The sequence below is a fragment of the Cupriavidus basilensis genome, from assembly GCF_008801925.2.
GTDB lineage: Bacteria > Pseudomonadota > Gammaproteobacteria > Burkholderiales > Burkholderiaceae > Cupriavidus > Cupriavidus basilensis.
Genome location: NZ_CP062804.1, coordinates 1,197,474 through 1,254,328, shown reverse-complemented (window position 1 = coordinate 1,254,328; position 56,855 = coordinate 1,197,474). Strand labels below are relative to the sequence as shown.

The following is a 56,855-nucleotide window of genomic DNA, read 5'->3' as shown; positions in this document are numbered from 1 at the left end:
ACCATCCCGCACAACCATGACACGTGGGCCGTCATCGTGGCCGTGCAAGGCGATGAGCTCAACCGCGTCTACCGCCGCACCGACGACGGCAGCAACCCCGAGCGCGCCAGCATCGAACTGGAGCGCGAGCTGGTGGTGCGCCCGGGCACGCCGATCAGCTTCCTGCCGCAGGACATCCACAGCATCCACGTGGTGGGCGACGCCCCCACACTGCACTTCCACCTCTACGGCCGTCCACTCGAAACGCTGACGGGACGCATCGGCGTGGAGCTGGAGACCGGGCGCATCGTCAACTACAACGCCACGCAGATGAACCGCAGCGAGAAAGCAGCGGCCTGACATTGCGGCCAAGACGACAGCCCCATCCCTTGTTCACGCGGAGCACGCCATGACCCAATCCATCGACGCCGTCACCTTGCGCGGCTGGCTTAACGACGGCCAGCCCCTGGCGCTGTTCGACGTGCGCGAGCACGGCCAATATGGCGAGGGCCATCCCTTCTTCGCCGTGCCCCTGCCCTACAGCCGGCTGGAGCTGGATGTTGCCCTGCTGGCGCCGCGCCTGGCCGAGCGCATCGTGCTGCTCGACGCCGGCGACGGCGTGGCCGAGCTGGCGGCACAGCGGCTGGCTAGCCTGGGCTACAGCAATCTCACGCTGCTGGCGGGCGGTGCCGCAGCGTGGGCCGCGGCCGGCTACACCTTGTTCAAGGGCGTCAACGTACCATCGAAGACGTTTGGCGAACTGGTCGAGCACCAGCAGCACACGCCGCGCCTGAGCGCTGCTGAGCTGGTGGCGCGCCGCGACAGCGGCGAGCCGCTGGTGCTGGTGGATGGCCGCACCTTTGCCGAGCACCAGAAGATGACCATCCCCGGCGCGCACAGCCTGCCCAACGGCGAGCTGGCCCTGCGCCTGGCGGCGCTGCTGCCGGATGCGCAGACCACCGTGGTGGTGCACTGCGCCGGGCGCACGCGCAGCATCATCGGCGCGCAGACGCTGCGCAACCTTGGCCTGCCCAATCCGGTGCTGGCGCTGGAGAATGGCACGCAGGGCTGGTACCTGGCCGACCACGCGCTCGAGCATGGCAGCCAGCGCCGCTACCCGGCGGCCCCGCCGGCCAGCGAGCTGGCCGAGGCGCGCGCTCGCTCGGCCCGGCTGCTGCAGCGCGCCGGCTTGCCCGCGCTGTCGGCCACGCAGGCGCAGCAGTGGCTGGACGATGAGAGCCGCACCACCTACCTGCTGGATATCCGCACTGCCGAGGAATTCGCGCAAGGCTCGATCGACGGCGCGCGGCACGCACCCGGCGGCCAGCTGGTGCAGGCCACCGACCAGTACATCGGCGTACGCGGCAGCCGCGTGATCGTGTTCGACGACGATGGCGTGCGCGCACCGGTGGTGGCCAGCTGGCTTTACCAGCTGGGCTATGAGAGCGCCGTGCTCGCGCACGGCGTCAATGCCGCCATCAAGGCGAGCGCGCCGCCGCGCACCCTGCCCGCCCACGCCCTGCCGGTGCTCGACGCCAACCTGCTGCGCGCGCTGTACGCACAGGCGCCCGACGCGCTGCGCATCGACCTGCGCGAAAGCGCCGAATACGCCCGCGGCCACGCCGAAGGCGCGGCCTGGTCGATCCGCCCGCGCCTGCCCGCCACGCTGGACCGCCTTGGCGCCACCCCCGACCAGCCAGTCATCCTGATCGCGAGCGAGCCGCACATCGCCAACCTGGCCGGGCAGGATCTGCTGGCCGCCGGCTACCGCCACGTGTACCGGCTGGCGGAGGGCTACCGCACCTGGCAGGCCGCGGGGCTGCCCGAGGCGGCCGAGCCGGTGGGGCTGCCCCCGGAAGCGCGTATCGACTACCTGTTTTTCGTGCACGACCGGCACGAAGGCAACAAGGACGCCGCGCGCGCCTACCTGGCCTGGGAAACCGGGTTGATTGCGCAGTGCGCGCCGGATGAGCTGGGCCACTTCCGCGTTCTGGCGTCCGCAGGGCAAGCGGCAGACCAGAGCAAGGCGGCCTGATCGCACAGGCTATTATGCTATGACATGTTTATTTGAGATATATTATGCAATGACATAATAAACGCTGTCGTGTGCTATGCTATTTCATATCTTTTGATGTGAAAATATGCCATGGCATCATTCTTTGATCAGCTCCAGGCACGCCGAGCCACACGCAAATCCTCGCTGGGGGAAGTGGCCCGGCTGATCGGCATGGCGCCGTCCAACCTGACCACAGCGCTGAGCGGCCGCAGCGATGTGCGCGCCTCCACACTCGAAGCCGTGGGTGCCGCGCTCGATGCGGAATGGGTCCTGGTGCCACGCGAGCACCTGCTCGCCGTGAAGCGCCTGGTCGAGGGCAAGGACAGCGGGCCGGACCGCGAGGCCAAGACCTCGGTGGAAATGTTCCTGGAGCAGGAATCATGAGCACCGGGCTACGCCCCCGCTATCTGGAAGTGCATCTGCACGGCGTGCTGTGCGGCCATTTGTGCGAGGTGGGGCGCACCTGCCGCTTCGTGCCGGCGGAAGCCTTCCGCGGCGACCCGCTGCGGCCCACGCTCAGCCTTTCGCTGACCTTCCCCGGCAACGACACACTGACCGCCTCGGTGCTGTCCAACCCTTTCCATCCCGCGCTGTACAACACCAACGCGGCGCTGCCGCCCTACTTTGCCGGGCTGTTGCCCGAGAGCGAGCTGCGCAAGCGCCTGGAGGCCACGCGCCACCATCCCGAAGACCGCGACGATTTCGGCATTCTGGCCGCCGCCGGCGACGACCTGCCGGGCGCGGTGGTGGTGCGCCCCGCGCCCATCGACGCCCTGCCCGAGCACGTGCGCACCGTCGGCGTGACGGGCGGCGCGGACAACCTCGAAATTGCCGTGATCGAAGGCGCCACCGAAGGCGCGGCCTCGGTCTCGGGCGTGCAGAACAAGCTGGCGCTGTCCACCGCGCATGCCGGCAAGCGCTACACCATGCCCACCCACGGGCACCTCTCCGACCTGATCGCCAAGCTGCCCGCGCGCAATGACGACAGCCAGGTCTTCAACGAATACGTGTCGATGCAGCTGGCGCAGGCCGCTGGCGTGGCGGTGGCGCCGTGCCGGCCCGCGCCGCTTGCCGCCATCGAGGTCGAGGGGCTGGCCGAGGCCCTTGGCCCCGGCCTGCACTTCCTCGCCGTGGACCGCTTCGACCGCGAGCCCGGCGGGCGCGTGCATGCCGAAGACGGCTGCCAGTTGCTGACCCGCATGCCCAACCGCAAGTATGGCGGCCATGACGCCTACGCCGCCCTGGTGCAACTGCTGGAGCGCCTGAGCGTGCGTGGCATCGAAGACGTGCGGCAGTTCTTTATCCGCCAGGCCGTCAATACCCTGCTGGGCAACAGTGACGCTCACCTTAAGAACTTCTCCTTCCTGTACCGCAACGGCGTCGCCCCCGAGCTCTCGCCCGCTTACGACATCGTCAGCGTGGCCGCCCTGCCGGGCTTTGCCGGCTTCGGCCAGAATGTGGCCATCGACCGCCAGCAGCGCGAGCAAACCCTGCAGACCTACCGCGAGTTCGCGCGCAAGGCCCGGATCGCCGAGCGCATCGCCACCGCCGCCGTGAAGGACGCGGTGGCGATGGCGCACGAGCGCTGGCCGGCATTGCTGGAGCAGCTGCCGGCGCCGGCGGGCATGCGTGCCGTGGTGCTGGAACGGCTGGCGACATTGCCGCTGGCACGGCGCAAGGCGTAGAGACCTCTTGGCTCAACGCCGCTCAGCTCAGCCCATCCAGCACCACATGCTGCCCATGGATCGCCTGCGCCGCGTCCGAGGCCAGGAAGGCAATGGCGCGTGCCGCCGACGCGGTGGAGACCCAGTCGGTGGGATCGGCGGCGGGCATGGCCTGGCGGTTGGCATGGGTATCGAGCGTGCCCGGCGCCACGCTGTTGACGTTGACGCCGGCCCGGCGCACCTCGTGCGACAAGCTCTCCACCAGACGCTGCAACGCACTCTTTGAGGCGCAGTAGGCGCCCATCGCGGCGGCCCCGCTGGCGGCGCCGCGCGCGGTCACAGCCACGACCTTGCCGGTGCCCTGCGCAAGCATGGCGGGCAGCAGATGCTGCATGACGGCCACCAGCGACCAGGCGTTCAGGTCCATCATCCGCATCCACGACTCGCGGCTGAGCGCTTGCACGGGCTCGCCCATCTCGAAGCCGCCGGCCACGTGCACCAGCACATCCACGCCGCCGAAGGCGTCGAGGATGCTGCGCGCTGCCACGGCCATGCTGTCCGTCGAGGTCACGTCCGCCGCCAGCAACAGGTGCCAGTCCGCGGCCTCGGGCACCGGCGCGTGCGCGCGCAGCACTTCCACGTCGCGGTCGATCAGGGCCAGCCGCGCCCCCTCGTCCGCGAACGCCTGGGTAACGGCGCGGCCAAGCGCGCCACCGGCGCCGGTAATCACGATGCGGCGGGGGGATGCCGACGATGCCATGGTGTTCTCCTGTTCGGGCTTCTGCCTCCTAGTCACCATAGTCTGCCGCGCTTGAGGTGGAAAGCGCGTTGCAAGGCGAGGCGCAAAACCGGCGCATGCATTCGGCACCGCCGTCCCGGGCTAAGCACAGCCCGGTTTCATTACAAAATCTAACAAACGATAATAATTATCATTTACAATCCGGCGCTTTCAGCACTCTCGCAGCACCATGCTCACTCGCCACCTGATTGCCCCGGCCGCCCTGGGCTGCCTGTTCTCCCCTGCCATGGCCCAGGCCGCACCGGACGCCGAGACCACTTTGCCGTCCGTCACGGTCAGCGCCGCCGAAGACCCCCGTGCCGACACCGGCTTTGCCACGCGCCGGGCAGCTGGGGTGACCAAGTCCGGCACGTCCGCGGCGGACAGCGCGCAGTCCATCACCGTGATCACGCGCGACCTGATGGACAGCCAGCAAGCGCAAACCCTGGGGGACGCACTGGCCAATTCCGCCGGCGTGGTTACCAATGTCTACGGCCGGCGCGGCTGGGACGACTTCATCATCCGCGGCCAGCGCGCATCGGAATCGGTCTTTGTCGATGGCCTGCTGGTCGAGTCCAACAACCGCGTGGCGCAGGAGCTGTTCGGCGCGCAGCGCGTGGAAGTGCTCAAAGGCCCGGCCTCGGTATTGTTCGGCAAGGTGCAGCCGGGCGGCATGGTCAATATCGTCAGCAAGCGCCCCACGCCCGAACTGTTTGGCGAACTGGGGCTGACGGTAGGCAACTACGGCTTTCGGCAGGCCACAGCGGACGTGGGCACGCCGTTGTCGGCAAACGGCAAGGCCGCGCTGCGCGTCAACGCCCTGGCGATGAACAGCGACGACGCGACCGACTACGTCTATTACCGCAACCGCTATATCGCGCCGTCGCTGTCGCTGGACCTGGGCACGCGCACCGACCTGACCCTGCTGGCGAGCCACAACGAGCGGCAATACGTACGCCAGCAAGGCCTGCCCGTGAATGGCACGCTCACCGCCAACCGCAACGGCACCCTGCCCAATAGCCGCTTTACCGGCGAGCCGGGCCTGGCGCCATATGACGGCGAGCAGAACCGGCTGGGCTATGCGCTGACCCACCGCTTCGATTCCGGCTGGACGCTGAACCAGAATTTCCGCTGGCAAACGCTGTCGCTGGCCGGCACGCTGATCGCTGGCGGCACCATGGCCGTCAACAGCCAGTTGCTCAACCGCAGCGGCACGCAGCAGGATTTCTCCGGCACCACCATTGGCGTGGATACCAACCTGCAGCGGCGCTTCGAGCTTGCCGGGCAGCAGCATGAGATCACGCTCGGCGTGGACTACAACCGCAGCAACGAGAGCCGCCTGCAGCGCACCTGCCGCGTCGCGGCGCTGAACGTCTACAACCCGGTCTATGGCGCAGCCGTGAACTGCCCCAGCGCCTACAGCCTGAACCAGGAAGACAACGTCAGCACGCTGGGCTTCTACGCGCGCGACCAGGTGCGCTTTGCCGAGCGCTGGCTGCTCACCGCCGGCCTGCGCCACGACACCGCCCGCACCAGCACCACGGACCGCCTGGCCGCCACGCGCCTGGACGACACCGCGCGGGCCGTCACCGGCAGCGCCGGGCTGATGTTCGACCTGACCAGCTGGGCACGTCCCTATGTCAGCTACGCGACCTCGTTCCTGCCCAATAGCGGCACCGACGTCAACGGCGGCACCTTCAAGCCCGAGACGGGGCGCCAGGCCGAGGTGGGCATCAAGTTCGACTTGCCCAACAAGAGCGGCCTGGTGACGCTGTCGGCCTTCGACCTGACCCGGCGCAACGTGCTGAGCTCGGACCCGGTCAATACCGGCTTCAGCATTGCCACGGGCGAGCAGCGCACGCGCGGGCTGGAGGCAGAGCTGACAGCGGACCTTGGCGGCGGCTGGAGCCTGGCCGGCGCCTATGCCTACATCGCCAGCGAGGTCACGGAAGATACCGTTGCCGCCAATGTGGGCAAGCCGCTCAACAACGTGCCCCGGCACAGCGTCTCGCTTTGGGGCACCAAGCATTTCCGCGGGCCGCTGGCAGGCTGGTACGCCGGCGCCGGCATGCGCGCGGAAAGCGCCAAGCGCGGCTACACCTTCAACTACACCGTGCCCGGCTACGCGGTGGCGGACCTTGGCGTGGGCTATGTGGCATCGCACTGGAAGGCCGCGCTCAACGTCAAGAACGTGTTCGACAAGGCGTACTACGCCGGCGGCCTGAGCAACAACATCGTGCCGGTGGGCAATCCCCGTACGGTCATGCTCAACGTGGCGCTTAACTACTAAGCTACGCCGCCAGCAGGCCTTCGATCAGGCCCGCCACATGCCGCACGGCCACGTCATCGTCGCGGCGCGCATGCCAGGCCAGGTGGAGGGAAAAACCCTCCACCGCCACCGGCGGCGCGAACGTCGCCAGCGCCTGTGCCGGGTCCTCGGGCACGCAGCGGCTGGGCAGCATGGCGATCAGGTCGGAGTCGGCCAGCAGCGGCGGCACCATCATGAAGCTCGGCACCACCATGCCGACGCGCCGCGCCAGGCCCAGCCCGGCCAGTGCATCGTCCAGCGGCCCGTGGATATCGCCACGGCCGGATACCAGCACATGCGGGTACGCCAGCCAGCACTCCAGGCCAAAGCCGGTGGCCGCGGGATGGCCCCGCCGCATGGCAACCACGTAGTGCTCGCGCAATAACGGCCGGCGGCGAAAATCCGCGCCCACGGCGGGAAACACGGATACAGCGAGATCGCTGTCACCTCGCGCCAGGGACCCGAGCGCGGCATCGGCGCCCTGCCACGGCTGCAGCACGAGATTGACGCCCGGCGCGCTGCGCGCCAGTTGCCGATGCAGTTGCCGCGCCACCAGCACGGCGGGATGGTCCGCCATCCGCACGCGCACCGTTTGCGACAAGCTCGCCAGGTCCACCTCAGGCTCACCGATCACCGCCGCCACCGAGGCCAGCGCCTGCTTCAGCGGCGCGCGCAGAGCCTGCGCCTTCGGCGTGAGCTGCATGCCGCCAGGTGCACGCTCCAGCAGGCGATCCTTGAACAGATGGCGGCAGCGCTCCAGCGCGCTGGAGGCGGCTGGCTGGGACAGCCCGACACGCTGCGCGGCGCGCGACACATGGGCTTCGTCGAGCAAGGCGTCCAGCACGGTCAGCAGATTGAGGTCGATCGCACGTAAATTCATGAAACGGATAATAGAGCATACAAACTATCCATTGGAATGATTTGATGTGAAGCGGCATCCTTGAGACATCACCACGGCACGCACCACGTGCACTACCAACCGGAGCCCCCCATGTCCAAGACCCTGATCCTGCTGTTCCATCCCCAGTTCGGCCAATCCAGGGCCAATCGCGCCCTGTGCAATGCGGCCAGCACACTGCCCGGCGTGGAGATCGCCGACCTCTACGCCCTCTACCCGGACGGCGCCATCGATGTGGACGCCGAAGTCCGCCGGCTGCTTGGCGCGGAGCGCATCGTGTTTCAGTTCCCGCTGCAGTGGTATGCCACGCCCGCGCTGCTCAAAACCTGGCAGGACGCCGTGCTGACCCGCATGTTCTACATCGCCTATGAGACCGAGGGCCGCGCGCTGGAAGGCAAACCCATGCTGGTAGCGGCCACCGCTGGCAACGTGCAGCAAGCCTACGGGCCAGGGGGCGTCAATCTATTTGCGCTGGCCGAGTTGCTGCGCCCCTTGCAGGCCACCGCCAACCGCTGCGGACTGCCATGGTCCGCGCCCTTCCTGCTCTATGAGGCGGGCAAGCTGGATGACCAAGCGCTGGCTGCCGCGGGCAAACGCTACGTTGTGCGCTTGCAGCACATCGCAGCCTAGCCAGCCTGGCCAGGATCGTTCAAGATTCGGGCTCGCAGAATCGCCTGAGAGTCGCAATTGCCGCTGAATCGCCTGAAACAAAGTGCCACCTTGATCGCCGTGCTGGCATTGATCGGATCGATGGCTTCGCTCTGCATCGGTACGTCGTTTGCCAAGAGCCTGTTTGCCGAAGTTGGCGCCCAGGGCACCACGGCACTGCGGGTGAGCTTCTCTGCGTTGATCCTGCTGTGCGTGTGGCGGCCCTGGCGGATGCCGCTCAGCCTGGCCAATGCCCGCGTGATTGCGCTTTACGGCGCGGCGCTGGGGGCCACCAACCTGTTGTTCTATATGTCGCTGCGCACCGTCCCGCTCGGGCTGGCGATTGCCATCGAGTTCACCGGGCCGCTGGCGGTGGCCGTGTCGTCGTCGCGGCGGGCCATCGACTTTCTCTGGATTGCCTTTGCGGTGGCAGGCTTGCTGTTGCTGTTGCCGCTTGGGGAGAACGTTGCCACGCTCGATCCCGTGGGCATCGGCTACGCGCTGGCCGCCGGCGTGGGCTGGGCGCTGTACATCATCTTCGGGCAGATGGCGGGCAACGCGCACGGCGGGCAAGCCACCTCGCTCGGGCTGACCATGGCATCGCTGGTCGTGCTGCCCTTCGGGCTGGCGCATGCCGGCGCGGCCATGTTCAGCCGGTCGCTGCTGGTGGCAGGGCTGGCGGTTGGCCTGCTCTCCAGCGCCATTCCCTATTCGCTGGAAATGGTGGCGCTCAAGCGGCTGCCGCGCCGCACCTTCGGCATCCTGCTCAGCATGGAACCCGCCATGGGCGCGCTGGCAGGCCTCGCCTTCCTGCACGAGACGCTGAACACGCAGCAATGGCTGGCGATTGCCAGCATCATCACGGCATCGGTGGGATGCACCGTGACGGCCGGATCGCGCAAGCGCGCAACTGCCGAGGCCTAGGCCGCCGATAGCCGCGCCACGGCCTGCTGCGCGCCGTTGCCGGCCAACTCGCCCAGCACCAGTTTCACCTCATACAGCAGGCTGTCTTCCGGGTTGCGCCGGGTGGAGAAACCGAACTCCCGCATCAGCGCCAGCATGCGGCGGTTCTCGCTCAGCACATCCCCGCGCAGCAGGTGCAGGCCGGCGCCCAGCGCCGCGTCGCGCAGGCGCTGGATCAGCCGGCGGCCGATACCCTTGCCCTGCCAGTCGTCGGCCACCGCCACGGCGAACTCGCCAACGTCGCCGTCCTCGCCACGCGTCACCACGTAGTTAGCGTTGGCGACGATCGTCGGCAGCCCCTCCACTTCCGCCGTGACCACCAGCGCCAGGCCGGCGTTGCTCTCGATGAACAGGTCGATCACCTCATCGGACACGCGTCCGCCGGTCAGGAAGCGGTAATAACGGCTCTCACGCGACAGTGCCTGCACGAAGGCCCGCTCTCTCTCGGCATCGGTGGCACGAACAGCGCGCACGACCACGCGCTCGCCACCGCTCAACTTCCAGGTCTCGGCGCATTCCGGGCACCCAGCATGCCAGCCGCCGCCGGTCAGGCGGGATTGGCCGGCAAGGCTGGGAGGATTCGAGGGCTGCATGTCCGGCTCCTGACTTCATATTTCATAGCCAGGAGTATAGGCAATACCCTGACTTTTGCAAATGAAGTTAGCCTGCTATGCTCAATGCATGGATCTCACCGCCCAAGAACTCCGCAACTGCTCGATAGCCGCGACCCTCTCGCTGATCGGAGAGAAGTGGACAATTCTTATCTTGCGCGACGTTTTCCACGGCATCAGGCGCTTCGACGATTTCCTGGAGCGCCTGCAGTGCTCCCCCGCCGTGCTATCAGCCAGGCTCAAGACACTGACCGAGGCAGGCATCCTGCGCAAGGTGAGCTATCGGGAGCCAGGCGAGCGGGAACGGTTCGAGTACCGGCCGACGCGCGCCGCGGTGGAGTTGCTGCCGGTGATCATCGGGCTGATGCAATGGGGGGATCGCCACATGGCCACCAGCGGCCAAGGCCCGGTGACGTTGCTTACCGCACAGGATGGGCGCCGCGTGCGCGCGGCGCTGGTGGATGATGCGGATCAGTTGGTGCGGCCCAACGATATCGAGATTTACCACGCAAGCCAGCGGCCAGCGCCGGCGGCTGAAGGCGAATCCCCGCAAGCGCCTGCCACGCAAGCGTGAGCCTGGGCGCGATCAGCCGTCAATCCTTCAGCCACCAGTCCAGCAGTGTTTCATCATCGGGATCGTCCAGATTCCGGTAGATGTTCGCGTAGTACCACTGAATCCCGGTCTGGTCGCGAAACCTGTCAAAGACCTCGCGGATTCGGTCCATCCCATTCTGGGATGGGATGGTCAAGGACAGATTCCCGCCGTTGATCCCGTCCAGCGTTCCGCCCAACTCAGCTGCCACCATCTTCTCCAGGCGTGACAGGATTGCCTGCGGGATATCTTCATCCTCATAGATCTGAACGCAGAAATTCCCGCCCCTCGACAGGACCTCGGCATGCGCGTTCTTGCTCTTGATGGAGACGATGTCACCTCTTGCCAGGTTCAGGGCGAGGCCGGGTGATGAGAGTAGCTCGTAGGTATCTTCATCCATTTTGCGGGCGGGCAACTCCTCGAATATCGGCTCGCCGTCGTCGTCCCCTGCATAGACGTGGATCAGAATTGTTGGGTCTTCGGCTTCCATGTACCGGTCCGGGTTGTCTTTGTTTGATGCGGGGTGTCCTTCTTTTGCATGGCAGTCGTTTTCCGCACCATTTCTCGTCGGGATCCCGTCGGGAGTGAGGTGTTGGAAACGGCCGCCGTGCCCGCCGTGAGCCGTCATTCTAGCCACGATAAGGCAAGGCACCTATCTGGTCATCATGCGGGTGACGGGCGGGCAGGCGGCGGGCGGATGAAAGCCGTCATTGCCGTACGGTCGGCACTGCGCGAATCGAGCGGCTGCCCAGGTCGACGAGCCGCTGTCCTGGCCACGCGCCATCCATCGACCCGCATTAGCGGTAGACGCTGCCATTGGCCTGACGCTACCTCGGGCTTGGGCAAATAGATCCGCATTTGAGCGCGCATCCGACTTGCTGACTGCGAATTGGCAATCCTCCATGAGGCGTGTCTCGTTTCGTCACTCCTTACGGGCCTGAGTTGCGGCTTGTTCGATGAGCTTGGCGACTTGAGCCGGGTGCGAAATATAGGCCACGTGGCTGGAGTTGACCTCAATCGTCGTGCTCCCAGCGCGCTTCGTCATGAAACGTTCCAGATCGGGATGGATTGCGCGGTCCGCGGTCGCGACAACGGCCCAGCTCGGCTTCGTCCTCCACGCTGCGTGCGTGATCGGGACACCAAACGACTGGGCTGCCGGCGTCACTTGCGAGATAGCCATGAACTTGGCCTCGGCAGCCGGAACGTCGGCGGCAAAATCCGCATGGAACATCGCCTCATCAAAGTACAGGTGGCCATCTGCAGTCGCCTTGATCGCCTTGGTCGCGGGTGGCATCTTTTTGGTCAGATCAAGGGGGCTTTCTCCCGTGTCCGGCTGAAAAGCAGCCACATAAACGAGGCCGGCGACCTTGTCGTCGTTGCCCGCCTCGGTCACCACCGCACCACCGTAACTGTGACCGACGAGGATGCTTGGGCCGTCCTGCGCATCGATCACCCGGGTGGTCGCCTTCACGTCTTCGTCAAACGAGGTTTCCGGCTCTTGCACAACCGAAACCTTGTAGCCGTCGCACGTCAGGATCTTCGCTACGGCCTGCCAGCCCGAGCCATCGGCGAAATAGCCGTGAACGAGGACGATGTTCTTGACGGGTGCAGCCACCGCTGCGTGTGATCCCAGGGCCGCAGCCGAGAGGGCGATGGCGGCAGCGATACGGCTTACGTGTGAGGAAATCTTCATGTTCATGCTCCAAAGCGTTAGGTAACCAAGAGAACGTCGGCAGGAATCTTCCCAATCGACGAAACCATCCTACTAGTAGGATGGTAAAAATACAAGGAAATCCTCGCGCCTGGAAATTGATGCCGGCTCCGAGTAGACTACTCAGCATTCAACCGACTAGATGGTAGGCAAGATGACAGCAACCGGGGACGTCACCGCGAACAGGATCATTGAGGCGGGAAGGCAACTCATCATGCGTCGCGGCTATAGCGGGTTTAGCTATGCCGACGTCGCCGACGCAATCGACATTCGCAAGGCGAGCATTCACCACCACTTCCCCACGAAAACGGATCTCGTGATCGCTGTGTTGAACGAGTGGCGGGCAACGTTTGACGCCGACGTGGCGTCACTTCAGGCGAGCGGTGCCGACGCTCTTGCGCAGTTGCGCGCATACGTTGGCCATTGGGAACGCTGTATTGCCGACGACAGTGCTCCGTTCTGCGTAGCTGGCATGCTCGGCGCCGAACTCCCGTCACTACCCCACGAAGTGACAGAAGAGGTAAAAGCGTTTTTCGATAACCTCACTGCGTGGATTGAGCACGTTCTCGAGTCGGGCACGAAAAACAACCTCTTCAAACTGGGTTCGTCGGTTCAAACCGAGGCCGCAACGCTCGTGTCGCTGGTCTACGGTGCGATGCTCGCTGCGCGGGCCTCTGGCAACGTTGCGCTATTCAAGGACGTCACCGACAGTGCAGTAGAAAGACTCGTGAAGCCGCGCAAACGAACCCAATCCGCCTGAAGTCGCAGCGTAATCTGCTTACGAGCCTCGCCCTCGATAGAACGCTTTATCGTTGCGCCCCATCCCAGACGTTTTGGCATTGAAACTTCCGGATCTGCGCATGGGCGCCAGGATAACCACCGGGGAGGATTCGTGACTAGCGACGCTTCGAATTGCGGCTACCAGCAACTCACGGGAGGTTGGCTAGAATAACGACCCGAGAACTGACTGGAGCAAACATCAATGCAACTTCTCGATCATGTTTCGATAGGCGTGCCCGACCTTGACGCGGCACGTCCGTTCTACGACTCGGTCATGCAAGCGCTGGGGGCAACGAAGGTCTATGATCGCCCCGATGCGCTTGGCTATGGGGAGCGCTGCACGTCCAGCGATACGGTGTCGACGTGCCTGGCGATCTATCTCGACCCGAGCAGGATCGAAGCCAACAAGCGGCATTGGTGCTTCAAGTCGTCGTCCCGCGAACAGGTGGATGCGTTCTTCGCCGCGGGCCTCGCCGCCGGGGGAGTGTCGGATGGGGATCCGGGCCTGCGGCCTGACTACCACACCGGATACTACGCGGCGTTCCTCTTCGATCCGGCGGGCAATCGCGTGGAAGCGGTGTGTCATTCGGCCTCGATCTGACTCGAAGCGGCCCGAATTGACGACCGCGCCCGGGCAGCATAACGTCCGGCGCGGCTTCCGGCGGCCTGGAGCCAAGGACTTGGCACGCCGGCAGGACGTGGCATAACCATCAGATCCCGGCATCCACGGCCGGGTAGACAGCCTGAAACCAGCTACGGCCCGCACCACCCCGCGCACCGCCCCGGTCCATTGCACTGCACCATGACCGTGCCGCCCCGCCCCACCTCGGCGCATCGCCTCCCGGCCTGACGCCCCTGCGCAGCGCAAAAAACCCGCCATCCATCACAAACCGCCCTGGCACACCGCTTGCGTAACAAGATGCGAGCGGACCAACGGCGGCCCGCTCACCCCACACAGGGTGGTAGCGGTCTTCACCGCTGCCACCAGGACAACGGCGTCCCCTGATCTGGTCTTCACGACCGGATTGCGGGACGCCATTTGTTTTTATGGAGCCATGATGACCGGCAAAGCCACCCGCATCGAACTGCTAAGCCTGCGCACCCCGCAGATGCGCGCCTTCCACCTGACGTGGATGGCCTTCTTCGTGTGCTTCTTCGCGTGGTTCGCCTGCGCGCCGCTGATGCCGGTGCTCAAGGGTGAATTCGGCCTGACTCCCGACCAGATCGCCAATATCAATATCGCGGCCGTGGCCGTGACCATTCTCGTGCGGCTGGCCATCGGCCCGCTGTGCGACCGCTTTGGTCCCCGCCGCGCCTACACCGGCCTGCTCGCTCTCGGTGCGATCCCCGTGCTGGGCGTGGCGATGGCGCAGAGCTACGAAGCCTTCCTGTTCTTCCGCCTGTTGATTGGCGCGGTTGGCGCGAGCTTCGTGATCACGCAGTACCACACCTCGGTGATGTTCGCCCCCAACGTGGTGGGCACCGCCAACGCGGCAGCCGCCGGCTGGGGCAATGCCGGCGGTGGCGCGGCGCAAGCGCTGATGCCGCTGCTGCTGGGTGGCGTGCTGATGCTGGGCGTGAGCCACACCATGGGCTGGCGCGTGGCGCTGCTGGTGCCGGGCGTGCTGATGCTGATCATGGCGGTGCTGTACTGGCGCTATACGCAGGACTGCCCGCAAGGCGACTTCAAGGATCTGCGCGCGCGCGGCATCGCCATCGACAGCGGCAAGAAAGGCGGCTGGGCCAGCTTTGTCGCCGCTGCCGGCAACTACCGCGTGTGGATGCTGTTTATCACCTACGGCGCCTGCTTCGGCGTGGAGATCTTCATCCACAACGTGGCCGCTACCTATTACGTGGATCACTTCGGCCTGTCGCTCGGCAGTGCCGGCCTGGCCGCCGCCAGCTTTGGCCTGCTCGCCCTGTTCGCCCGTGCCCTGGGTGGCTGGCTGTCGGACAAGGCTGCGCTGCGCCGTGGCCTGGATGCGCGTTCCATGCTGCTGTTCGTGCTGATCCTGGGTGAAGGCCTGGGCCTGTTGTGGTTTGCCCAGGCGCATCACGTCGTGGCTGCCGTGGCCGCCATGCTGGGCTTCGGCCTGTTCACCCATATGGCCTGCGGCGCCACCTATGCGCTGGTGCCCTTTATCGACCGCAAGGCGCTGGGCGGCGTGGCCGGCATCATCGGCGCCGGCGGCAATGTGGGCGCCGTGGCGGCGGGCTTCCTGATGAAGGGCCTGGGCGGCAACCTGCAGCAAACACTGACCGTGCTGGGCGCGGCAGCCATCGTCTCCGCCTTGTGCGCCATCGCCGTGCGCTTCTCGGCCGAGCACAAGGCCAGCGAGCAGGCGCTATTCGACAACGCGCTGGCCGGCTCCTGAGCCCGCCCGACGCCACGACGCAAAAACGCCACGCAAGCACACGCACCAGCGGCCCCACAGAACAAGGAAACCATCATGAAACTGATCATCATCGGCCACGGCATGGTCGGCCACAAATTCCTGGAATGCCTGGCCGAGGCCGGCTCGCAAGATCTCGAAGTCACGGTGCTGTGCGAGGAAGCGCGTCCCGCCTACGACCGCGTGCACCTGTCCGAGTTCTTCGCCGGCAAGTCCGCCGAGGATCTCTCGCTGGTGGAAGCGGGCTTCTTCGAGCGCAGCAACATGCTGCTGCGCCTGAACGCGCGCGCCACCGGCATCGACCGCGCGGCCAGGACGGTGACGGTTTCCACCGGCGAGACGCTGCCCTACGACAAGCTGATCATGGCCACCGGCTCCTACCCCTTCGTGCCGCCGCTGCCCGGCAAGGACCGCAAGGACTGCTTTGTCTACCGCACCATCGAAGACCTGGAGGCCATGCAGGAGTGCGGCGCGCGCTCCAGGACCGGCGTGGTGATCGGTGGCGGCCTGCTGGGCCTGGAATGCGCCAAGGCGCTGCGCGACATGGGCCTGCAAACCCATGTGGTGGAATTTGCCCCCCGCCTGATGGCGGTGCAGGTGGACGACGGCGGCGGCGCCATGCTGCGCCGGAAGATCGAAGAACTCGGCGTCACCGCGCATACCGGCAAGAACACCGTTGAGATCGTCGATGGCGAAGACGGCACCCATCGGATGCACTTTGCCGATGGCAGCCATCTGGACACCGACATGATCGTGTTCTCCGCCGGCATCCGCCCGCGCGACGAACTGGCCCGCGCCAGCGGCCTGGCCATTGGCGAGCGCGGCGGCATCGCGGTGGACAACCAGTGCCTGACCTCCGACCCCGACGTGTACGCCATCGGCGAATGCGCGCTGTGGGACGGCAAGATCTACGGCCTGGTCGCGCCCGGCTATGAAATGGCCCGCGTGGCCGCCAAGCATCTGCTCGGCCACCAGGCCGAGTTCGCCGGCGCCGACATGAGCACCAAGCTCAAGCTGATGGGCGTGGATGTGGCCAGCCTGGGCGACCCGCACGGCAAGGCGCCCGGCAGCCGCTCGTTCCAGTTCACCGACGAGCGCAAGCAGGTCTACAAGAAGCTGGTGGTATCCGAATGCGGCAAGTACTTGCTGGGCGGCGTGCTGGTAGGCGATGCCGAGGAGTACGGCACGCTGCTGCAGATGATGCTCAACAAGATCGAGCTGCCCGAGTCGCCGGAATTCCTGATCCTGCCGTCCTCCGACGGCCGGGCCAAGCCAGGGCTGGGCGCCGACGCGTTGCCCGATGCCGCGCAGATCTGCTCCTGCAACAACGTGACCAAGGGCGATATCTGCGCCGCCGTCTGCGATGGCGCCACCACCATCGGCGCCCTGAAGAACTGCACCAAGGCCGGCAGCACCTGCGGCGGCTGCGTGCCGCTGGTCACGCAGGTGATGAAGGCCGAGATGAAGAAGCAAGGCCTGGCGGTCAACAACCACCTGTGCGAGCACTTTGCCTACTCCCGCCAGGAGCTTTACCACCTGGTGCGCGTGGGCGGCTTCAAGACCTTCGACGCGCTGCTGGCTGCGCACGGCAAGGGCCTGGGCTGCGACGTCTGCAAGCCGACCGTGGCGAGCATCCTGGCCTCGTGCTGGAACGAATTCGTGCTCAAGCAAGAGCACGCCAGCCTGCAGGACACGAATGACTACTTCCTGGGCAACATCCAGAAGGACGGCACCTACTCGGTGGTGCCGCGCATGCCGGGCGGCGAAGTCACCCCCGATGGCCTGATCGCGGTCGGCCAGGTGGCCAAGAAGTATGGCCTGTACACCAAGATCACCGGCGGGGCGCGGGTCGACATGTTCGGCGCGCGCGTGGAAGAGCTGCCGATGATCTGGGAAGAACTGATCGCGGCTGGCTTCGAATCGGGCCATGCCTATGGCAAGTCCCTGCGCACCGTGAAATCCTGCGTGGGTTCCACGTGGTGCCGCTACGGCGTGGACGACTCGGTCGGCCTGGCCATCGAGATCGAGAACCGCTACAAGGGCCTGCGCGCGCCGCACAAGATCAAGTTTGGTGTTTCCGGCTGCACCCGCGAGTGCGCCGAAGCCCAGGGCAAGGACGTGGGCATCATCGCCACCGAACGCGGCTGGAACCTGTACGTGTGCGGCAACGGCGGCATGAAGCCCCGCCACGCCGAACTGCTGGCCAGCGACCTGGACCGCGAAACCCTGCTGCGCTACGTGGACCGCTTCCTGATGTTCTACGTGCGCACCGCGGACCGCCTGCAACGCACCAGCGTCTGGCGCGACAACATGGAAGGCGGGCTGGACTACCTCAAGGCCGTGGTGCTGGAAGACAGCCTAGGCATTGGCGCCGAACTGGAGGCGCAGATGCAGCATGTGGTGGACACCTACGAAGACGAATGGAAGGCCGCCGTGACCAACCCGGAAACCCGCAAGCGCTTTCGCCACTTCATCAACAGCGACCTGCGCGACGACAACCTGGTCTTCATGGAAGCGCGCGGCCAGATCCGCCCGGCCACGCCCGAGGAACGGAACTTGCGTAAATCCCGGATTGAGCAGATCCCCGTGATCGTCAAGGCAGCCTGAGCCGTCCCGACCCATCATCTCGCGCCAATGCCCAAGGAGAACATCATGAGCCCCACCCACCATACCGAAGCCTGGACCGCCGTTTGCAGCCTGCACGACATCGTCCCCAATACCGGTGTGTGCGCACTGGTGGACAAGGCCCAGATCGCCGTGTTCCGGGTCGGCCCCGGCCACAGCGACGATCAGGGCGGCAATGGCGACCAGGTGTTCGCCATCTCCAACTACGATCCCAACGCCAACGCCGCCGTGCTGTCGCGCGGCCTGGTGGGCAGCCTGGGCGAACGCATCGTGGTGGCATCGCCGATCTACAAGCATCACTTCGACCTGCAGACCGGCGAATGCCTGGAAGCGCCGGAGCACTCCATCGCGGCGTATCCGGCCCGCGTCCATGACGGCAAAGTCTGGGTGGCCGCATGACCACGCCCCCCAAACCCCGCCTGGTGGTGGTCGGCAACGGCATGGCCGGCATGCGCACGGTCGAGGAACTGCTGAAGCTGGCGCCCGACCTCTATGACATCACCGTGTTCGGCGCCGAGCCGCACGGCAACTACAACCGCATCCTGCTCTCGCCGGTGCTGGCGGGCGAGAAAACGGTCGCGGACATCATGCTCAACACCCGCGACTGGTACGCGCAAAACGGCATCGAACTACTGGCGGGCGATCCGGTGGTGGCGATCGACCGCCGCCGCCGGCTGGTGCGCTCACAATCCGGGCGTGAGGTGGGCTATGACCGCCTGCTGCTGGCAACCGGCTCCAAGCCATTCATCATCCCCGTGCCGGGCCACCAGCTCGACGGCGTCATCGCCTTTCGCGACATCCAGGACGTGGAAACCATGCTGGCGGCGGCCCGCAACCATCGCCACGCGGTGGTGATCGGCGGCGGCCTGCTCGGCCTGGAGGCCGCCAACGGCCTGATGCGCCAGGGCATGGAGGTGAGCGTAGTGCACGTGGCCGACAGCCTGATGGAGCGCCAGCTCGACAAGCCCGCCGCCGCGCTGCTCAAACAGGCGCTGGAACGCAAGGGCCTGCGCTTTTTGCTGGGTGCCAATACCAGCGGCATCCTTGGGAAAGACCGCGTCACCGGCGTATGCTTTAAGGACGGTACCCAGATCCCCGCCGACCTGGTGGTGATGACCGCCGGCGTGCGCCCCAATATCGAACTGGCCCAGCAGGCCGGGCTGCGCTGCGAGCGCGCCATCGTGGTAGACGACACCTTGCAGAGCTACGATCCGCGCGTGTACGCCGTGGGCGAATGCGTGCAGCACCGCCAGGCCACCTTCGGGCTGGTCGCGCCGATCTGGGAACAGGCGCGCGTGGCCGCCGCGCACCTGGCCGGGGCCGGCCATCGCCGTTATGTGCAGCAAGCCACCGCCACCAAGCTCAAGGTGACCGGCGTGGATTTGTATTCCGCCGGCGACTTTATCGGCGGCGAAGGCAGCGAGGATCTCGTCATGCGCGATCCGCGCCGCGGCATGTACAAGCGGCTGGTGCTGCAAGGCGGGCGGCTGGTCGGGGCGGTGCTGTACGGCGACGTGCAGGACGGCCCTTGGTACTTCGACCTGATCCAGAGCGGCGCCCCGGTAGGCGCCATGCGCCAGAGATTACTGTTCGGCAAGGCACAGTGCGAGGCCATGGCAGCCTGACCACCTGAATGCTTGAACGCCTGAACGACCTAGTCCCCGATTGACCGCCAGCAGCGAGCGCTAACGTGAACCTGTCCGATATCCCCGTCATCCTCTCCACCGGTTCGCCCACCCTGCTGCCCGCCGACGCCTCAGTCACCGTCACCGATACCACCTGCCCGTATTGCGGCGTGGGCTGCGGCGTGCGCGCCACCCGCCATGCCGACGGCAGCGTGGAGGTGGCCGGCGACGCCAGCCACGGCTCCAACCAGGGCCGCCTGTGCGTGAAGGGCTCGGCGCTGGCGGAAACCGTCGGCCTGGAAGGCCGCCTGCTGCACCCGCAAGTCCGCGGTGCCGACGGCGCCTTGCAGCCAGTGTCCTGGGACCACGCGCTGGACAAGGTCGCCCAGGGCTTCAAGGACATCATCGCCGAGCACGGCCCCGATGCCGTGGCGCTCTACGTCTCCGGCCAGATGCTGACCGAGGACTACTACGTTGCCAACAAGCTGATGAAGGGCTTTATCGGCAGCGCCAATATCGACACCAACTCGCGCCTATGCATGTCGTCGGCGGTGGCCGGGCACAAGCGCGCCTTTGGCGAGGACCTGGTGCCGGGCAATTACGAAGACCTGGAACTGGCCGACCTGGTGGTGCTGGTTGGCTCCAACACCGCGTGGTGCCATCCGATCCTGTTCCAGCGGCTGCTGAAAGCCAAGGAAGCGCGGCCAGAAATGAAGCTGGTGGTGATCGACCCGCGCCGCACCGCCACCTGCGAGCTGGCCGACCTGCACCTGCCGGTCAAGCCCGGCACCGACGTCTGGCTGTTCAACGGCTTGCTGCACTACCTGGCACAGCACGGCGCGCTGGACCGGTCATTCGTCGCCGCCCACACCAGCGGCCTGGACGCCGCGCTGGCGGCCGCCGGCCCGGACTGCGCCGACATCGCCAAGGTAGCCAAGGCATGCAAGCTCGACCCTGACGCCCTGCGCGGCTTCTACGCATTGTTCGCCGCCACGCCCAAGGTGGTGACCGGCTTCTCGCAAGGCGTGAACCAGTCTTCGGCAGGCACCGATAAGGTCAACAGCATCATCAACTGCCACCTGGCCACCGGCCGCGTGGGACAGCCCGGCATGGGCCCCTTCTCGCTGACGGGACAGCCCAATGCCATGGGCGGGCGCGAGGTCGGCGGGCTGGCCAATATGCTGGCGGCCCATATGGAGCTGGCGGACCCGCTGCACCGGGAAATCGTGCAATCGTTCTGGGGCTCGCCCGCCATCGCGGACAAGCCGGGCCTGAAGGCGGTGGCGCTGTTCGAGGCCATCGAGCAAGGCCGGGTCAAGGCCGTGTGGGTGATCGCCACCAACCCGGTGGTCAGCCTGCCGGATGCCGACCAGGCCCGCCGCGCGCTGGCCAAGTGCCAACTGGTGGTCAGCTCCGACATCATGCTGCGCACCGATACCAACGACGCCGCGCACGTCCTGCTGCCCGCGCTGGGCTGGGGCGAGAAGGACGGCACCGTCACCAGCTCCGAGCGCCGCATCTCGCGCCAGCGCGCCTTCCTGCCCGCGCCCGGCGAGGCCCGCGCTGACTGGTGGATCCTGTGCGAGGTGGCCACGCGCATGGGCTTCGATGGATTCCGCTTTGCCGGACCGCACGAGATCTTCGACGAGCACGCGCGGCTTAGCACATACCGGAACGCGGGCAGCAGCGCTCAGGCCCACGCGCCACGCATGTTCGACCTCGCCGGGCTGGCTGGCATGAGCCAGAAGCAATTCGACGCGCTCGCACCGGTGCAATGGCCGGTGATGGCCACGCCCCCGGGGCGCATCGCCAACGCGTCAGGCGGCACGGCCCGGCTGTTTGCCGACGGCCGTTTCGCCCATCCCGACGGCCGCGCCCGCTTTATCGCCACCGCGCCGCGCGCGCCGTTCCACGCCACCGACGACGAATTCCCTCTTGTGCTCAACACCGGCCGCGTGCGCGACCAATGGCACACCATGACCCGCACCGGCAAATCGCCCAAGCTGGCCGACCACATCGCCGAGCCCTTCGTCGACATGCATCCGCAGGACGCCCTGCTATCCGGTGTCAGCGAAGGCAAGCTGGCCCGCGTGACCACGCGCTGGGGCGCCATGGTGGCGCGGGTGCAGCACAGCGGCGGCATCCCGCGCGGCAGCGTATTCGTGCCGATCCACTGGAACAGCCAGTTCAGCTCCGACGCGCGCGTGGGCGCGCTGGTCAACCCGGTGGTGGACCCTGTCTCCGGCGAGCCCGAGTTCAAGCACACGCCGGTGCGCGTGGAAGCGTTCCGCGTGTCGTGGCATGGCTTCGTGTTGAGCCGCGAGGATCTCCAGGCGGACGAGCTGACCTACTGGACGCGCGTCCAGGGCCGCCAGTTCCAGCGCTACGAGTTCGCCGGCCGCGAGAATATCGCTGACCGCGCCGCCTGGGCCCGCCAGTTGCTCGGCATCGACGACCCTAATGCGGACTGGATCGAATATGAAGACCGCACCGCCGGCATCTACCACGCTGGCCACGTGGTCGACGATCGCCTCCAGGCCTGCATCTACGTGTGCACCCGCCCCGACCTGCCCTCGCGCGCGTGGCTGTCCACGCTGTTCGCCAAGGACCGCCTGGAAGATGCCGATCGCATCGGCCTGCTGCTGGGCCAGCCGATGGAAAAGGGCGCCGACGCCGGCCCCACCGTGTGCTCCTGCTTCGGCGTGGGCCGCAACACCATCTGCGATGCGGTACGCAAGCACGATCTCAAGACACCGGCCGAAGTCACCGCCTGCGTGAAGGCGGGCGGCAACTGCGGGTCTTGCGTGCCGGAGCTGAAGAAGCTGCTGGCGGAGATACGGGTGGCGGAAGTGGCTTGATCGTGGCCGGCGCCGGCCAACGTGCTCACGTTGCGTTGAGCTGGCGCCTTGTCATGGCGCGATAGCGCCGCTCTCCAGATATGACACGTCATAGGAGAACACGATCTGCGGATTCGGGCGTATCAGCGCCTCGTCCTTGTTGGCATAGTGCAGTCGCGTCAGCAGGTCCTTGATGAGGTTAAGGCGCGCCAGGCGCTTATCGTCCGCACGCACCACGCTCCATGGCACCGCGGCGTTCGTGCGGGCAAACATCTCGTTGCGCGCCGCGCTGTATTTCTTCCACAAGCGCACCGCATGCTGGTCGACCGGGCTGACCTTCCATTGCTTCAGGGGATCGCGCCGCCGCTGCGCCAGGCGCTTCTTCTGTTCGTCCTTGCTGATATCGAGGTAGTACTTGATCAAGTGGATCCCCGAGCGAACCAGCATGCTTTCAAACTCCGTGACGCTCGACATGAACTCCTCACGCTCGGCGTCGGTGCAAAACCCCATGACGTGTTCAACGCCCGCGCGGTTGTACCAGCTACGGTTGAACAGCGCGAATTCCCCGGCAGCCGGTAAGTACGCCACATAGCGCTGGAAGTACCACGAGCCGCGGTCACGGTCGGAGGGCTTTCCCAGTGCCACCACCCGTGTTTCGCGTGGGCTGAGATACTCGACAATGCGCTTGATGGTGCCGTCCTTGCCGGCTGCGTCCCGGCCTTCAAGGATCACCAGGATCTTCTCCTGGCAACCAATGAAGTGCTTCTGCAGTTTCACCAACTCTATCTGCAGCAGGCGCAGATCCGCGTCATAGCCATCGTGCCCCTCGTGCAATGGGACGCCGTTCTCATCTCCCGATGAATATTCAATCCGCTTCTTGCTCATGATTCCGCTCCCACCGGCCGTGCGCTGACCGGCATTTCGCCAACCCGGCCGTTCTCCGGCACAATCGCCTTGCCCGACAGCAACTGGTCCAGCGTGGCGCGATCCACGACCTCCTTCTCGAGCAGCAGCTTCGCCAATGTCTCCAGCGCATCCCGATGTTCCAGCAAGGTCTGCTGCACGCGCACGCTCGCCTCCTTCAGCAGTTGCCTGACCTCGTCATCGATCATTTGCGCCGTGCGCTCGCTGTAGTCGCTACGATCGCGCGGGAGCATGGCGGCACCCGCGAACATGGGGTTGGGCAGTGCCTCGTAGGTCGCCAGCCCGAGCCGCTCGCTCATGCCGTATTGGGTGATCATCTGCCGGGCCATGTCGGTGGCACGCTGCAAGTCATTCTGCGCACCGGTGGACACATCGGCAAAAACGATCTGCTCGGCGACGCGCCCGCCCAGCAGTACGTCGAGCCGGTCGAGCAACTCGCTTTTCTTGAGAAGATACCTATCCTCGGTCGGGGTCTGCTGCGTATAGCCCAGCGCCGCGACGCCGCGCGGAATAATGGAGATCTTCGAGACCCGGTCGGCGTTGGGGCGATGTTCCGCAACCAGGGCGTGGCCCGCTTCATGAAACGCGATGGTTTCCTTCTCCCGGGGATTCATGACGCGGTTCTTCTTCTCCAGGCCACCGACGATCCGGTCCAGTGCCTCGTCAAAATCTCCCATCTCGACGGCATCCTTGCCTTTGCGGGCCGCCAGCAGCGCCGCTTCATTGACCAGGTTAGCCAGATCCGCGCCGGCAAATCCCGGCGTACGCCCGGCCAGCCTGGCGAGATCCACGGCAGGGGCCAGGGTCACGTGCCTGACATGCACCCTGAGGATCTGCTCCCGCCCCTTCAGGTCCGGACGATCCAGCGCAACATGGCGGTCGAATCGCCCGGGGCGCAGCAGCGCGGGATCGAGAATCTCGGGGCGATTGGTGGCGGCCATGATGATGACACCCTTATTGGTGTCGAACCCGTCCATCTCCACCAGCAGTTGATTCAGGGTCTGTTCCCGCTCGTCCTGGCCGCCGACGGCGCTGAAGCCGCGCGTCTTGCCAAGCGCATCCAGCTCGTCGATGAAGATGATGCAGGGCGCCTTCTGTTCCGCCTGCGTAAAGAGGTCGCGCACGCGTGCAGCGCCCACACCGACAAACATCTCGACGAAGCCGGAACCGCTCATGCTGAAAAAAGGCACCGCGGCTTCCCCCGCGACGGCTTTGGCGAGGAGTGTCTTGCCAGTCCCAGGCGCACCAAGCAACAACACCCCTTTGGGGATCTTTCCCCCAAGGCGCCGGTAACGCTCCGGATTCTTGAGGAACTCCACAATCTCCATCAGTTCCGCCTTGGCCTCATCGATGCCGGCGACGTCGGCAAAAGTAACACCGGTCTCCTTCTGCATATAGACCTTGGCCTTGCTCTTGCCGATCTCCAGCATCCCGCTAGCCGCGCCACCCATGCGCTTGATCATAAAGCTCCAGATCGCAAAGAACAGCAACGCGGGCACGATCCAGGACAACAGCGTGGCAATCCACTTGTTGTCGACCTTTCCCAGGAAACGTACCTTGGCGGCTTCGAGGTCTTGCACCAGATTGGGGTCATTGACCCGCACGGTGGCGAACTGATGATCGCCCTTCCCCTGGCCCAGCAGCGCATCCACCTGCGTTTTGGGCAGCAAGCCTTCGAGTCCCTGCGTATTGAGCGTACCGGTGACGACATCATCCGCGATCACGACATCATTGATCTTGCCAGCCTTGAGCAGAACCTTGAAGTCGCTGTAGGACAGATTGTCGACATGGACGGAGCCAACGTAACTCTGGATGACAAGCATCATCATCATCGCCAGGAGGACGTACCACAGGGAGAATTGCTGTTGTCGCGGTTCCATGGGCATGCATCACCTCGCGAGTTAGAGGCCGTTTCAAAATGAAGCGAAGCGGTTCTGGCTAGGCGCGCAGCCGCAGCCAGTACAAGTGGATCGGCCAAGGCCGCGCAACGACGCCAGCATCTTTTGGAAACGGCCTCTTAGCATCGGTTCACGGTTTCCTCATTCTTTGGCCAGCCTCGCCCGGCAGCGTGCCGTGCGGCCAGGCAAAAGAATGACCAGGCCGCAAGAACCGGGCCGCGAACAGGATGGGCACGCGAATCGCCTGGCACAACACCACCCAGAAGTACCGATTCAAGCACTCGCCGCCGCGCGAGACCTCACCACCACTCTAGTGTGTGCGTAGCCGGCGCCGACAAATTGATGCGGATCAAGAAGGAACAATTGGCTGTGCCAAGCCAAGGGAAGGGGCCGCGCCCGGGCGGGCGCAAGGAGAGTGGAGCTGGCGGGTCCCGCATGCGTCCGTACCAGCGCATGGACATCTGGGCGGGCCGCGTGGACCTGATGCAGAGGATGGGACAGGTGCCGAACCGGCATGACTGGCTCATGCAGGCACCCGGAAAAGCTCCCGCCAGGCGCCGGATTCGCGCCCCATCTTCCTGGCAGGACCGGGTGGCTACTGCGGTGGGCGATTGCTCAGCAGCATCACGGCCTCGGCGCCCCGGCGCTGCCAGCAGGCATCGTCGCAGTCAGTCGGCGCGGCATCGGCCGCCACCCGGATATCCGCCGTGGCGGCCGATGCGCGTTCGTTCGCGCTGTCCTCCCAGGCTGGTGGCGACGCCGTGATCAGGCCAGCGGCGAAACCTACCGCCAGCACTGCGCCGGCGCCCAACAAACATGCGATGCGATTTCCAGCTTTCATGACAGTCTCCTCCCGGCTTCTATCTTTTTCCCCTCTGCCATGCTCCTGCATCGCTGCGTCGGCACGGTCTCATGCTTCGAAGGTAGGCAATGGAGCGAATAACGTCCTCGTCCAAGCAGACTAGGGGCGATCCCGTATGTCCGTGCACGCGCCGGGAGGCCGGCGAAGCGCCAAGGCGACCGCGAGCTAGTCCCCATAGAGTCGCAGCAGCGGCCCAACGCACCCCGCCAGATCTACCGGCGCCAGTCGCAGCGAACGCGCGCACAGCAGGCCCCAGAGATGCGCCGCCAGCAGCACGGCCTTGTCTTGCTCGCCCAGCAGCCTGCCAAGCTCGTCGCACAGCACCTCGGCACGGGCACGGATGCGCACGCTCAGGTGGCATAGCTCGCACGCAGGCGTGCAAGCGTGGTGCAGCAAGCCGAGGACGATGCCTGCATAGCGCGGCACCGCCTCGTCCTGCAGCATCGTCGCAAGCACGCGCTCCAGATCCGGGCGGGCCAGGCCCCCGCCGTTGCCGGCGAAGGCGGCAAGCCAAGCGGCCAGATGCGCCTCCGCCCGCGCCATGACGGCGGCCAGCAGGTCGGCGCGGCTACGGAAGTGTCCATAGACCGCGCCACGTGTCATGGAGATGGCACCGGCTACCTGCTCCAGCGTGACGCATTGCACGCCCTGGCGCTCGAACAGCAACTCAGCGCTGGCCAGGATGCGCTCTCGCGTGACCGCCGCATCACACGCGCGACGTTTCACCATGGCTGCGTGGCACGTGCCTTACTGCGGATGCACGTCATCCGGCCCCCAGAAGGCGCGCATGCCGGTAATGCGCCCGTCGGCACCGAAGGTCATCACATCGGTCACGTCGATGCGAACCGGCTGGCCCTGCATCCGCGCATACACGGCGAAACACAAGGCTGCGGCGTTGCCGTGCGAACCCCGGGGCGCCGCCACCACTTCCAGGCGCGCGCCGAGCGACGTCGCGTGACGATAGAAGGCGAGGATGCTCTCCCGCCCGGCTATCACCGGGCCGCCAACGGGGTCCTCGACGGTCGCGTCATCGGCAAACAGCGCCGCCACGCGCTCGGCGTCCGCGGCATTGAAAGCGGCCACGTAATCGAGCAAGGTGGCCTTCATGTCGGCGCTCTTGTTCGCGGCCATGGTCATGTCGATGGTCATTCCATTCCTCGCTGGAACAGGCTGAACAGGTTGAACGGATCTTCCACGTTGTCTCCTGCGTCTTTTACCTTGCGCTGCCGCCACGCGGGCCGGCCAGGCTAAACGGCGGCCTCGGCCGTATCCGCGAGGAAGGCCAGGCATTCCCGGTTGAAGTAATCACTGTGCTCGACCATCACCCAGTGGCCGCAGCGATTGATCAGCACGAAGCGCGCATCGCGGCACCCCTGCAGGAACTTGAGGGCACCGCCGGCCGGGTTGAAGCGGTCTTCCGTGCCCCAGAAACCGAGCACCGGGCACGCGATCTCGCCCAGGCGTTCGGTCAGGTTGGGCACCTTCATGGTGGCCAGCACCTCGCGCGGCTGCGCCTTGCAGACAGCCATGCGCTCGTCCACCAGCGCATCGGTGACCAGCGTGGCGTCGTGCACCAGCAACTTCAGCAGCTCGCGCATGGTGTCATGGTTCATCTTCCCGCCGGTAAACAGCGACACCATCTTCTCGATGCCTTCCATGCGGAAATAGGTCTCGCGGTCCTCGACGCCGCCGGGCGCCATCATCACCAGGCGGCTGACATGCTCCGGGTAGTCCAGCGCGTATTTCAGCGCAATGGCGCCGCCCAGCGAGTTGCCCACCAGCACGCAGCGTGGCAGCTCCAGTGCCAGCAACTGCGCGCGCAGCGCGGCGACGAAGAAGTCCAGCGTGTACTCCACATCCGCCGGCTTCGATGACTGGCCGTATCCCGGCAGGTCGACCACCACGGTACGAAAACCCGCCGCGGCAAAAGCCGGTGCGTTGTGCTTGAAGTTGCTGTGACCGCTGGCGCCCGGGCCGCTGCCGTGGATGAACACCACGGGTTCGCCGGCGCCGGCATCGAGGTAGTGCAGGCGCAGGCCGTCCGGCGTGGTGATGGTTTGGCCGGCTGGTAATACCGCAGGCGACGTACTGGACATGTCGGTGTCTCCCCTGTTGTCATGACGAACCCGGCCCATCATGCGCATGCGCAACGGGGCAGGCATCGTCCTTTCAGACTACGAAGCGGACCGTGGATTTCCCTAAGATCGCACTGACCAGCAAGGCAACGAGATCAAGGGAAAACAGAGATGACGGGAATCGACTTCAGCGGAAAGACGGTATTGGTCACAGGTGGCGCGCGCGGCATTGGCCGTGGCATCGCCGAGGGCTTCCTGGCAGCAGGTGCCCGCGTGTTCACCTGCGGGCGCACGCCACCCGAGACTGCCGAGGGGCGGTCCCGTCAGGCGGAGTTCATCACAGCCGATATTCGCGACGCCGAGCAGGTGGAGTCCCTGCTGAGCCGGATCGTCGACAGCGCCGGCTCGCTCGATATCGTGATCCACAATGCCGGCGGTGCGCCCTTCGCGCTCGCCGCGGACGCCTCGCCGCGCCTGATGGATTCAATCATCCGGCTGAACCTGGTGGCGCCGCTGCAGCTGGCGCAGCGCGCCAACGCACGCATGCAAACCCAGGCCAGTGGCGGCACGCAGATCTTCATCGGCAGCGTCAGCGCGCTGCGGCCCTCCCCCGGCACCGCCGCCTACGGCGCGGCCAAGGCGGGCATCCTGAATGCGGTCCGCTCGCTAGCGGTGGAATGGGCCCCGCGCGTGCGGGTCACGGCCGTGAGCCCGGGCCTGGTGCTGACCGAAACCGCGCAGCAGCAACACTACGGCGATGCGGCCACGCTCCAGCGGGTAGCCGATACCGTGCCGCTCGGCCGCCTTGCCGCCCCGCGCGACATCGCCGACGCCTGCCTGTTCCTGGCCTCGCCGCATGCTGCGTACGTCTCGGGCGCCAACCTGGTCATCGACGGCGGCGGCGAGCGTCCGGCCTTCCTCGACGCGGCACTCCATCAAGGCGGCTGACTCGCCCCGCGCGCGCCTACTCGACCTTGGCCGGATGTGCCTGCACCGGCCCGCCCAGCACCGAGCGGTAGGAAACGGGCGCCTTGCCGTCGATATCACGAATGCCGTACGCCTGCGCCATCTCGGCGCTGATCAGCACCTGGCCGGATTTCTCCATGAGGGCGTCATCGCCATGCAAGGCGAGTATGACCCTGCCGGTGAACTCGGGGCTTTCCGCGCTCGGCGCAAAGGCAGCGTATTTGCCGGGCTCGCGCTCCCAGACCCGCATGGTGCGCTCGGTGCGCAGCGGGCCCATCCAGACCGATACCGCGGCCACGCCGTACGGGCGCAGGTCGACCGCCATGTCCTTGGCGAACTTGTCCACACCGGCCTTCTGCGCGCCGTAGGCCGGGCCATGCATATAGCAGCTCGCGCCGAAGGACGACGTGAACGCCATCAAGCCGCGCCCGCCAGCCACCATCAAGGGCGCCGCATGCCAGCTCGCCACATAGGCCGAGCGCAGACCCACGTCGAGGATGTCCACCAGCGCCAGCGGCTTTTCCCAGAAGCCGCCCGGCTCGATCAGTTCGTCGTGCAGGAAGGTAGCGTTGTTTACCAGGATGTCCAGCCGTCCCGATTCGTCGCCCACCTGCTCGAACAGCCTGCGCACCTGCGCATCGTCGCGATGATCACAGGCCACCGCGATGCCCTTGCCGCCGCGCGCATCGATCTCGCGCGCGGTCTCATGGATGGTGCCAGGCAACGGCGCTTCACCGTTGCGCTCGGTGCGCCCGGTGACGTACACCGTCGCGCCGGCTTGCGCCAGTGCCAGCGCGATGCCCTTGCCCGCGCCACGCGAGCCGCCCGTGACCACCGCAACGATGGATTCCTTTTCACTGTGCATCGCATTCCTCCTCCGTGATTCCCGCGCCGCGATCTCACCGCGCGGGGCGATGCCCGACGCTATCGCGCATGCCGCCGCGCCTCATCCTCCGTTCGGACTAGCCGCGCGTGCACGCGCAGGAACGCACGGTCATAGGGGAAACCGTCTAGTCCGTTCTGACGATTCCGCGCCCTCCCTCGCTCATTACGCTTCCCATCAAAGAAGAAGCCACGGGACATGCCAGTCAATGCATCACCGCGCATCACCAAAACCATAGGAGGAGACAAGTGCAGACTTCAAGAACCAGTTCACCGCATCGCACACGCAGGCTACGGCCAGCCGCCATCGTTTCGGCCATCGCCGCGGCGATCACGCCGTCGGCCTGGGCCGGCAACACCATCGATCTCGGCAACGATACGTCGCTGAACTACTCTTTTACCGCCACCTACGGCGCAGCGGTCCGCACTGGCGGGCAGAGCGGCGCGCTGCTGTCGCCGTCCAACATCAACGGCGACGACGGCGACCGCAACTTCAAGCGCGGCGACATGATTGCCAACCGCGCCACCGTGCTTGGCGAGGCCAATCTCCAGCGCGGCGATTTCGGTGCGTTCTTTCGCGGCAGTGTGTTCTACGACCAGGCCTATCGCACCTCCAATTCCAACAATGCACCCGCCACCGTCAACCACACCGGCCCTTTCAACGAATTTACGGATTCCGCGCGCTACTACAACGGCCAGCGGGCTCAGTTGCTGGATGCCTACGCCTATGGCGCCTTCAACATCGACACCACTCGTTTGAATGTCAAGCTGGGCAACCAAGTCGTGGCATGGGGCGAGAGCCTGTTCTTCCCCAACATCGCTGGCGCGCAGGGGCCGGCAGACGCCACCAAGTCGTTTGTACCGGGGGCCGAGGTCAAGGACATCCTGCTGCCGGTGCCGCAAGCTTCATTACAGTGGGAGGTGAATCCGAACTTCAGCCTGCTTGGCTACTACCAGTTCACCTACAAGTCCAACCAACTCAACCCCGCTGGCGCGTACTTCAGCACCACTGACGTGGTTGGACCGGGTGCCCAATTCATCATCGGCCCGGTTGGCAGACAGATCCCGCGCGGTTCGGATATCAACCCTCCAGACTCCGGCCAATGGGGCATAGGTACTCGCTTTCGCGCGTTCGACGCCGAGTTTGGTTTGTACCAATTGCGCTACCACGACAAGAATCCGAATGTCGTGACAACCCTGTTCCCGACGCTGCAGTATCAGCAGAAGTTTTTCAGCGGCATCAATCTGACCGGCGCAAGCTTCTCGACGCAATTTCTCGGCGCCAACGTGGCGGGTGAAGTCAGCTACAAAGACGGCGTGCCAATCCTGGTGAATGTCAACGGCGCTGCCACCGCAACGCGCGGCCAGGCAGTCCAGGGCCAGATGTCGGCCATTTACGCCATCGGACCGACATTCCTCGCCAGCTCCCAGAGCCTGGTGGGCGAAATCGCCTACCTGCATGTGCTTGGCGTCACGCCGGTCAATGGCTTCAGCACGCTCACCAACACCAGGAACTCGGCGGCCCTGCAGCTTGGCTGGTCGCTCGCCTATCTCAATATCTTTAACGGCTGGGACATGACGGTGCCGCTGACGTATGCGCATGAATTCAGCGGAAAGGCGGCCGTGGCCGGCGCCTTCGGTTCGCTGACCGGGTATGGTGACCGCCGCGCGAGCGTCGGCGTGACCTTCAAATATCTGAACAACCTCGAACTGAACCTGACATACGCGATGTTCCTGGGTACGGCGAATATTGTGAATCGACCGTTGGCCGACCGCAGCTATGCGGCCTTCAATGCGAAGTATTCGTTTTGACCTGGCAGCGATGCCACGCGCAAGCGCCAGATTTCTCTAAAGGAGTGAGACCGTGATGCGACAGCATAGAAATCTTTTGATCCGTAGCACACTGCTGGCCAGCAGCGTGCTGCTGGCGGCAGCCTCGTACGCCGCGGTAACGCCGGACGAACTCAAGCAACTCGATGCAAACCTGACCCCGATGGGCGCCGAGCGCGCCGCCAGCAAGGACGGGCAGATCCCCGCCTGGGGCGGGAAATGGCTGGGCGCACCGCCCGGAGTGCAGTGGAAGCGGGGAGAGCGCTACCCTGATCCTTACGCCAGCGAGAAGCCGGTCGTGGTGATCACCGCGCAGAACATGGCAAAGTACGCCGATCACCTGACCGACGGCGAAAAGGCTCTGTTCAAGAAGTATCCGGATACCTTCAGGATGCCGGTATATCCGACCCATCGCGACTTCCGCTACGACGATACGATCTACAAGAACATCCGCACCTACGCGCCCGGCACCCGCATGACGGCCGACGGTAACGGACTGAAGGACGCCCCCCCTATCGTCCCCTTCCCGATCCCGAAGAGCGGCCTCGAACTGATGTGGAACCTGCGCTACTCCCCGTCGATGAATACCGAATCCGCCACCTACGACCAGGCAGCCGTATACGGCGACGGCAACATCGCCTGGGGCCGTGTCCGTTATTCGATCCTCTCGCCGCGAAATGGCGCCAACTTCGACCTCAAGAGCGACACCAGGGGCTTTTTCCGTACGGCGACCGACCTTCCCCTGCGCGACCGAGGCATGCTGTCTGTCGGACACGAATTCTATGACAAGGAAGGCTCCGATACCCGCCGCGCGTGGCAGTACAACCCCGGTACGCGGCGCGTACGGCAGGCCCCGGAATTTGGCTTCGACCAGCCCTCCGGCGCAGGCGGAATCCGCACCCTCGACGACGACCGCCTGTTTAACGGCTCGGGTGAACGCTACAACTGGAAGATTGTCGGCAAGCGGGAAATCTACGTGCCGTACAACAACTACAAGCTGATGAGCCCGGCCAAGTACCAGGACATCCTGGGCAAAGGCCACCTCAACCCGGACTATATGCGCTATGAAATGCATCGCGTATGGGTCCTGGAAGCCACCCTCAAGGAGGGCTTCCGGCATCAGTACGCCAAGCGGGTGCTTTACCTGGACGAGGACAGCTGGACCGCCCTCGCTGCAGACAATTATGATGCGCGCGGCCAGCTGTGGCGAACCAACCTGGCGGCAACCGTCTATGCCTATGACGCACGAAACCTCTACCCGACCACAACGACATATCATGACTTGATTTCGGGTGCGTATCTCGCCGACCGCCTGACCAACGAGGGGCCGATGCCGGTGCTCAACAACAGCCCCGAGTTCAACGAGACCTACTTTTCGCCCGACGCGGCGCGAGGCGCCGGTCACTGAGTGCACGCCTTCATTCGCCCCCTTCCCGCCATGGCCAGGGGGCGAATTTCATCGCATTGCCCCCCTAACATCGAGCCTGACCATGGATCCCGAACTGATCGCCGAATGCGGCGATGAACTTCATCGAGCCCTGACAGCCCGCGTGCCGGTCATCCCCTTGAGCGGACGTGGCCACCCGCTCACGGTGCGCGACGCCTATCACATCCAGCAGCATTTCGTTGCACGGCGGCTGGCCCAAGGCGACCGCGTCACCGGCAAGAAAATCGGCGTTACCAGTTTGCCCGTGCAGCAGATGCTGGACGTGCACCAGCCCGACTTCGGCATGCTGCTGGCCAGCATGGAATATCCGGACGGCAAGGCCATTCCCGCAAGCACACTGATCCAGCCGCGCGCCGAAGGCGAGATTGCCTTCTTCCTCAAACGAGACCTGCGCGGCCCCGGTGTGACCCGTGCAGATGTGCTGGCCGCCACCGAGGCGGTCTCGGCCTGCTTCGAGATCGTAGATTCACGCATCACCGACTGGCGCATCCGTATCCAGGACACGGTGGCCGACAACGCCTCTTGTGGCGTCTACGTGCTTGGCAAGGAGCGCGTGAGCCCGGCCGGCCTCGACCTTGCCGCCTGCACCATGGCGCTTGAAAAGAACGGCGCCGTTGTCGCAACAGGCCAGGGCAGCGCCGCGCTCGGCCATCCCGCCGAAGCGGTGGCCTGGCTGGCCAACACGCTCGGCGAACTCGGCATTGCACTGCTCGCCGGCGAGACCATTCTGTCCGGCTCCCTTGCGGCGTTGATTCCTGTCGTTGCGGGAGACCGCCTGCGACTACGCATCGACGGGATCGGCACGTGCAGCACCGAATTCGTCTGAACTCCCCCACAACCCCAAACCAGGCAAGAAGCCCCATGGCAAAAATCAAGTGCGCCCTGATCGGCCCCGGCAATATTGGCACTGATCTGCTTTACAAGCTGCGCCGCAGCACCGTCCTGGAACCCGTCTGGATGGTTGGCGTCGACCCGAATTCGGATGGCCTGGCCCGGGCCCGCGAACTGGGCCTGAAGACGACCGACCAGGGCCTCGATGGACTGCTGCCGCACCTGGCCGCCGACGACATCCGCATCGCTTTCGATGCGACGTCGGCCTACGTGCACCGCCAGCACTCCGACCAGCTCACCGCGCGCGGCGTGCGCGTGATCGACCTGACCCCGGCGGCCATCGGCCCCTTCTGCGTGCCCCCGGTCAACCTGGACGAACACCTCGGCAGCAATGCGATGAACGTCAATATGGTCACCTGCGGCGGCCAGGCCACCATTCCCATGGTGTACGCGGTGTCGCGCGTGCAGGCGGTGGCCTATGGCGAGATCGTCGCCACCGTTTCCTCGCGCTCGGTCGGGCCCGGCACGCGCCGGAACATCGACGAGTTCACCCGCACCACCGCAGGCGCCATCGAACAGGTGGGCGGCGCGCGGCAGGGCAAGGCCATCATCGTCATCAACCCGGCCGAGCCTCCGCTCATCATGCGCGACACCATCCACTGCCTGACCGAGGACGAGCCGGACGTGGAAGCCATCACGGCGTCGGTCCACGACATGATTGCCGAGGTGCGGCAATACGTGCCCGGCTACACGCTCAAGAACGGCCCTGTCTTCGACGGCAAGCGCGTCTCCATCTTCATGGAAGTCGAGGGCCTGGGCGACTACCTGCCCAAGTACGCCGGCAATCTCGACATCATGACCGCCGCCGCCGCGCGCACCGCCGAGCGTATCGGCGCCGCCATGCTGCGCGGCGCGCTGCCCGCCGTGGCCACTACCGCATAAGGAGCCCGATATGAACCAACGCATTACCGTGCATGACATGACCCTGCGCGACGGCATGCACCCCAAGCGCCACCAGATCTCGCTCGACCAGATGAAGACGATCGCTCGCGGGCTGGACGACGCCGGCGTGCCGCTCATCGAAGTGACCCACGGCGACGGCCTGGGCGGCGCCTCGGTCAACTACGGCTTTCCCGCGCATAGCGACGAGGAGTACCTGCAAGCCGTGCTGGGCGAACTGAAGCAAGCCAAGGTCTCCGCCCTGCTGCTGCCAGGCATCGGCACCATCGAGCACCTGCGCATGGCCCATGAACTGGGCGTGCACACGATCCGCGTAGCCACCCACTGCACCGAAGCCGATGTCTCCGAGCAGCATATCGGCATGGCGCGCAAGCTCGGCATGGACACCGTGGGTTTCCTCATGATGGCGCACATGGCGCCGGTGGCAACGCTGGTGGAACAGGCACTGCTGATGGAGTCCTATGGCGCCAACTGCCTCTACATCACCGATTCGGCGGGGCATATGCTGCCGCACGACGTCACCGCCAAGCTGACAGCCGTGCGCCAGGCGCTCAAGCCGGACACCGAACTGGGCTTCCACGGCCACCACAACCTCGCCATGGGGATCGCCAACTCGCTGGCAGCCGTGGCCTGTGGCGCCACCCGCATCGACGCGGCAGCCGCCGGGCTGGGCGCGGGCGCCGGCAATACGCCGATGGAAGTCTTCGTGGCGGTCTGCGAGCGCATGGGCATCGAGACCGGCGTGGACGTGTTCCGCATCGCCGACGTGGCCGAAGACCTGGTGGTGCCCATCATGGACCAGCCGATCCGCATCGACCGCGATGCGCTCACGCTGGGCTACGCCGGCGTGTACTCATCCTTCCTGCTGTTCGCCAAGCGCGCCCAGGCCAAGTACGGCATTCCGGCGCGCGAGATCCTGGTCGAGCTGGGACGTCAGCGCCTGGTGGGCGGGCAGGAAGACATGATCGAGGACACCGCCATGACGCTGGCGCGGGAGCGTGGGTTGCTGGCTTGACGGGACGCGGCGGCACCCGCACTTGCCCTCGTCACCTACCGTGGCCAGGGCAGATGCCTGTTTCATCACCCGCCGTCAAAAGAAGGCTCAAGTCTGCCGGTCATCTTGGCTTAGAATATATGACTATAGACATATGACCAGGAGCAGAGATGGAGAAGCAAGTCTCGAAATCGGACTTCAAGGCACATGCGCTGGAGTACTTCCGCCAGGTTGAGGACTCGGGCGAACCGCTGGTGGTGACCAACCACGGCAAGCCGGTTCTCGAGGTCCGGCCATATCGGAGTACTTCGCGTAGCCCGTTGGCAATCCTGCGCGATTCCGTGGTGCGCTACAACGCACCGACCGAGCCGGTGGACGCCGATGATTGGGAGGCGGCGCAGTGATCGTCCTGGACACGCACACGCTAGTCTGGTGGGTGAGTCGCGATCCGCTGCTGAGCAGGAAGGCCAAGGCGAGCATCGAGAAGGAACTGGACGGCGGCCAGATACTCGTCTCATCGATTTCCGCATGGGAAATCGCAGCACTGGTGGCACGCGAGCGCCTTGTTCTATCAATGGATGCGACCAGCTGGTTCGCCACCGTGGGGCAAATTGAAGCCGTACGCGTAGTACCTGTGGATACCGAGATCGCCATCAAATCGGTAGAACTTCCGGGCGTATTCCACAAGGATCCCGCCGACCGCATGATCGTGGCCACCGCGCGCAAGTTCTCCGTGCCGCTGGTGACGAAGGACGAGAAGATCCGCGCCTACCCGCACGTCAAGACAATCTGGTAACGGCTCCCGTAACCGGCCGGACGCTGTGCCGTAGAACAGCGCCGGCCAAATGCAGCAGGCTGCGACTGGCCAGCCCGCCGCAGCCGTCAATCCTGGCCCTCAAACACGTGGCCTGCGATCAGGCTGACTAGCCTGAAGCGCTCACCCCTGGTGGCGGCACACGCGCGTACGGTACTACCGTACTCGATCGCCGCCACCGTTGCCTGCCATGTCGGACAGAAGCCGGTGTGCCGCCTTAACTGTGCAAGCTGGTTGGCGCCGCAAGCCCGCCACAAAGAAACTCGATCAGAATCTCCACGTGGTTCCACAGGAGCTGATCCCGCGGCGGCTTGCCTGGAGATATCGGCGCTTGGGGACGAGCGGATATTTCGGCGAGACTATGGAGCATCGCATGGGAACAGACAATCAGGCGCGACCTGAGCACTTCCATAGGGATTTCGGGCAGGATGTGCTGGAGCATGGCAACCAAGGCGGCGGCGTTCCCCCCAAACGACTGCTCGAATATCTCGGCGATCTTCGGGTTGCGGTCCGTATGGAGACGCGCCAGAAACTGAACATAGCGTGCACCCGCACTGCCCTCTTCAATGATCTTCCTGGCAAGCGGGATAACAAGTATTTCCACAACGCCGCGGAGCGTGACCTGCGGCTGTGCCTGAAGTGAAGCGTACATTTCGCGGCGTTGTGCCATCAACGGCATCATATGGCGTTCCAGCAGCGCGTCCACCACCTTATCCAGTCCGCCGAAGTGATAGTGGAGAATACCGGCGCTAACGCCAGCCGCTGCGTTGATGCTGCGGGCCGACACGCCGTCCACGCCATACCTGGCCATCAGCTCTTCGGCCGCCAGCAGAATGCGTTCCCGGGCCTCGCCTTTTACAGTAGGAGATGTCATCGATTACAAGTAGTACGGGATGCCGCCTGCCCCGCTGGGGGCGATTGGCCAATGACGCCAATACCCCCGGCGAAACAGCGCGGCAGGGCACCACTCAATGAATGTGGCGCCCGATTATACGTTCAGCACTACTGCCGACTCACATACGCTGCGATGAGATGTTGCCACCATCCACCACGATCTCCGCCGCGGTGATGTAGCTCGCCTCGTCCGACAACAGGAAGCGCGCAACGCGGCCGATCTCCTCCGGCTGTCCCAGTCGGCTGAGGAGAATGCGGCGCTCGAAGGTTCCTGCCGGCAAACTGTCCACGGCGGGTTGGAGCATTGGCGTCAAGATCTGGCCCGGGGAAATCGCGTTGATGCGGATGTTATCGCGCCCAAGGCCGTCCGCCAACGACCGGATCAGTGACAACATGCCGCCTTTCGCCGCGCTGTAGATGGGGTTGATGTGATTGCCCAAGGTGGCATTGATTGACGCGATGCCGACCACCGCAGACCCCGGATTGGCCCGCAGATCCGGCAATAACGCCTGCACCAGCAGTGCAAATGCGCGGAGGTGAACATGGATGCCAGCATCCCATTTTTCCGGAGTGATACCTTCGAGCGACCCGGTATCGACCGTGCCCGCCGCGTGGAGCAAGCCACCGATCCGGGGCAATGCCGCGCGGGTTGCGTTCAGCGCAGCCCGCAGCGCGCTGGGATCGCACAGGTCGACGCCAACACCAAGCGCCGCAACGCCAAATTCCTTGGCAATCTCCGATGCTCGGTTTTGCGCCTTTTCTGCCTGAATGTCCCACAGCGCGACGTCGCGGCCTACGGCGGCTAATGCGCGGGCCGATGCAAGCCCAAGCCCGGACGCTCCACCGGTGACGATCACGGCTGTATCGGGTGACGCGAGTAACGATTTCATTGGGGGTCTCCTGTCAAGATGGTTTGAGTGATCGCATGAAACTGGCAACAAAGACTGATGAGTCAAAGGCGCCGAGCAGCGTGCAATCGACGACCGTAGCCGGTGAAATTTTGTCTTGACGACGGTCCACGGCGCTTGCTAAATTCCATTCGAACATTTGATTCAATCGAACGCTCAGAAATTTTGGCACACGCCCACGCGAAAACGCAATAGGCATCGACGAGAACGAAAAAAACAGGAGACGCGGGAAACCATCATGAACAGACTACGCAAGCGTTTGGCCACGGCGTTGTGCCTGGCCCTAAGTTGTGCCGCGACCGGTTTTGGCTGGGCTGCCAGCAACGAGGAGCAGCCTGGCGATACCCCGCCAGTCGTGCCGTTACTGCACGCGCCGGCCGGTGCGCCAAATGTGGTAGTGGTCTTGCTTGACGACGTAGGTTTCGGTGCGGCCTCCACCTTTGGCGGACCGGTCAAGACGCCGGCGATGGATGGCCTGGCCCGTGAGGGCTTGAGCTATAACCGATTTCATACCACTGCAGTGTGTTCGCCGACACGCGCCTCGCTACTCACAGGCCGCAATCCCCACGCAGCCGGTGTCGGCGCAGTGCTGAACTCGCCAAGCAGTTATCCGGGTTATCGTGGGGTTCTGCAAAAGGACTCCGCAACCATCGCCGAACTGTTGCGTCAACAGGGCTACAGTACTGCGGCCTTTGGCAAGTGGCATTTGACACCCTGTATAGACCGGGGACATAGGTGACGGGTGTGCGAGGACATGGTTGACACTTTCGGGCAATGAATCTGCCCGGAATCCGACCATGCCTTGGAGCACGCGCGACACCATGAGCCTTCGTCAAGAATTCATCCTTCTGGCCCAGCAAGAGGGCAGCAATCGCCGCGAGTTATGCCGGCGTTTCAGCATCAGTCCCCAGACCGCCTACAAATGGCTCGCGCGCTATGCCGAGCAAGGCGAGGCCGGTCTGGTCGACCGCTCTCGGCGGCCCAGTCGCAGCCCGGAACAGACCCACGCCGACCTTGAACAGGCCGTGATCGCGCTTCGCCAGCAGCATCCTGCCTGGGGCGGGCGCAAGATCAGCCGCCGCTTGCAGGACCTGGGGCATACCGAGGCGCCGGCTCCCAGCACTGTCACCTCGATCCTGCATCGCCACGGGCTAATTACCCCGGAGGCCTCCGCCAAATCGGTGGCATGGCAGCGTTTCGAGCATCCCGAGCCCAACCATCTCTGGCAAATGGACTACAAAGGCTGGTTTGCCACCCGAGACGGCGTGCCGTGTTACCCGCTGACAGTGCTGGACGACCATTCCCGCTTCAATATCCTGCTCACGGCCTGCACCAGAACCCAGACTGCAGTGGTGCAGCGCCATCTGCGCGAGGCTTTCCGTCGTTATGGGCTGCCGCTGCGCATCAACGCCGACAACGGTGCGCCCTGGGGCAGCCCTTCCCAACCCGGCCAGCTCACGGCCCTGGCGATCTGGTTGATTCGCCTGGGCGTACGCCTGAGCCATAGCCGCCCCGCGCACCCACAAACCAATGGCAAGGATGAGCGGTTCCACCGCACCTTTAAGGCCGAGGTGCTCACCGGCAACGACTTTGCTTCCTGCCGTTATGCGCAGCGCGCATTCGATCGCTGGCGCGATGTCTACAACCAGCAGCGACCTCACGAAGCCCTTGGCCTGGCGACGCCCGTCACGCGGTATCGGCCCAGCCCGAGGCCATATCCGGAGCAGTTGCCGCCCATCGAATACGGCCCTGACGACACCGTAGTGCAGGTCAAATGGCACGGCGAGCTCTGTTTCCAGGGACGTCGCTTCAAGGTTTCGAATGCCCTAGCCAAGCTGCACGTGGCGCTGCGGCCTGACGCCAGACACAGCGGCAAATACGCCCTTTACTTCGCACATCATCGCTTCGGAAGCATCGACCTAAACGACCCGAATGCCGCTTAAAATGTGTCAACCATGTCCTCGCACACCCGTCACCTATGTCCCCGGTCTATACACCGACGCAAAGAAGAGTGACCGGCAGCCCCCGCAGGGGGATGTCGTATGGCTCTTGGGTGCAAAAACCAACGCCGTTCAAAGAAACAGCGACCAACCCAGCAGAGCAATATCGTATGGCACCTTGGGTACAAGATGCCACCGCCGCTTACAACCCCTTCACCCCCTTCAAATCCTCCTCTGCAAACACCTCCTCCGCCATATGAAAAGCCGAATTAGCCGCCGGCACGCCACAATAAATAGCGGTCTGCAAGAGCACCTCCTTGACCTCGTCGCGGCTAACCTTGTTGTTCGCCGCGGCGCGCAGATGCAGCTTGAGCTCTTCGCTGCGGTTAAGCGCCACCATCATGGCGATGGTGATCAAGCTACGCGAATGGCGCGGCAAGCCTTCGCGCGTCCAGATCTCGCCCCATGCATAGCGCGTGATCAGGTTCTGGAACTCTTCGGTCAGCGGGTTGAGCTTGGCCAGCGAGCGATCCACGTGGGCGCTGCCCAGCACCGCGCGGCGCACGGCCAGGCCGGCCTGGTAGCGCTCGCCATCGTTGGCGGGGCGGCTGGCGGGTTGTTGCGCATCGCCGCCCAGGAAGTCCAGCAATGCCTCGGTGAAGCGCGCGGGCTGTTCGCGGTTGGACAAGTGGGCCGCTTCCAGCTCGAGATAGCGCGCGCCCGGAATGGCGTCGGCCAGGGCGCGCCCTTCCGCCGCGGTCGTGGACGGGTCCGCGCTGCCGGCAATCACCAGCACCGGCACGGGAATCGTCCTGACCGCTTCGCGCAGGTCGGCGTCGCGCACCGCGGCGCAGTTGGCGGCATAGCCCCGGGCATCGAGGCCGGTCAGCACCTGGCGCAGGTCGTCCAGTTGATTGCCGGCGGCGCTGACGAAGGCAGGCGTGAACCAGCGCTGCAACGAGCCATCCACCAGCGGCGCCATGCCGTCGCGCAGCACGCCTTCGATGCGCGTGTTCCACGCCTCGGGCGTGCCGATCTTGGGCGCGGTGTTGGCCAGCACGATGCGGGTAAAGCGCTGCGGTGCGTTCACGCCCAGCCACATGCCGGTGAGGCCGCCCATCGACAAGCCGCAGAAGGCGGCCTTCTGGATCTGCAAGGCATCCATCAGGGCGATGACGTCGCTGCCCAGTTCCGCCACGCTGCTCGGGCCCGGGGGCAATGCGGACTGGCCATGGCCGCGGGTGTCGTAGCGCAGGATGCGGAAGTGCTGGCCCAGCGCTTCGGCCTGCGGCGCCCACATGGTGTGGTCAGTGCCCAGCGAGTTGGAGAAGATGAGGACGGGCGCGGATGCCGGGCCTTCCAGTGTGTAGAAGAGGCGGTTGCCGGCGTGGGTGATGAAAGGCAAGGTGGTCTCCAGAGAATCGGGTTCGAGGTTCAGTTACGTGTGTTCTTCAAGCGCTTGTGGCCGGGTTCCCGGGGCGCTCAATGCTGGCCAGCTTCCTGCCGCCAGGTCGCCAGGACCGCATCGACGAATCCGGCCGCCTGCCCGGCGTAATTCGCCGGATCGCAAACCCGGTCCAGCGCCGCCGCATCCATCAACCCCGCATGCGCTGGGTCCTCGGCCAGGGTCGCGCCCAGGGCTTCGCGCAATGTCGTGCCTTCGGCCACGGCCCGCCGGCAGGCGCCTTCCACCAGGTGATGCGCAGGCAGCCGGCCAATCTTGCCGCCGAGCTCCAGCATGGCGGCTTCCGCCAGGATCAGCCCGTGTGTCACACCCAGGTTGGCGCGCATGCGCGCGGCATCCACCTGCAATCCTCCCACCACTTCCAGCATCTGCCGCAATGCCCCTGCCGCCAGCGTGACGATTTGCGGCAAGGTGTCCCATTCCGCCTGCCAGCCGCCCAGCGCGCGCTCATGTTCCTGCACCATGCCGGCCAGCATGGTCGCCACCAGCGGCGGCACGCGCACGGCAACGGTGAGCACGGCGGCGCAGCCGACCGGGTTGCGCTTGTGCGGCATGGTGCTGGAGCCGCCGCGCCCGGGGCCGGTGGGCTCCGCGACCTCGGCGACTTCCGTTTGCATCATCAGCGACACGTCGCGGGCGATCTTGCCCAGCGTGCCGGTGAGCATGCCGAGCGTGGTGGCCACCTCGACCATGCGGTCCCGGTAGGCATGCCAGGGCGTAGGCGCCACCGCCAGTGAGAGCGCACGGCCAAGTGCCGTTGCCACTGCCGGCGCCGCGGCGCCCAGGCTGGCCAGCGTGCCGGCGGCGCCGCCGAACTGCAGCGTGGCGGCCTGCGTGCGCGCGGCGTCCAGGCGGCGCAGGTCGCGGCGCAGGGCATCGAGCCAGCCGGCGGCCTTGAGGCCAAAGGTGGTGGGCAGCGCGTGCTGCAGCCAGGTGCGCGCCACCATCGGCGTGTCGCGGTGCTGCGCGGCGAGCGCCGCGCAGGCATGGCCAAGGGCCTTGAGATCGGCGTCGACCGCCTGCAAGGCTTCACGCAATTGCAGCACCATGCCGGTGTCGATCGCGTCCTGGCTGGTGGCGCCCCAGTGCACGTAGCGCGCGGCTTGCGCGTCGCGCGCGGCCACGCGGGCGGTGAGTTGCTTGACCAGAGGAATGGCAAGGTTGCCGCCTGCCACGGCGGCAGCGGCCAGCGCGTCGAAGTCGATCTCGCCGGCGCGGCAGGTGGCAGCGATCGCCTCGGCGGCGTGGGCGGGGATGACCCCGCAGCTGGCTTCGGCGTGCGCCAGCGCGGCTTCAAAATCGAGCATGCGCTGCACGGTTGCCGTATCGGAGAAAGCGGCCAGCGTGGCGGCGCTACCGAACATCGGGTCGGTCAGTCGGGATGAAGTCGGCATCGAAACAGGTTCGCATCGTCATGGAAAAACCCCAGCGCCGGGCCACGATGGGTCCGGCGCCGGGGCTTGGTTCAGCGCGGGCGCGCTGGCAATGGCTGCGCGGGATCAGATGTCGAAGAAGACCGTCTCGTCCTGGCCTTGCAGCACTACCTGCCATTGCAGCCTGCCTGCGCCTGCCTGCTGCGCCACCAGCGTGTGGCGGCGCGCGGCGGGCACCTGCGACAACGCCCAGTCGCTTGCGTTGGCCTGCGCTTCGTCCGGGAAGTATAGGCGCGTGGACAAGTGCTTGAGCAGGCCGCGCATGAACAGCGAGACGACGATATGCGGTGCCTGCGGCCGGCCGTCGGGGCCGGGCACGGGGCCTGGCTTGACGGTGACGAAGCGGAAGCTGCCGTCGGGCCCGGTCGGCAGCCGGCCAAAACCGGTGAAGCCGGGCACCAGCGCCGTCTCGGCGCCGTCGCGCGCATCGTCGGGGTGGCGGTAGCGGCCAGCCGGGTTGGCTTGCCAGATTTCGACCATGCCATCGGGCACGGGATCGCCCTTGCCGTCGATCACGCGGCCTTCGATCACGATGCGCTCGCCCGTCAGCTCACTCGCCTCGGCGGTCAGGTCGGCGCGGTCAAGGCCGGACAGGCCGATATGCAGGTAGGGTCCAACGGTCTGGGATGCGGTGGCGTACAACATGGCTTACTCCATCGGCGTGGCATCGCGGCCACGCAGCACGATATCGAAACGGTAGCCGAGCGCGTACTCGGGGACCGTGGTTTCCCAGTCGAAGGTGGACACCAGGCGATCACGCGCCTTGGCGTCGGGCACGCAATTGAAGATGGGATCGAAGGCGAGCAGCGGGTCGCCCGGGAAATACATCTGCGTCACCAGCCGCGTGGCATAGGCGTTGCCGAACAGCGAGAAATGGATATGCTGCGGCCGCCAGGCGTTGTGGTGGTTGCGCCAGGGATAGGCGCCAGGCTTGATGGTCTTGAACTGGTAACGGCCCTGCGCGTCGGTCACCACGCGGCCTTCGCCGGTGAAATTGGGATCGAGTGGCGCGTCGTGCTGGTCCCGCTTGTGCACGTAGCGGCCGGCGGCATTGGCCTGCCAGACCTCGATCAGCGCGTTCGGCACCGGACGGCCGTTTTCATCGAGCACGCGGCCGCTGACCAGGATGCGCTCACCGATGGGTTCGCCGGCGTGGCCGGCGGTGAGGTCGCTGTCGCCGTTGCGCACGAACTCGGCGCCGAACAGCGGGCCGGTGACCTCGGACAGGGTCTGGTTCAGCGCCACCAGCGGCTCGTTGGGCGAGCGCAGCGCCGTGGAACCGTAGGGGTCAAAGCGGTATTCCGGCTGGGTGTCCCAGTAGTGGCGGCGATATTGCGCCAGCCCTGGCGGCAGCTTGATAGGCGAGTCGGCCATGCTATGTGTCTCCGTGGGGTGGAATTTTCATTACTTTATTTGCAGTCACGGTGCATGTATATTGAGTTTTTTGACTATTTGCATAACTTTTAGATATGCAACCGACCTTCCGCAACCGTGTCCGCCTGCGCCACCTGCATTGCTTCGTGGCCGTGGCACAAACCCAGCACCTGGGCCAGGCCGGGGAGCAGCTGGGCCTCAGCCAACCCGCCGTCTCCAAGACCCTGACCGAGCTGGAAGCGCTGCTTGATGCACGTTTGCTGGCCCGCGGCCGGGCGGGCACCGAGCTGACCGAGCTGGGCCAGCGATTCCTGCGCCACGCCCTGCGCGTGCTGGAGGACCTGGACGAAGCCGCGGTCAGCGTGACCGGCGCGGACGCCGACGGCCTTGCGCATATCCGTGTCGGCGCCCTGCCCAGCGTCGTGCCCGACCTGCTGCAGGAAGCCGTGCTGGCCTTTCGCCGCACGCATCCGGACGTGGGTCTGGCGGTGCAGACGGGCATGAACCGCACGCTGATCGACTGGCTGAAGGCCGACGTGCTCGATATCGCCATCGGCCGCATGGACAATCCGACGGTGATGGAGGGACTCTGGTTTGAAATGCTGGACGCGGAGCCGCTGCTGCTCGCCGTGCGCAAGGGCCACGCGCTGGCTAACGCGCCCCCTTCCCTGGCGGAGATCATGGCTTGCCAGCTGGTGGTCCCCGCGCAAGGCTCGGCGCCACGGCACAGCGCCGAGAGCCTGCTGGCCCGGCACGGCTTCATGCTGCCGCCGGGGGTGCTGGAAACCTCGGACGCTTACCTGGGCCAGCTGGTCGCCCTGAAATCCGACGCCATCTGGCTGGCGCCGCGCTGCGCCATGCGCCAGGCGCTGGAAAGCGGCGAGCTGGTGCTGCTGCCCATCTCCGGCCAAGGCAGCGAGGAACCGGTCGGGCTGTTGCGCCAGGGCGGGCGCGAGCTCGGCGCCGCCGCTGAGGCCTTTGTGCAAGACCTGCGCGAGCGCGCCGCGGCGCGCTCGCACGGGCTGGCTGGCAAAACCAGGGCATAGCCGGCGGCTACATCTCCGTGGCGTCCTCGACGCCCTTGCCGGCCGGACGGGCCACATCCGGGGACAATTGCAGGAAGATCCACGCAGAGGCCGAGGTAATCAGCCCCACGCAGATAAACGTGGCATGGAACGCCGGCAGCGCGCTGGTGGCGCCGTGGCGGCCAAAGGTGCCCTGGAAGGTCGCCAGCAACGCGCCGGCCGACGTCACCGCCAGGCTCATCGACAGCATCTGCACCATCGACAGCAGGCTGTTGCCGCCGCTAGCCCCGGCCGTGCCGAGGTCCTTCAGCGTGACCGTGTTCATGGCGGTGAACTGGATCGAATTGACCATCCCGAACAGCGCCAGCTGCACCAGTACCAGCGCCAGCGGCTGGGTGGGCGAGATCAGCGCGAACGACGCCATCGCCAGCCCCACGAGGAAGGTATTGGTGACCAGCACCTTGCGATAGCCATGACGCTCGATCAGGCGCGTGGCAAGCCGCTTGGACGCCATGCCCGCCGCCGTGATCGGCAGCATCATCATGCCCGCCTGGAACGGCGAGTAACCCAGGCTGACCTGCAGCGTCAGCGGGATCAGGAACGGCATGGCGCCGTTACCGATGCGCGCAAACAGGTTGCCCAGCAGCCCCACGCTGAAGGTATGGATGCGAAACAGCCGCAATGCAAACAGCGGGCGCCGCCGCCGCGAGGCATGCAGGACATAGGCAGTGAGTGAAGCCATGCTGGCAATCAGCAGCATCAGCACGGTGGCATGCTCGAAGCCAAGCTCCGCCAGGCCATCCAGCGAAAACGAAATCGTCAGCATCGAGATCGCCAGCAACAGGTAGCCGCTCAGGTCGAACGGCGCCACCCCGTGCAGGCGCGCGTTGGGCATGTAGCGCATGGTGGCCAGACCTCCCAGCAGCCCTACCGGCACATTGATCAGGAAGATCCAGTGCCACGAAAACGTCTGGGTCAGCCAGCCCCCCAGCGTCGGCCCGATCAGCGGTCCCACCATGCCCGGAATCGCCACAAAGCTGAGCGCCTGCAGGTACTGGTCCCGCGGGAACGTGCGCAGCACCGCCAGCCGCCCCACGGGCAGCAACATCGCGCCACCCACTCCCTGCACCACCCGCGAGACCACCAGCCAGGTCAGGCTATTGGAATAGGCGCAAGCCAGCGAGCCAGCGACAAACAGCACGATGGCCGTCTGGAAGATGGTGCGGGTACCAAAACGGTCCGCCAGCCAGCCCGACGCCGGAATGATCACCGCCATGGTCAGCGAGTAGGCAATGATCACCGACTGCATCCGCAGCGGGCTCTCCCCCAGGCTCCTGGCCATCGAAGGCAATGCCGTGTTGACGATCGTGGAATCCAGCGTCTGCATGAAGAAACCGATGGCGACCACCCACAGCATGATCCTGCGGGTGCGGTCGTCGGTGGCGAGCGGAGTGGTGTCTTGCATGGAATGTGGGCGTAGTGCGGCGCTGTGGCGGCTGTCGGGATAGTGTAGACCAGCGACCACGGGCCCGGTGCCGACGACATCCGGACAGCATGGCATGCATGCCGCCCGCCTTCAGATCTCCGCCCGCAGCCCCACAAAAAACCGCCGCCCCGGCGCCGGCTCGAAATACCGGCCATTGCTCTCGTTCACGATCACCGACCCGATGTAGTGCCGGTCGGCAATATTGTCGATACGGCCATAGGCATACCAGCGCATGCGTCCCACGCGGAAGTTGTAGCCGGCGCGCAGGTTGAAGGTGGCGTAGCCCGGCGCATATTGCGTGTTGAGGTCGTCGGCGAACACGCGCCCTTCCACGCGCATCTCCACACCCAGCGTGAGGTCGGCCACGGGCTTGTAGGTGGCCTCGGCGAACAGGCTGTGGCGAGCGGTGCCGGGCAGGCGGTTGCCAGAGGCTACCGTTGCGCCCTGCGCATTGCGAAAAGCATCGCCAAAGTAGGCGTCGAGCCAGGTGTAGGCCAGGCCGGTGCCGTAGCGCTCGCCGGGGCCGTAGGTGCCGCGCCATCCCAGCTCCAGACCGCGCCGGTGCACGCCGTTGACGTTCTGGTAGACGGAGCGACCGTTGTCGTTGGACAGCGGCACGATCTCGTTGTGGCTGCCGGCGTCGAACACCGCGGCTTCCAGCCGTTGCCCTTTGCCTTGCCATTTGACGCCGATCTCGCCCTGGCGGCTGGTGGAGGGCTGCAGCCCGAGGTTGGTGCCGATGCCGCCGGGGCCGTAGGCGACTTCGGTCAGCGTCGGGGTTTCGAAGCCGCGGCCAAGGTTGGCGTAGACATTGAGCGACTCCACCGCCTGCCAGACCACGCCGAGCACCGGGCTGACGTTGTTGTAGGTGGCGGTGCCGCTGTCGTCGGGGCTGGCGGCGGTGATGTAGTGATCGTCGATGCGCAGCTTGACCTGGCTGGCGCGCACGCCGCCGACCAGCCGCCAGGAGGGATTCCAGGTCCAGTCGAACTGGGCGAAGGCGCCCAGGCTGCCGGCCTTGTCGGTTTCGTCGCGGCGCAGCGCGCCCTGCGTGCCGTTCTGGTTCACATAGCCGGTGCGCGCATCGCGCATGCCGTCGGCGTCCAAGCCGGCGCTCCATAGCAAAGGCAATCCGGCTACCGTGGTGTTGTGGTGCCATGACATCGCACCGCCGCCGTAGGATCTGTCGATATCCACGATGCCACCCGCCGACGAGGGCGCGATGCCGCTGAAGCCCAGGTACTGGGTGAGCTCGCGGGTGCCGCCATAGAGGCGGAATTCAAGGTTGTCCTGCTGGCTTAGCCGTTGCTCGACCAGCACGCCGCCCTGGTTCTGCCGCACGGTCTTGCCGGTATTGAACTGCGTGGCCAGCGGCACGGCCTGGCGCGGGTTGGCGTCGGCCTGGGCACGCGTGAGGCCGAGCGGGTCCTGCGCCTGGGGCTGGTCGAAGGCGTTGAACAACAGCGTGACGCGGGTGCCGGTGACTGGCTCTGCCACCACCTTGGCGTTGAGCTGGCGGCGCCGGGCCGCACTGTGATCACGGTAGCCGTCGGTCTCGAATGTCCATGCATCCAGCACGCCGCCAATCTTGTCGTTGCCGCCGCCCACCGTCACGCCGGCCATCCATTGCCCGTCGGAGCCGAATCCGCTGGTGGCGCGCGCCATCGGCGCCTTGGGCGGATCGGGCGTGAAGATCTGCACGACACCGCCCGACGCATTGCCGTAGAGCTGGGCAAATGGGCCGCGCAACACCTCGATGCGGCTGGCGTTGGTGAGATCGGCGGTGGAGGCCTGGCCCTGCCCGTCCGGCATGGTGGCGGGAATGCCGTCCACAAACAGCCGCACGCCGCGCACACCGAACGTGGAGCGGCTGCCAAAGCCGCGCACCGCCAGCTGCAAGTCTTGCGCGTAATTCTGCCGCTCGCGCGCGGTCACGCCGGGCACGAGCGGCAGCAGCTCGGACAGGTTGACCAAGGGGCTGGGCGTGCTCAGCGAATCGACGGGAACGCTGTCGATCGCGGCCGGCGCGTCAAAACGCTTTTGCTCGGCGCGGCTGACGCTCACCACCACGTCCGGCAGCGTTTCTTCGGCCAACGCCGCGCCGGGCGCGGCGGCAAGCATCGCCGCCGCCAGGCAGCACAGGCGGTGCGAAGCCTCTGCGGAAACCGGATTCCTGCTTCGCCCACCGCCCGTGTTGCCTGCCATATCCCTGCCCTGAGTTTGTTGATGACTTCCTTTGCTGCCGAGCGGGCGGCCCGCCCGGTCGCTACTTGGCCATTGCCTGCGCCTTGGGCCGAATGGCGTCGGCGGTGCCCTGGATAAACGCCTTGATCTTCTCGACATCGTCCGCGCTCAGCTTGCCGGTGAAGTCCGGCATGCCGCGCGCCATGGCGGGTCCCTTGAAGATGAACTTGTCGAGATTTTGAATATAGGCGGTATTCATATAGCCGAGGTTGGGAATATTGCCGCCGCGATCCACGCCGGGCACGCCATGGCAGAGCACGCAGTTGCTGACGTAGAGCGCCGTGCCGGCCGCGACGTTGGCCGGGTCGTACTTCACGCCTGACAGCAGTTCACCCGCGCGGTACTGCACGAACGCGGGCATCGGCGCCTTGCCGCCAACCGCGAAGGTGTAGACCGTGCCCGGCCCTTGCCGCTCGGTGGCGCGCTGGGCCTGCCCATAGACGCCACCCCAGCCGACGGCGACGGACACGTACTGCTTGCCGTCCACCAGATAGCTCACGGGCGCCGCGATCACGCCGGTGCCCGTGGGCGATTCCCACAGCTTCGCGCCGGTGGTGGCGTTGTAGGCGATGAAGCGGCCATCGGCCGTGCCCTGGAACACGAGGTTGCCGGCGGTGGTGAGCGTGCCGCCGTTCCACGGCGAAACCTGCTCCTGCGTCCAGACGGCCTTTTGCTGCACCGGGTCCCAGGCGATCAGGCGCCCGAAGGGCTGGCTGGTGGGCGGCTCTGCATTGAGGAACTTCGCCGTGTTCCATCCCACGTTGCCGTGCGGCTGGCCGGGCTGCTTGCCGTTGAACGTCCAGTTCTTGTCGTCCATCAGGTTGAGCGGCACATGCTGCGCGGGCAGGTAGACCAGGCCGGTCTGCGGGTTGAACGACATCGGATGCCAGTTGTGCGCGCCGTAGGGCCCGGGGATGGCGTCATAGGGCTTGTCGGTGGCGCGTGCCTCCGGCAGCTCGATCGGGCGGCCGTTCTGGTCGTAGCCGCTGGCCCAGTTCACGTCGACGAAGTTCTTGGCCGAGATGAACTGGCCGTTGGTACGGTCGATGACGAAGAAGAAGCCGTTCTTGGGCGCGTGCAGGATGACCTTGCGCGCCTTGCCGCCAATATTCAGGTCGGCCAGGATCATGGGCTGGGTGGAGGTGTAGTCCCAGTTGTCGCCGGGCGTCTCCTGGTAGTGCCAGACGTATTTGCCGGTATCCGGATCCAGCGCGACGATGGAGGCCAGGTAAAGATTGTCGCCGCCGGCCGGGCTGCGCTTGCTGCGCGACCAGGGCGAGCCGTTGCCGGTGCCCACGTACATCAGGTTGAGCTCGGGGTCGAAGGCCAGCGTGTCCCATGCGGTGCCACCGCCTCCGGCTTCCCAGTACTTGCCGGCCGGGTCCCAGGTCTTGGCCGCCTTGGCCATCGACTCGTCCTCGAACGGCTTGCTGGGGTCGCCGGGCACGGTGAACCAGCGCCATTTCTGCTCGCCGGTGCCGGCATCGTAGGCGGTGATATAGCCGCGCACGCCGTACTCGGCACCGCCGTTGCCGATGATGACCTTGCCCTTGAACACCCGCGGCGCGCCGGTGATGGTGTACGAGTGGGTGCGGTCGATGATGGTGTCCTTCTCCCACAGCTTGCGGCCGGTGCCGGCATCGAGCGCGATCAGGCGGCCATCATAGGAGGCGACAAAGACCTTGCCCTGGTACAGCGCCACGCCGCGATTGACCACGTCGCAGCAGCCCTTGTAGCCGATCGACTTGTCGACCTTCGGGTCGAAGGTCCAGATGCGCTTGCCGCTGCGGGTGTCGATGGCATGCACCACGCTCCATGACGCGCTGACGTACATGATGCCGTTGACCACCAGCGGCGTGGCTTCCACCCCGCGCGTGGATTCAAGATCGTAGGACCAGGCCAGCCCGAGGTCCTTCACGTTGTCGGCATTGATCTGCGAGAGCCGGCTGAAGCGGGTTTCCGCGTAGTCCAGGCCGTAGCTGGGCCAGTCGGGTGTCTTGGCGGCGTTGCCTTCGATAAAGGCGCCGTCGACGCCTCGGGTGACGCTACGGATGTGATCGGCGCTGGCCACCTTGGCCGTCGGCTTGGCCTGCGCCGCCGCCAGCGAGAACGCCGCCAGCCCCGCGACCAGCAATGCCACCTTGCGTGACAGGCCTGCTTGATTGCCGGCGCGCTGCGCAACGCGCGGCCAGCAGGAGAAAACCCGCTCGGGTTCTTGGCTCATTGTGTCTCCTCTTCTTGCTTCTTCTTGGGGGGAAGCCAGGCTGGTTCTATGCCAGCGGCTGGCCAATGGCGCGACGGACATCGCCCGTCGCGCCACCGGTTTGCAGCAGTATCTAAGAATGGCCGCAGGGGTAGGTTTTACCCACTCGGGATTACCCGCAGAGCGAACGCCCCCACCACGCGCGGCGATGCCGCTCAGTACGCCATGCAGACCGACTTGATCTCGGTATAGGCCTCGATGGCGGAGCGGCCATGCTCGCGGCCGACCCCGGAGGCCTTGTATCCACCAAAAGGCATGTTGGGGTCCACGATGTTGTGTGTATTGACCCAGACCGTGCCGGCATCCAGGCCATCGACCAGCCGCTGCACCGCGCGCAAGTCATTGCTCCAGATGCTGGCGCCCAGGCCGTACTCGGACCGGTTGGCCTCGGCCAGCACGGCCTCGGGGTCGTCAAACGGCATGGCCACCACCACCGGGCCGAAGACTTCCTCGCGCACCAGCGTCAGGTCCTTGCATGCAGCGTTGGCCACCACGGTTGGCCGCACGAAATAGCCGGGGCGGTCCAGCGCAGTGCCCCCCGCGACGATCTCCGCGCCTTCGCTGCGCCCGGTGCCGATCAGCCCCATGACCTTGTCGCGGTGACGCGACGACACCAGCGGCCCCATCTGGCTGGCGGGATCGAGCCCGGAGCCCAGCACCGTGGCATTGGCCACCTTGCCCAGCCCCTCGACCACCTGGTCATAGTGGCGGCGCGCCACGTACAGGCGCGAGCCGGCCGTGCAGACCTGGCCCTGGTTGAGGAAGATGGCGCCGGCCGCGCCCTGGATGGCATGCGCGGGATCGCAGTCGTCCAGCACGATGACCGGGCTCTTGCCGCCGAGCTCCAGCGACACGCGGCGAATATCCTGGCCGCAGCGCGCACCGATCAGGCGCCCCACTTCGGTCGAACCGGTGAAGGTAATCTTGTTGACGCCGGGATGCGCCACCAGCGCCGCGCCGGGCACGCCGTCGCCGGTCACCACGTTCAGCACGCCCGGCGGGAAGCCCGCTTCCAGCGCCAGCTCGGCCAGCCGCAGCGCGGTCAGCGGCGTTTCCTCGGCCGGCTTGAGCACCACGGTGCAGCCGCAAGCCAGGGCCGGCGCGATCTTCCAGACCGCCATCAGCAAGGGGAAATTCCACGGTACGATGGCGCCCACCACACCCACCGGCGAGCGCCGGGTCATGGCGCTATAGCGCGTGCCCGGGGGAAACGGTACCGATACGTCCAGCGTGCTGCCTTCGATCTTGGTGGCCCAGCCGGCCATGTAGCGCAGCCATTGCGCGCTGCCGCCCACCTCCAGGCCTTGCGAGAACGCCAGCAGCTTGCCGTTGTTGAGGGTTTCAAGCCGGGCCAGTTCGTCGCCGTGCTGCTCGACCAGGTCGGCCAGCTTGAGCAGCAGGCGCTCGCGCTGGGCCGGCATCATGGCGCGCCACGTGCCGCCGGCAAAGGCGCGCCCGGCCGCGGCCACCGCCGCATCGATATCCGCCGCGCCGCCCGCGGGCACGCGCGCGATCTCCTCGCCGGTGGCGGGATCGAACACGGCGAAGGTCTCGCCGGACTCGGCCTGGCGCCACTCGCCGTCGATCAGCATGGCATTGCGGATGGCCTGGTTCAGGCCGCTGCGGGCTTCCTTGGGTGCATTCATCTTCGTCTCCGGTTGGTCTTGGCTGGTGCCTGGTTATGGAGATCGAAGTTAACACCACGGCCTGATCATGGCTTGTCTGGCCGTGCACAAAGCTTGTCGATGCGTGCAAAGCGTGGAAAAGGCTAAAGCCGAAGCCGATGGCCCTCGGCACCACAACGCCACAACGCGCGCCCGCCCTCCCCCCTCGGTTGCTCTCCCACAAGTGGGAGAGGGGAGCCAACCAGCCGCAAGATCAACCGACTGTGGTAGCCGTGATTCCCGCCCGAAGGGGCGGGAATCACCCAAACGCGATGCGAAGCGAGCCGTGAAGGTGTACCAGGCCGTATGGGGCGCCTTCTTTGCCTACTTTCTTGGCAAGACAAGAAAGTAGGTCGCCGCCCCGCAGGGGTGGTGAAACGGCAGTTGAAGTTGCCTTTGACGTTGAAGTCAATCCGTTGCAATTGCAGTCGCAGCAAAGCCCCCCTTCCCCCCCGCATTCTGCTGCCGCCACTGCGTCGGACTCATCCCGAACCGCTCATGGAAGACCCGGCTGAAATGCGCCGCATCGCCAAACCCCAGCGCAAAAGCAATCTCGGTAATGCTGCGCCCGGCGTCGCCGCTGCCCGCCAGCCGCGCCGCCGCCTGCCGCAACCGGCGCGACAGGATATAGGCATGCGGGGTCTGCCCGGACTCACGAAACAGGTTGTACAACGTGCGGCGCGACACGTTCAGCACTGCCGCCAGCCGTTGCGCCGAAAGCGCCGGATCATGCAGATGCGCATCGATGAACTCGGCCAGCCGGCGCATGCGCGCTTCGCCAAGATGCCGCGCCACGGCAGCGTCCCCGCCATCGCCAAGGGCCGGCGGCAGCGGCGTGCCGGCGCCTTGCAGCGCCGTCTCCATCAATGAAACCACGGAATCCTGCAACACGATCTGGCCTTGATGATCCAGCAGGTGCCCCGCGCAGGTGTCATGCAGCATGGCGCCCAGCGCCGACAGTGCGATGCGCGCCGCGCCCTCCCCGCGCAGCGCCCGGCCGCCCAGGCTGGTCGCTGCCTGGCGCCAGCCGAAGGCGCGTTCCTGCGGCACCAGCAGCACCAGCACCCGGCAGCGGTCCGCCATCTCGATGCTATAGGGCTGCGCGGTATCGTAGATCGACCACATGCCCGGCTCCAGCGAGGCCTCGTTGCCGCGCTGCGCCACGCGGCTGCGCCCGCTGAGCTGCCAGAAGATCTTGAAGAAACCCGCGTCGGATGCCGCCACGTGCCGGGACTCGCGCGCAACACGGTGCGCGTCGACATCCATGTCTGCCACCGCGCTGGCGCCGAAACGCGCATAGCTGACGTGGCAATGAAAGCCCCCGCGCGTCTGGCGCGAATAATCGAGCGGCAGGAAACTGGTGTCGATGGCTTCACGCCATTGATCGAAGGTCACGGTGGTCAACCGCGCCGGCGTCTGCTGCAGGTGCTGCGCTGCGGGCATCAGGACATCTCCAGTAGCCGGCGGTGTCTGGGCAACATGCAGCGAACATGCAGGGAACGCGCCGGAGGCCTCGAAGGTGGTTGCAAAGCCTAATGGAAAGCCCGTGAGCCGACAATGGGAACAATCACGCAGGCGCGCCGGCCAGCACGGCGGCAAACGTGCGAAGCCAGCGTCACTTTTGATATCAGACCACGCGATAGATTTCCCAGCGCGCGGTGCCGGAGACGACGAACGGTTCCAGCTCCTTGCCCCATTGCGCGTGGGCAGGTATCGACGCGAGCCGGGCCCAGGCGCTATCCAGCTCGCCGAGGTTGTTCACTTCCCAGTCGTGGATCACCGTGGCCTCGAGCGCGCCGATCGAGCCGGTCAGCAAGCGTCCGGTGACGAGGCCGGCTTGCGGGGCGATCTCGCGCGCCCATGCCTGCAGGCGCTCGATGACTTCTTGCTTGTGCCCGAAACGGGCATCGATCTGCCACCTGGCTATCAACATGATGCTGCTCCTTGAACATTGGACATCGGCCGCAGGTGTCGCAAGGGCGGACCGCCCCGCTGCACGCGGCGGCGGGCCCCCACCCCGCCCCACCCATGTGCTACTTTTTCGGGGGACCACGCCACCGCGTCGCCCCCCGGTTGCACTATAGGCCGGCACCGTTGGAATCACGGTCGGAGAAAGCTATCCTTCTAGCCGAGCACCGCCCGGCGCACTTTGACCAACGCGTCCTCCAGCGCTTCCTGCGAGATGGAGCCGATCGCCAGGCGCAGCGCATGCGGCACGCGTGGCGTGGCCGCAAACGGCTGGGCCGTCGTCACCAGGACGCCTTCGCGCGCCAGGCCAGCGGCGACGCGATCCGCGCGCAGGTCTTCCGGCAAGGTCAGCCAGAGATAGTAGGAAGCGCGATGCGCTTTGATATCGCAACCGCGCAGCACGCGGCGCGCCAGGCTTTGCCGCAGCCGCGCGTCCTTGCGCTTGCGGTCCTCGAGTTCGTCGACCAGTCCGGCCTCGATCCAATGGCAACCCAGCGCCACGGTCAGCGTGGGCGTGTTCCATGTCGAGACGCGGATCGCCCCCTCCAGCGCCGGCACCAGCGCAAGGGGCGCGGCGACAAAGCCCACGCGCAAGCCGGACGCGACGCTCTTGGACAGCCCCGAGACATAAATCGTGCGTTCAGGCGCGTAGGTAAAGACAGGCTTGGGTGCCGGCTCGGCCAGGAAGGCATAGGCGCCATCTTCGATGACCAGGAAATCATGCTTCCCGGCGAGCTCGGCAAGCCGGACCCGGGATGGCTCAGCCATCACCGTGCCCAGTGGGTTGTGCATCGTAGGCATGGCGTAGACGGCGCGCACCGGACGCCGCTTGCATAGCGCTGCCAGATGCTCCAGGTCCATGCCGTCCACCGTGTGCGGCACCGCCTCCAGGTCAAGACGGTGCGACTGTGCGAGCCGTTTCATGCCGGGATAGGTCAGCGCGTCCACCGCCAGGACATCGCCCGGCTTGAGCAGCCCCATGACCGCCACGGCGAGGCCCTGCTGCGCGCCATTGACGATGAGCACCTGCTCGCCGCCCACCCGGATGCCCCGGTTGCGCAGGTGCCTGGCCGCGCTCTGCCGTTCGTGCACCCGCCCGCCCTGGGGCGCCGAATGCAGCAGCGCATCGAGGTCCCCCGAGGCCGCGATGGTGCGCAGGCCGTCGCGCAGCATGTCGGCCTGGCCCGGCAAGGACGGATAGTTGAAGGTGAGATCGACCGCGCCGAAACGCACCGGGTGC

At 65.8% G+C, this 56,855-nt stretch carries 51 protein-coding genes (2 of these 51 cut by a window edge); 26 read left to right on the top strand and 25 right to left on the bottom strand.

The window, feature by feature from the left end:
• From F7R26_RS26425 to F7R26_RS26410, 4 genes are all read left to right on the top strand, one after another.
• Positions 1-339, top strand: the 3' portion of a protein-coding gene (locus F7R26_RS26425; RefSeq protein WP_150992220.1) for a cysteine dioxygenase family protein. Its footprint begins 285 nt before the window's first position; 339 of the gene's 624 nt are visible here — the last part of the coding sequence; the start codon falls outside the window, past its left edge; its stop codon occupies positions 337-339.
• Positions 340-388: 49 nt separating this feature from the next.
• Positions 389-2,014, top strand: coding sequence for a rhodanese-like domain-containing protein (locus F7R26_RS26420; RefSeq protein WP_150992222.1), 1,626 nt, complete (start codon positions 389-391; stop codon positions 2,012-2,014).
• A 111-nt stretch (positions 2,015-2,125) separates the two neighbouring features.
• Positions 2,126-2,419 carry a helix-turn-helix domain-containing protein gene (locus tag F7R26_RS26415; protein ID WP_150992224.1) on the top strand — a complete coding sequence of 98 codons (294 nt, stop codon included), beginning with the start codon at positions 2,126-2,128 and terminating at the stop codon, positions 2,417-2,419.
• The gene (locus tag F7R26_RS26410) at positions 2,416-3,720 is read left to right on the top strand and encodes a type II toxin-antitoxin system HipA family toxin (protein WP_150992226.1); all 1,305 of its coding nucleotides are present in this window, start codon (positions 2,416-2,418) and stop codon (positions 3,718-3,720) included. The genes F7R26_RS26415 and F7R26_RS26410 overlap by 4 nt, the downstream gene beginning before the upstream one ends.
• A 22-nt stretch (positions 3,721-3,742) precedes the next feature.
• On the opposite strand, the gene F7R26_RS26405 is transcribed toward F7R26_RS26410, so the two are convergent.
• The gene (locus F7R26_RS26405; protein ID WP_150992228.1) at positions 3,743-4,459 is read right to left on the bottom strand and encodes an SDR family NAD(P)-dependent oxidoreductase; all 717 of its coding nucleotides are present in this window, start codon (positions 4,457-4,459) and stop codon (positions 3,743-3,745) included.
• A 208-nt stretch (positions 4,460-4,667) separates the two neighbouring features.
• Between F7R26_RS26405 and F7R26_RS26400 the strand changes: the two genes are divergently transcribed.
• The gene (locus tag F7R26_RS26400) at positions 4,668-6,767 is read left to right on the top strand and encodes a TonB-dependent siderophore receptor (RefSeq protein ID WP_150992230.1); all 2,100 of its coding nucleotides are present in this window, start codon (positions 4,668-4,670) and stop codon (positions 6,765-6,767) included.
• Position 6,768: 1 nt separating this feature from the next.
• Here F7R26_RS26400 and F7R26_RS26395 read toward each other — a convergent pair whose 3' ends face one another.
• Positions 6,769-7,665: a LysR family transcriptional regulator gene (locus F7R26_RS26395; protein WP_150992232.1), complete on the bottom strand. Its 897-nt coding sequence runs from the start codon at positions 7,663-7,665 to the stop codon at positions 6,769-6,771.
• Positions 7,666-7,776: 111 nt separating this feature from the next.
• Between F7R26_RS26395 and F7R26_RS26390 the strand changes: the two genes are divergently transcribed.
• Complete coding sequence (locus F7R26_RS26390) at positions 7,777-8,313, top strand: NAD(P)H-dependent oxidoreductase (protein ID WP_150992234.1); 537 nt, start codon at positions 7,777-7,779, stop codon at positions 8,311-8,313.
• A gap of 57 nt (positions 8,314-8,370) precedes the next feature.
• The gene (locus F7R26_RS26385; RefSeq protein WP_150992236.1) at positions 8,371-9,255 is read left to right on the top strand and encodes an EamA family transporter; all 885 of its coding nucleotides are present in this window, start codon (positions 8,371-8,373) and stop codon (positions 9,253-9,255) included.
• On the opposite strand, the gene F7R26_RS26380 is transcribed toward F7R26_RS26385, so the two are convergent.
• On the bottom strand, positions 9,252-9,887 hold the full coding sequence (locus F7R26_RS26380; RefSeq protein WP_150992238.1) for a GNAT family N-acetyltransferase: 636 nt from the start codon (positions 9,885-9,887) through the stop codon (positions 9,252-9,254). The genes F7R26_RS26385 and F7R26_RS26380 overlap by 4 nt on opposite strands.
• A gap of 88 nt (positions 9,888-9,975) precedes the next feature.
• Here F7R26_RS26380 and F7R26_RS26375 point away from each other — a divergent pair, with 88 nt between their 5' ends.
• The gene (locus F7R26_RS26375; RefSeq protein ID WP_150992240.1) at positions 9,976-10,479 is read left to right on the top strand and encodes a winged helix-turn-helix transcriptional regulator; all 504 of its coding nucleotides are present in this window, start codon (positions 9,976-9,978) and stop codon (positions 10,477-10,479) included.
• A gap of 19 nt (positions 10,480-10,498) precedes the next feature.
• Here F7R26_RS26375 and F7R26_RS26370 read toward each other — a convergent pair whose 3' ends face one another.
• Complete coding sequence (locus F7R26_RS26370) at positions 10,499-10,987, bottom strand: DUF4265 domain-containing protein (RefSeq protein ID WP_150992242.1); 489 nt, start codon at positions 10,985-10,987, stop codon at positions 10,499-10,501.
• Between the two features lie 432 nt (positions 10,988-11,419).
• The gene (locus F7R26_RS26365; RefSeq protein ID WP_150992246.1) at positions 11,420-12,190 is read right to left on the bottom strand and encodes an alpha/beta hydrolase; all 771 of its coding nucleotides are present in this window, start codon (positions 12,188-12,190) and stop codon (positions 11,420-11,422) included.
• Between the two features lie 172 nt (positions 12,191-12,362).
• Between F7R26_RS26365 and F7R26_RS26360 the strand changes: the two genes are divergently transcribed.
• The 7 genes from F7R26_RS26360 to F7R26_RS26330 all read left to right on the top strand — a co-directional run bounded on the left by F7R26_RS26360 (position 12,363) and on the right by F7R26_RS26330 (position 22,489).
• Complete coding sequence (locus tag F7R26_RS26360) at positions 12,363-12,968, top strand: TetR/AcrR family transcriptional regulator (protein WP_150992248.1); 606 nt, start codon at positions 12,363-12,365, stop codon at positions 12,966-12,968.
• Positions 12,969-13,190: 222 nt separating this feature from the next.
• Positions 13,191-13,589, top strand: a complete 399-nt coding sequence (locus F7R26_RS26355; protein ID WP_150992250.1) for a VOC family protein — start codon at positions 13,191-13,193, stop codon at positions 13,587-13,589.
• 457 nt (positions 13,590-14,046) lie between these two features.
• Positions 14,047-15,363 (top strand): MFS transporter, encoded by a 1,317-nt coding sequence (locus F7R26_RS26350; RefSeq protein WP_150992294.1) that lies wholly within the window; start codon positions 14,047-14,049, stop codon positions 15,361-15,363.
• Between the two features lie 75 nt (positions 15,364-15,438).
• The gene (gene nirB, locus F7R26_RS26345; protein WP_150992252.1) at positions 15,439-17,988 is read left to right on the top strand and encodes a nitrite reductase large subunit NirB; all 2,550 of its coding nucleotides are present in this window, start codon (positions 15,439-15,441) and stop codon (positions 17,986-17,988) included.
• 45 nt (positions 17,989-18,033) lie between these two features.
• Complete coding sequence (nirD, locus tag F7R26_RS26340; RefSeq protein WP_150992253.1) at positions 18,034-18,405, top strand: nitrite reductase small subunit NirD; 372 nt, start codon at positions 18,034-18,036, stop codon at positions 18,403-18,405.
• Positions 18,402-19,631: an NAD(P)/FAD-dependent oxidoreductase gene (locus F7R26_RS26335; protein WP_150992255.1), complete on the top strand. Its 1,230-nt coding sequence runs from the start codon at positions 18,402-18,404 to the stop codon at positions 19,629-19,631. Before nirD ends, F7R26_RS26335 begins: the two co-directional genes overlap by 4 nt.
• A gap of 65 nt (positions 19,632-19,696) precedes the next feature.
• Positions 19,697-22,489 carry a nitrate reductase gene (locus F7R26_RS26330; protein ID WP_150992257.1) on the top strand — a complete coding sequence of 931 codons (2,793 nt, stop codon included), beginning with the start codon at positions 19,697-19,699 and terminating at the stop codon, positions 22,487-22,489.
• A gap of 51 nt (positions 22,490-22,540) precedes the next feature.
• Here F7R26_RS26330 and ppk2 read toward each other — a convergent pair whose 3' ends face one another.
• The 6 genes from ppk2 to F7R26_RS26300 all read right to left on the bottom strand — a co-directional run bounded on the left by ppk2 (position 22,541) and on the right by F7R26_RS26300 (position 28,248).
• Positions 22,541-23,353 (bottom strand): polyphosphate kinase 2, encoded by an 813-nt coding sequence (gene ppk2 / locus F7R26_RS26325; RefSeq protein ID WP_150992258.1) that lies wholly within the window; start codon positions 23,351-23,353, stop codon positions 22,541-22,543.
• The gene (gene ftsH, locus F7R26_RS26320) at positions 23,350-25,272 is read right to left on the bottom strand and encodes an ATP-dependent zinc metalloprotease FtsH (RefSeq protein WP_150992260.1); all 1,923 of its coding nucleotides are present in this window, start codon (positions 25,270-25,272) and stop codon (positions 23,350-23,352) included. Before ftsH ends, ppk2 begins: the two co-directional genes overlap by 4 nt.
• Positions 25,273-25,885: 613 nt before the next feature.
• Entirely contained in the window at positions 25,886-26,131 is a 246-nt protein-coding gene (locus F7R26_RS26315) for a hypothetical protein (RefSeq protein WP_150992262.1), read from the bottom strand.
• 186 nt (positions 26,132-26,317) lie between these two features.
• Positions 26,318-26,881 carry a TetR/AcrR family transcriptional regulator gene (locus F7R26_RS26310; protein WP_150992264.1) on the bottom strand — a complete coding sequence of 188 codons (564 nt, stop codon included), beginning with the start codon at positions 26,879-26,881 and terminating at the stop codon, positions 26,318-26,320.
• An 18-nt stretch (positions 26,882-26,899) separates the two neighbouring features.
• Positions 26,900-27,301: a nuclear transport factor 2 family protein gene (locus F7R26_RS26305; RefSeq protein ID WP_150992266.1), complete on the bottom strand. Its 402-nt coding sequence runs from the start codon at positions 27,299-27,301 to the stop codon at positions 26,900-26,902.
• Positions 27,302-27,399: 98 nt separating this feature from the next.
• Entirely contained in the window at positions 27,400-28,248 is an 849-nt protein-coding gene (locus tag F7R26_RS26300; RefSeq protein ID WP_150992268.1) for an alpha/beta fold hydrolase, read from the bottom strand.
• Between the two features lie 150 nt (positions 28,249-28,398).
• On the opposite strand from F7R26_RS26300, the gene F7R26_RS26295 reads away from it, so the two are divergent.
• Complete coding sequence (locus tag F7R26_RS26295) at positions 28,399-29,175, top strand: SDR family oxidoreductase (RefSeq protein WP_150992270.1); 777 nt, start codon at positions 28,399-28,401, stop codon at positions 29,173-29,175.
• Positions 29,176-29,191: 16 nt separating this feature from the next.
• Here the strand turns inward: F7R26_RS26295 and F7R26_RS26290 are convergent, their stop codons facing one another.
• Positions 29,192-30,058 carry an SDR family NAD(P)-dependent oxidoreductase gene (locus F7R26_RS26290; RefSeq protein ID WP_150992272.1) on the bottom strand — a complete coding sequence of 289 codons (867 nt, stop codon included), beginning with the start codon at positions 30,056-30,058 and terminating at the stop codon, positions 29,192-29,194.
• Between the two features lie 266 nt (positions 30,059-30,324).
• Here F7R26_RS26290 and F7R26_RS26285 point away from each other — a divergent pair, with 266 nt between their 5' ends.
• The 7 genes from F7R26_RS26285 (at position 30,325) to F7R26_RS26255 (ending at position 36,933) form a co-directional block, all read left to right on the top strand.
• Positions 30,325-31,887, top strand: coding sequence for a DUF1302 domain-containing protein (locus tag F7R26_RS26285; RefSeq protein ID WP_150992274.1), 1,563 nt, complete (start codon positions 30,325-30,327; stop codon positions 31,885-31,887).
• A gap of 55 nt (positions 31,888-31,942) precedes the next feature.
• Positions 31,943-33,313, top strand: coding sequence for a DUF1329 domain-containing protein (locus tag F7R26_RS26280; RefSeq protein WP_150992296.1), 1,371 nt, complete (start codon positions 31,943-31,945; stop codon positions 33,311-33,313).
• An 82-nt stretch (positions 33,314-33,395) separates the two neighbouring features.
• Positions 33,396-34,178 (top strand): 2-oxopent-4-enoate hydratase, encoded by a 783-nt coding sequence (gene dmpE, locus F7R26_RS26275; protein WP_150992276.1) that lies wholly within the window; start codon positions 33,396-33,398, stop codon positions 34,176-34,178.
• A 35-nt stretch (positions 34,179-34,213) separates the two neighbouring features.
• Positions 34,214-35,125 carry an acetaldehyde dehydrogenase (acetylating) gene (locus F7R26_RS26270; protein WP_150992279.1) on the top strand — a complete coding sequence of 304 codons (912 nt, stop codon included), beginning with the start codon at positions 34,214-34,216 and terminating at the stop codon, positions 35,123-35,125.
• 10 nt (positions 35,126-35,135) lie between these two features.
• Positions 35,136-36,158 carry a 4-hydroxy-2-oxovalerate aldolase gene (gene dmpG, locus F7R26_RS26265; protein WP_150992281.1) on the top strand — a complete coding sequence of 341 codons (1,023 nt, stop codon included), beginning with the start codon at positions 35,136-35,138 and terminating at the stop codon, positions 36,156-36,158.
• A 149-nt stretch (positions 36,159-36,307) separates the two neighbouring features.
• Positions 36,308-36,541 carry a type II toxin-antitoxin system Phd/YefM family antitoxin gene (locus F7R26_RS26260; protein ID WP_150992282.1) on the top strand — a complete coding sequence of 78 codons (234 nt, stop codon included), beginning with the start codon at positions 36,308-36,310 and terminating at the stop codon, positions 36,539-36,541.
• Positions 36,538-36,933 carry a type II toxin-antitoxin system VapC family toxin gene (locus F7R26_RS26255; RefSeq protein WP_150992284.1) on the top strand — a complete coding sequence of 132 codons (396 nt, stop codon included), beginning with the start codon at positions 36,538-36,540 and terminating at the stop codon, positions 36,931-36,933. Before F7R26_RS26260 ends, F7R26_RS26255 begins: the two co-directional genes overlap by 4 nt.
• A gap of 235 nt (positions 36,934-37,168) precedes the next feature.
• Here F7R26_RS26255 and F7R26_RS26250 read toward each other — a convergent pair whose 3' ends face one another.
• Positions 37,169-37,825, bottom strand: a complete 657-nt coding sequence (locus F7R26_RS26250; protein ID WP_150992286.1) for a TetR/AcrR family transcriptional regulator — start codon at positions 37,823-37,825, stop codon at positions 37,169-37,171.
• Between the two features lie 139 nt (positions 37,826-37,964).
• Complete coding sequence (locus F7R26_RS26245) at positions 37,965-38,735, bottom strand: SDR family NAD(P)-dependent oxidoreductase (protein ID WP_150992288.1); 771 nt, start codon at positions 38,733-38,735, stop codon at positions 37,965-37,967.
• A 256-nt stretch (positions 38,736-38,991) separates the two neighbouring features.
• Here F7R26_RS26245 and F7R26_RS26240 point away from each other — a divergent pair, with 256 nt between their 5' ends.
• On the top strand, positions 38,992-39,492 hold the full coding sequence (locus F7R26_RS26240; protein WP_150992290.1) for a sulfatase-like hydrolase/transferase: 501 nt from the start codon (positions 38,992-38,994) through the stop codon (positions 39,490-39,492).
• A gap of 58 nt (positions 39,493-39,550) precedes the next feature.
• Positions 39,551-40,696 (top strand): IS481 family transposase, encoded by a 1,146-nt coding sequence (locus tag F7R26_RS26235; protein WP_193692081.1) that lies wholly within the window; start codon positions 39,551-39,553, stop codon positions 40,694-40,696.
• A gap of 199 nt (positions 40,697-40,895) precedes the next feature.
• Here the strand turns inward: F7R26_RS26235 and pcaDC are convergent, their stop codons facing one another.
• From pcaDC to pcaH, 4 genes are all read right to left on the bottom strand, one after another.
• Positions 40,896-42,098, bottom strand: coding sequence for a bifunctional 3-oxoadipate enol-lactonase/4-carboxymuconolactone decarboxylase PcaDC (gene pcaDC / locus F7R26_RS26230; protein WP_150993637.1), 1,203 nt, complete (start codon positions 42,096-42,098; stop codon positions 40,896-40,898).
• 77 nt (positions 42,099-42,175) lie between these two features.
• The gene (locus F7R26_RS26225) at positions 42,176-43,522 is read right to left on the bottom strand and encodes a 3-carboxy-cis,cis-muconate cycloisomerase (RefSeq protein WP_241754777.1); all 1,347 of its coding nucleotides are present in this window, start codon (positions 43,520-43,522) and stop codon (positions 42,176-42,178) included.
• A gap of 135 nt (positions 43,523-43,657) precedes the next feature.
• Positions 43,658-44,236: a protocatechuate 3,4-dioxygenase subunit alpha gene (gene pcaG / locus F7R26_RS26220; protein ID WP_150991328.1), complete on the bottom strand. Its 579-nt coding sequence runs from the start codon at positions 44,234-44,236 to the stop codon at positions 43,658-43,660.
• Positions 44,237-44,239: 3 nt separating this feature from the next.
• Positions 44,240-44,965: a protocatechuate 3,4-dioxygenase subunit beta gene (pcaH, locus tag F7R26_RS26215; protein WP_241754730.1), complete on the bottom strand. Its 726-nt coding sequence runs from the start codon at positions 44,963-44,965 to the stop codon at positions 44,240-44,242.
• A gap of 95 nt (positions 44,966-45,060) precedes the next feature.
• Here pcaH and F7R26_RS26210 point away from each other — a divergent pair, with 95 nt between their 5' ends.
• Positions 45,061-46,011, top strand: coding sequence for a LysR substrate-binding domain-containing protein (locus F7R26_RS26210; protein WP_150991325.1), 951 nt, complete (start codon positions 45,061-45,063; stop codon positions 46,009-46,011).
• A 7-nt stretch (positions 46,012-46,018) separates the two neighbouring features.
• On the opposite strand, the gene mdtD is transcribed toward F7R26_RS26210, so the two are convergent.
• The 7 genes from mdtD to F7R26_RS26175 all read right to left on the bottom strand — a co-directional run.
• Positions 46,019-47,455, bottom strand: a complete 1,437-nt coding sequence (gene mdtD / locus F7R26_RS26205) for a multidrug transporter subunit MdtD (protein ID WP_150991322.1) — start codon at positions 47,453-47,455, stop codon at positions 46,019-46,021.
• A gap of 111 nt (positions 47,456-47,566) precedes the next feature.
• Positions 47,567-49,681, bottom strand: coding sequence for a TonB-dependent receptor family protein (locus tag F7R26_RS26200; protein ID WP_416351365.1), 2,115 nt, complete (start codon positions 49,679-49,681; stop codon positions 47,567-47,569).
• A gap of 61 nt (positions 49,682-49,742) precedes the next feature.
• On the bottom strand, positions 49,743-51,944 hold the full coding sequence (locus F7R26_RS26195; protein ID WP_150991320.1) for a PQQ-dependent dehydrogenase, methanol/ethanol family: 2,202 nt from the start codon (positions 51,942-51,944) through the stop codon (positions 49,743-49,745).
• 194 nt (positions 51,945-52,138) lie between these two features.
• Positions 52,139-53,629: a phenylacetaldehyde dehydrogenase StyD gene (gene styD / locus F7R26_RS26190; protein WP_150991317.1), complete on the bottom strand. Its 1,491-nt coding sequence runs from the start codon at positions 53,627-53,629 to the stop codon at positions 52,139-52,141.
• Positions 53,630-54,055: 426 nt separating this feature from the next.
• Positions 54,056-55,090, bottom strand: a complete 1,035-nt coding sequence (locus tag F7R26_RS26185; RefSeq protein ID WP_150991315.1) for a helix-turn-helix domain-containing protein — start codon at positions 55,088-55,090, stop codon at positions 54,056-54,058.
• Between the two features lie 184 nt (positions 55,091-55,274).
• Positions 55,275-55,580, bottom strand: a complete 306-nt coding sequence (locus tag F7R26_RS26180; protein WP_150991312.1) for a hypothetical protein — start codon at positions 55,578-55,580, stop codon at positions 55,275-55,277.
• Between the two features lie 191 nt (positions 55,581-55,771).
• Positions 55,772-56,855, bottom strand: partial view of an aminotransferase-like domain-containing protein gene (locus F7R26_RS26175; protein WP_150991309.1) — the 3' portion only. The gene runs 242 nt beyond the window's last position; the window shows 1,084 of its 1,326 coding nt (coding positions 243-1,326); its start codon lies beyond the right edge, outside the window; its stop codon occupies positions 55,772-55,774.

What these genes read in the sequence shown, in the direction of transcription:
- F7R26_RS26420 (WP_150992222.1), top strand. Translation starts at nt 389, where the DNA reads ATGACCCAATCCATCGACGCCGTCACCTTGCGCGGCTGGCTTAACGAC.
- F7R26_RS26415 (WP_150992224.1), top strand. Translation starts at nt 2,126, where the DNA reads ATGGCATCATTCTTTGATCAGCTCCAGGCACGCCGAGCCACACGCAAA.
- F7R26_RS26410 (WP_150992226.1), top strand. Translation starts at nt 2,416, where the DNA reads ATGAGCACCGGGCTACGCCCCCGCTATCTGGAAGTGCATCTGCACGGC.
- F7R26_RS26405 (WP_150992228.1), bottom strand. Translation starts at nt 4,459, where the DNA reads ATGGCATCGTCGGCATCCCCCCGCCGCATCGTGATTACCGGCGCCGGT.
- F7R26_RS26400 (WP_150992230.1), top strand. Translation starts at nt 4,668, where the DNA reads ATGCTCACTCGCCACCTGATTGCCCCGGCCGCCCTGGGCTGCCTGTTC.
- F7R26_RS26395 (WP_150992232.1), bottom strand. Translation starts at nt 7,665, where the DNA reads ATGAATTTACGTGCGATCGACCTCAATCTGCTGACCGTGCTGGACGCC.
- F7R26_RS26390 (WP_150992234.1), top strand. Translation starts at nt 7,777, where the DNA reads ATGTCCAAGACCCTGATCCTGCTGTTCCATCCCCAGTTCGGCCAATCC.
- F7R26_RS26380 (WP_150992238.1), bottom strand. Translation starts at nt 9,887, where the DNA reads ATGCAGCCCTCGAATCCTCCCAGCCTTGCCGGCCAATCCCGCCTGACC.
- F7R26_RS26375 (WP_150992240.1), top strand. Translation starts at nt 9,976, where the DNA reads ATGGATCTCACCGCCCAAGAACTCCGCAACTGCTCGATAGCCGCGACC.
- F7R26_RS26370 (WP_150992242.1), bottom strand. Translation starts at nt 10,987, where the DNA reads ATGGAAGCCGAAGACCCAACAATTCTGATCCACGTCTATGCAGGGGAC.
- F7R26_RS26365 (WP_150992246.1), bottom strand. Translation starts at nt 12,190, where the DNA reads ATGAAGATTTCCTCACACGTAAGCCGTATCGCTGCCGCCATCGCCCTC.
- F7R26_RS26360 (WP_150992248.1), top strand. Translation starts at nt 12,363, where the DNA reads ATGACAGCAACCGGGGACGTCACCGCGAACAGGATCATTGAGGCGGGA.
- F7R26_RS26355 (WP_150992250.1), top strand. Translation starts at nt 13,191, where the DNA reads ATGCAACTTCTCGATCATGTTTCGATAGGCGTGCCCGACCTTGACGCG.
- F7R26_RS26350 (WP_150992294.1), top strand. Translation starts at nt 14,047, where the DNA reads ATGACCGGCAAAGCCACCCGCATCGAACTGCTAAGCCTGCGCACCCCG.
- nirB (WP_150992252.1), top strand. Translation starts at nt 15,439, where the DNA reads ATGAAACTGATCATCATCGGCCACGGCATGGTCGGCCACAAATTCCTG.
- nirD (WP_150992253.1), top strand. Translation starts at nt 18,034, where the DNA reads ATGAGCCCCACCCACCATACCGAAGCCTGGACCGCCGTTTGCAGCCTG.
- F7R26_RS26335 (WP_150992255.1), top strand. Translation starts at nt 18,402, where the DNA reads ATGACCACGCCCCCCAAACCCCGCCTGGTGGTGGTCGGCAACGGCATG.
- ppk2 (WP_150992258.1), bottom strand. Translation starts at nt 23,353, where the DNA reads ATGAGCAAGAAGCGGATTGAATATTCATCGGGAGATGAGAACGGCGTC.
- ftsH (WP_150992260.1), bottom strand. Translation starts at nt 25,272, where the DNA reads ATGGAACCGCGACAACAGCAATTCTCCCTGTGGTACGTCCTCCTGGCG.
- F7R26_RS26315 (WP_150992262.1), bottom strand. Translation starts at nt 26,131, where the DNA reads ATGAAAGCTGGAAATCGCATCGCATGTTTGTTGGGCGCCGGCGCAGTG.
- F7R26_RS26310 (WP_150992264.1), bottom strand. Translation starts at nt 26,881, where the DNA reads ATGGTGAAACGTCGCGCGTGTGATGCGGCGGTCACGCGAGAGCGCATC.
- F7R26_RS26305 (WP_150992266.1), bottom strand. Translation starts at nt 27,301, where the DNA reads ATGACCATCGACATGACCATGGCCGCGAACAAGAGCGCCGACATGAAG.
- F7R26_RS26300 (WP_150992268.1), bottom strand. Translation starts at nt 28,248, where the DNA reads ATGTCCAGTACGTCGCCTGCGGTATTACCAGCCGGCCAAACCATCACC.
- F7R26_RS26295 (WP_150992270.1), top strand. Translation starts at nt 28,399, where the DNA reads ATGACGGGAATCGACTTCAGCGGAAAGACGGTATTGGTCACAGGTGGC.
- F7R26_RS26290 (WP_150992272.1), bottom strand. Translation starts at nt 30,058, where the DNA reads ATGCACAGTGAAAAGGAATCCATCGTTGCGGTGGTCACGGGCGGCTCG.
- F7R26_RS26280 (WP_150992296.1), top strand. Translation starts at nt 31,943, where the DNA reads ATGCGACAGCATAGAAATCTTTTGATCCGTAGCACACTGCTGGCCAGC.
- dmpE (WP_150992276.1), top strand. Translation starts at nt 33,396, where the DNA reads ATGGATCCCGAACTGATCGCCGAATGCGGCGATGAACTTCATCGAGCC.
- F7R26_RS26270 (WP_150992279.1), top strand. Translation starts at nt 34,214, where the DNA reads ATGGCAAAAATCAAGTGCGCCCTGATCGGCCCCGGCAATATTGGCACT.
- dmpG (WP_150992281.1), top strand. Translation starts at nt 35,136, where the DNA reads ATGAACCAACGCATTACCGTGCATGACATGACCCTGCGCGACGGCATG.
- F7R26_RS26260 (WP_150992282.1), top strand. Translation starts at nt 36,308, where the DNA reads ATGGAGAAGCAAGTCTCGAAATCGGACTTCAAGGCACATGCGCTGGAG.
- F7R26_RS26250 (WP_150992286.1), bottom strand. Translation starts at nt 37,825, where the DNA reads ATGACATCTCCTACTGTAAAAGGCGAGGCCCGGGAACGCATTCTGCTG.
- F7R26_RS26245 (WP_150992288.1), bottom strand. Translation starts at nt 38,735, where the DNA reads ATGAAATCGTTACTCGCGTCACCCGATACAGCCGTGATCGTCACCGGT.
- F7R26_RS26240 (WP_150992290.1), top strand. Translation starts at nt 38,992, where the DNA reads ATGAACAGACTACGCAAGCGTTTGGCCACGGCGTTGTGCCTGGCCCTA.
- F7R26_RS26235 (WP_193692081.1), top strand. Translation starts at nt 39,551, where the DNA reads ATGCCTTGGAGCACGCGCGACACCATGAGCCTTCGTCAAGAATTCATC.
- F7R26_RS26225 (WP_241754777.1), bottom strand. Translation starts at nt 43,522, where the DNA reads ATGTTCGGTAGCGCCGCCACGCTGGCCGCTTTCTCCGATACGGCAACC.
- pcaG (WP_150991328.1), bottom strand. Translation starts at nt 44,236, where the DNA reads ATGTTGTACGCCACCGCATCCCAGACCGTTGGACCCTACCTGCATATC.
- pcaH (WP_241754730.1), bottom strand. Translation starts at nt 44,965, where the DNA reads ATGGCCGACTCGCCTATCAAGCTGCCGCCAGGGCTGGCGCAATATCGC.
- F7R26_RS26210 (WP_150991325.1), top strand. Translation starts at nt 45,061, where the DNA reads ATGCAACCGACCTTCCGCAACCGTGTCCGCCTGCGCCACCTGCATTGC.
- mdtD (WP_150991322.1), bottom strand. Translation starts at nt 47,455, where the DNA reads ATGCAAGACACCACTCCGCTCGCCACCGACGACCGCACCCGCAGGATC.
- F7R26_RS26200 (WP_416351365.1), bottom strand. Translation starts at nt 49,681, where the DNA reads ATGGCAGGCAACACGGGCGGTGGGCGAAGCAGGAATCCGGTTTCCGCA.
- F7R26_RS26195 (WP_150991320.1), bottom strand. Translation starts at nt 51,944, where the DNA reads ATGAGCCAAGAACCCGAGCGGGTTTTCTCCTGCTGGCCGCGCGTTGCG.
- styD (WP_150991317.1), bottom strand. Translation starts at nt 53,629, where the DNA reads ATGAATGCACCCAAGGAAGCCCGCAGCGGCCTGAACCAGGCCATCCGC.
- F7R26_RS26185 (WP_150991315.1), bottom strand. Translation starts at nt 55,090, where the DNA reads ATGCCCGCAGCGCAGCACCTGCAGCAGACGCCGGCGCGGTTGACCACC.
- F7R26_RS26180 (WP_150991312.1), bottom strand. Translation starts at nt 55,580, where the DNA reads ATGTTGATAGCCAGGTGGCAGATCGATGCCCGTTTCGGGCACAAGCAA.